This window comes from Brevundimonas mediterranea, assembly GCF_011064825.1.
Taxonomy (GTDB): Bacteria; Pseudomonadota; Alphaproteobacteria; order Caulobacterales; family Caulobacteraceae; genus Brevundimonas; species Brevundimonas mediterranea_A.
In genome coordinates, this window is sequence record NZ_CP048751.1 from 2,177,897 (window position 1) to 2,235,296 (window position 57,400).

Genomic DNA, 57,400 nt, shown 5'->3' on the forward strand with positions numbered 1-57,400 from the left:
CCCCGGCGGCGGCCGAGGCCTGTTCGGCCAGGCTTCGGGCGGTCGTCGCACGATCCTGGGCCGCCGACAGGGTCTGGCTGGCGGCCAGCAGGGCAGAGACGGCGGCGGCGCGACGCTGGGCCGCGCGGGCCTGTTCGCGCACCCGCCCGGCCAGGGCGCCCGTGCCCAGGGCGACGGCCCAGAACAGCAAAAGTGTGAGGAAGTCCGTCGGCGAACCGATCAGGAAACTGTAGCGCGGCTGAAGGAACAGGAAGTTGTAGGTCAGGAAGGCCAGGGTCGCCGCTACGAGAGCGGGCCGCAGCCCGTTCAGCACCCCCGCCGCCACAACGGCGGCCAGATAGATGACGCCCAGATCGACCCGCTCGAACCGCGTGTCCAGCAACAGGGCGACGCCGGTCGCGGCCCCGACGAAACCCGCGCCGGCGGAATAGGGACGCCAGTCCAGACCAGGCCGGAGACCGGACCTGATCGTCGGCTCGGGCGCCGACCCATCGCCTTCGGTCACGACATGGACGGCCACGCCCTGGGCCTTGCGCAGCAGTTCGATGGCCAGCGCCCGGCCGGTCCATTCGGCGAGGCGGCCGCCCCGCGTCTTGCCGATGACGATCTGGGTGACGTTGTTGCGGTGGGCGTGATCCAGGACGGTGCGCACGACGTCGTCGCCGCTCAGCGTCACCGGTCGGCCGCCCAGTTGCTCGGCCAGTTTGAAGGCTTCGGACAGACGGCCGGTTGATCGCGCGTCGGAGCGCGAGCCCGACGGCCGCTCGACGTGGGCCACCGACCAGGGGGCGTCCATCATCATGTCCGACATGCGTCGTCCGGTCCGCACCAGCGACGCGCTCATGGCGTCGCCCCCGACCAGGACCAGGATCCGCTCACCGGCCGCCCACGGCCCCGACACGCCCCGCTCGCGCAGATGGAACAGCAGTTGATCGTCCACCGTCTGGGCCGCGCGGCGCAGGGCCAGTTCGCGCAGGGCCGTCAGATTCTCAAGCTTGAAGAAGTTCTCGGACGCGACCCGCGCCGTTTCGGGCACATAGACCTTGCCCTCGGCCAGGCGGGCGCGAAGGTCCTCGGGCGTGATGTCCACCACCTCGATATCGTCGGCGTCGGTCAGAAGGCTGTCGGGCACCGTCTCGCGCTGACGAACGCCGGTGATCCGCAGGATGACGTCGGACAGGCTTTCCAGATGCTGGATGTTCAGCGTCGTCCAGACATCGACGCCGGCGTCGCGCAGTTCCTCCACGTCCTGCCAGCGTTTCGGATGGCGTGAACCGGGGGCGTTGGAATGGGCGTATTCGTCGACCAGCAGCAGGCCGGGGCGGCGCGCCAGGGCGCCGTCGAGATCGAACTCCATCAGCGATCGGCCGCGATGGTCGATCGGCGCGCGCGGCATGACGTCCAGGCCGCGCAGCAGGCTCATCGTCTCCTTGCGGCCGTGGGTCTCGACCACGCCGACGACGACGTCCAGCCCTTCGGCCTTTCGCCGGCGCGCGGCGCGCAGCATTTCGTAGGTCTTGCCCACGCCGGGCGACATGCCCAGAAACACCTTCAGCCGCCCGCGCTTGCGGCGCGGAACGGCTGAAGTCGCGGGCGTTTCGGCCTCGGTCTCGGGCAATCAGCCCTCCGCGCCGAAACGGGCGTCCAGGGCGCGGTTGGTCAGCAGGACATTGACGCGCGGCTGGCCGACGAAGCCCAGCAGAGCCCCCTGGGTCTGGCCGTCGATGATGGTCTGGACCTGCTGCACGGGGACGCCTCTGGCGCGGGCGATCCGCGCGGCCTGAAGCCGAGCGTAGGCCGGGGACACGTCCGGGTCGAGGCCCGAGGCCGAGGTCGTCACCGCATCGGCGGGGATGCCCCCCGCGCCGTCGTCGGCGCGGATGGCCTGGGCGCTTTCGGCGACGCGGGCCGCCAGATCCGGGTTCAACGGCCCCATGTTGGAGCCCGACGAGACGGCGGCGTCATAGCCGTCGCCCGCCGCCGAGGGACGCGGGTGCAGATAGGTCTCGCCCGCGAAGGCCTGGCCGATCAGGGCCGAGCCAACGACCCGGCCGCCGGCGTCGCGCACCAGACTGCCGCTGGCCTGGCGGGGGAAGACGCTATGGGCGATCCCGGTGACGGCCAGCGGATAGGCCAGCCCCAGCAGGAGGGTGAACAGGGCCATCATCGCGATGGCCGGACGGAACGAATGGACCATGATCGTCGCCTCAGAAGCTGGTTTTCGACGCGGCCGCAGCGCGCATCTTGTTGAGACGATTGTGCATCGGAATATCCCTGGAAACGCGCATCAGGCCAGGCCCAGCGCGGAAATGATGAGGTCGATCAGCTTGATGCCCACGAACGGGGCGATCAGGCCGCCGAGGCCGTAGATCAGCAGGTTGCGACCCAGGAGAGCGCTGGCGCCGATGGCCCGGTATTTGACGCCCTTCAGCGCCAGCGGGATCAGGGCGACGATGACCAGGGCGTTGAAGATCACCGCCGACAGGATGGCGCTCTCGGGACTGTGCAGACGCATCACGTTCAGCGCGCCCAGCGCCGGCAGCGAGACCACGAACATCGCCGGGATGATGGCGAAATACTTGGCCACGTCGTTGGCGACCGAGAAGGTTGTCAGGGCGCCGCGCGTGATCAGCAATTGCTTGCCGACCTCGACGATCTCGATGACCTTGGTCGGGTCGCTGTCCAGATCGACCATATTGCCGGCCTCGCGGGCGGCCTGGGCGCCGGTCTGCATGGCCACGCCGACGTCGGCCTGAGCCAGGGCAGGCGCATCATTGGCGCCGTCGCCGCACATGGCGACCAGACGCCCCTTGGCCTGTTCGGCCTTGATCAGCCGCATCTTGTCCTCGGGCGTGGCCTCGGCGAGGTAGTCGTCCACCCCCGCCTCCGACGCGATGGCCGCCGCCGTCACCGGATTGTCGCCGGTGATCATGACGGTGCGCAGGCCCATGCGGCGCAGGTCGGCGAAGCGCGCCTTCACCCCCGGCTTGACCACGTCCTTCAGGTGGATGACGCCGACCAGGACGCCGTTCTGGGTGACGGCCAGGGGCGTGCCGCCCGAGCGGGCGATCCGGTCCACGGCCTGACGGAACTCGGCCGGAGCCGCACCATCGGACAGGTTCAGGTCCTTCAGCACCGCATCGACCGCGCCCTTGCGCCAGCTGTCCTTGCCGACGTCCAGGCCTGACTGGCGGGTGACGGCGGTGAAGGGGATGGCGACGGCGCCGGCCGGCTGTTCGACCGAAATGCCCGCGTTGCGGCCCAGTTCGACAATCGAGCGGCCCTCGGGCGTCTCGTCGGCCAGGGACGCCATGACGGCGGCGGCCAGGGCGGCTTCCGGACGCACGCCCGGAACCGGGATGACCTCGGTCGCCATGCGGTTGCCGAAGGTGATGGTGCCGGTCTTGTCGAGCAACAGGGTGTCGACGTCGCCGGCCGCCTCCACCGCACGGCCCGAGGTGGCCAGCACATTGACCTTCAGCAACCGGTCCATGCCGGCGATGCCGACCGCGGACAGCAGGCCCCCGATCGTGGTCGGGATCAGGGTGATGAACAGGGCGCCCAGCACCATCGGATCGATGTTCACGCCCGAATAGGCGCCCAGACCGACCAGGGTCACGACCGCGATCAGAAAGATCAGGGTCAGGCCCGCCAGCAGCACGGCCAGGGCCAGTTCGTTCGGCGTCTTGCGACGGTCCGCGCCCTCGACCATGGCGATCATGCGGTCGAGGAAGGTCGAGCCCGGCTTGGCGGTGATGCGCACCTTGATCCAGTCGGACACCACGGTGGTGCCGCCGGTCACGGCCGAACGGTCGCCGCCGCTTTCGCGGATCACCGGCGCGCTCTCGCCGGTGATGGCGGCCTCGTTGACCGAGGCCACGCCCTCGATGATCTCGCCGTCCGAGGCGATGACATCGCCGGCCTCGACCAGGATGATCGACCCGACCTCGAGCTCGGACGCATTGGTCGGAACCACTGTGCCGGTCTCGGGATCGACGATCAGCTTGGCCTTGGTCGTGACGCGGGTAGCGCGCAGACTGTCGGCCGCCGCCTTGCCCCGCCCTTCGGCGACGCTTTCGGCGACATTGGCGAACAGGACCGTGGCCCACAGCCACAGCGCCAGCTGCACCGCGAACCCCGCCGACTGGCCGCCCACGACCGCCGCGACCGCCGACACCGTGGCCAGCAGGGCCACGATCCAGGTGGTGAAGATGACCGGGTTCTTGACCAGTTTGGCCGGGTTCAGCTTGAGGAAGGCCTCGCCGACGGCGCGACCGATCATCGCCCCGGAGAGACCGCCCGCGATGGGGGTCGAACGACCGCCTTCGCCGGGCTCCCCTCCGCGTGAATCCAATGTGATTTGTGTCATGTCAGGATGTCCGGAGGATCAGGCGCCGGCGACCGCCGCGAGCACCTGGAAGTGCTCGACGATCGGTCCCAGGGCGAGGGCGGGCAGGAACTGCAGGCCGCCGAGGATGAGGATCACGCCGATCAACAGGCCGATGAACAAGCCGTTGTCGGTGGGCAGGGTGCCGGTAGACGCCGCCAGCTTGGGCTTGACCACCAGGCTGCCGGCGATGGCCAGGACGGCGACGGCCGGTATGAACCGTCCGAACAGCATGCCCAGCCCCAGGGTCGTGTTCCACCAGGGGGCGTTGGCGGTCAGACCCGCGAAGGCCGAGCCGTTGTTCGCCGCCGCCGAGGTGTAGGCGTACAGGATCTCGGACAGGCCATGCGGTCCCTTGTTCAGCAGGCCTGCCAGCGCCGTCGGGAACACCGCCGCTACAGCCGAGAAGCCCAGGATGGCCAGCGGCAGAACCAGGACCGCGATCATGGCGAATTGGATCTCGCGCGCCTCGATCTTCTTGCCCAGATATTCCGGCGTACGACCGACCATCAGCCCGGCGACGAAGACCGACAGCAGGGCCATCACCACCATGATGGCGATGCCTGAACCGATGCCGCCCGGCAGGATCTCGCCCAGCTGCATCAGGAACATCTGCAAGGCCCCGCCCAGCGGCATATAGCTGGCGTGCATCGAGTTGACCGAACCGTTCGAGGCGCCGGTCGTCACGACCGACCAGACGGTGGAGGCCGGGGCGCCGAAGCGAACCTCCTTGCCCTCCATGTTCGCCGATGCATCGACGTGGGCGGCGACCAGGGCCGGGGCCGGCTGGGTCTCGATCACATACATGGCCGCGCTGGAGACGCTCAGGATGATCAGGGCCGAGGCGACCAGGGCGCGGATGTCGCGCCCCGCCATGGCTGAGCGGCCGAAGGCGAAGAAGGCGGCCCAGCCCATGACGTTGATCGCCACGGCGGTGATCAGATTGGTCAGGGGCGAAGGGTTCTCGAACGGATGGGCGCCGTTGACGTTGAAGACGCCGCCGCCGTTGATGCCCAACTGCTTGATCGCCACCTGGCTGGCGGCCGGGAACAGCGGCAGGGTCTGGGAGCCGCCCTCGACCGTCGTCGCATGGACGCTGGCGGCCAGGCTCTGGACGATGCCCAGGCCGGACAGCACCACGGCCAACACGAAGGCGGCGGGCAGCAGCACATAGAGGGTGGTCCGCGTCAGATCGGCCCAGAAATTGCCGACCCCCTCGCCGCGATTGGCGACGAAGGCGCGCGCCAGGGCGGCGGCGATGGTGGCGCCGGTCGCGGCCGAGACGAAGTTCTGAACCGTCAGACCCACCATCTGGGTGAAGGTCGACAGGGTCGTCTCGCCGCCATAGCTCTGCCAGTTGGTGTTGGTGACGAAGCTGACGGCGGTGTTGAAGGCCAGGTGCGGCGAGACGCCGGCGAAGCCTTGCGGGTTCATCGGCAGCACGCCTTGCAGACGCAGGATGGCGTACAGCAGGACAAAGCCCGCCGCATTGAAGGCCAGCAGGGCGCCGGCATAGCCCAGCCAGCCCTGGCTGCGCTTCGGATCGACTCCGGCCGCCCGATAGAAGACGGCCTCGACCGGCTTCAGCACCGGATCCAGCCAGGTCCGCTCGCCGTTCCAGACGCGTGACATGTAGACGCCGATGGGCCAGCCGAGCAGAACGGCCAGCCCAAGGGTCAGGGCGATCTCGCCCCATCCTTGAATGTTCATGATTTCAGTCCCGGTTCTTCAGAACCGCTCGGGCCGCAGCAGAGCCGCGACCATGTAGACGGCGACGACGACCGCCCCCGCACCCCAGAGCATGGCGATCATCGTCACACCCGTCTCAACGCTGCGGCCAGCGCGGCGAAGGCGATGAACGCCCCGGCCCCGACCGCCAGAAAAATCACGTCGGCCATGCCGGCCTCCTCAGCTCAAATCAGAGCCGGCAAGGACCACGGCGGGGCGTAAAGACGCGATGTGAATCCCGACGTTCGGCGTAATGAAATCATAATGCGAAAGGGAAGACGGTCGGCCTCACCACCGCAAGCAGCGCCGTTCATGAGCCGAAAGGCGATTGCGGGGCAGGAGTGGGAGCCAATCGAAACATCGACGCATTGGCCGCCTGTCCTGAACTCAGCCTTGTGCGTTCGCCGCTGATCGATCGCTTTCGATCAGCCGGTCACGCACATCGGCGGGGGCGGCTTCGGCCCAGCTAAGGAGCTTGTCGAGAACCGGGCAGAGGGACTGTCCCCATTCGGTCAGATGATATTCCACCTTGGGCGGGACCTGGGGGTGGACGATGCGGGCCACGACTCCATCGGCTTCAAGCTGTCGAAGCTGCTGGATCAACATCTTCTGCGACACGCCGGGAATAGCTTTTTCGAGTTCGGAGAACCGCCGCACGTTCGACCCGAACAGCTGGAACAGGATCACCAGCTTCCAGCGTCCTTCGAGGACACGGATGACATTCTGCGCGCTCGAGGCCGCAGTCTGGGGGGTGTAGTCGAAGGGCTTACCTTCGGGTGCGTACCTAACTTTTTCGTCGGTTCTTGCCATTGTGGGAGCGTACTTGCAGTTTGGATGGAACGCAAGAATCCGAACGGGAGACCCAATGATCGCCGACCTTCCCAAACCCATCGCTGACTATGTCGCGGCCAATGCGCGCCTCGACCTTGCCGGCATGCTGCAGCCCTTTGCGCCTGACGCTGTCGTGAAGGACGACGGCGGGCGCCATCAGGGCCATGCGGCGCTCCGACGGTGGATGCTCGAGGCCACGATCGCGAGCAAGGCGATCTTCACGCCGGATACGGTGCGCCACGAGGGGGACCAGGTCGTCCTGGAGGGACCCACGGCCGGCGACTTCAAGGGCAGCCCCCTTCGGTTCACGCTTCGCTTCACTCTGGGCGACGACGCCATCCGCGCGCTCGAGATCTCGCTGTGACGATGCGCCCCGATCCCACAGAGTTCGAAGGTCGACGGATTCTCGTCACCGCCGGCACCAAGGGCGCCGGCCGCGCGACCGTCCAGCGTTTTCTCGCCGGCGGCGCCCGGGTGATCACAGCCGCGCGGGCGGCCCCCGAGACCTCGACCGGCGCTGAGTTCGTCCAGGCCGATCTCATGACGCTGGAAGGGTGCGAGGCCTTGGCCCAGGCCGCGATGGACCGGTTTGGCGGCGTTGATGTTCTGGTGCATGTCGTCGGCGGCTCGTCGGCGCCGGCTGGAGGCTTCGCCGCCCTGACCGACGCGCATTGGCGCACCGAACTTGATCTGAACCTGATGCCTGCGGTTCGCCTGGATCGCCTGCTGGCGCCGCAGATGATCGGGCGGGGATCCGGCGCCATCATCCACGTCTCGTCTATCCAGCGGACATTGCCTTTACCGGAATCCACCACCGCCTACGCCGCCGCCAAAGCGGCCCTGTCCACCTACAGCAAGGCCCTGTCCAAGGAACTGGGGCCCAGGGGCGTGCGGGTCAATGTGGTGTCGCCCGGCTGGATATCCACGGAAGCCTCGGACGCCTTGCTGGAACGGATCACCGCAGGCTCGGGCGGGACGTTGGAAGATGCGCGGCAAAGCGTCCTGAACGCGCTCGGCGGGATCCCCCTGGGGCGGGCGGCGAAACCGGAGGAGGTCGCCGAGTTGATCGCATTCCTCGCCTCCGACCGCGCCGCAGCCATTCACGGCGGCGAGTATGTGATCGATGGGGGCACGATTCCTACCGTCTAGGCGGAGATGAGGATCGAGGGACGATGGGGCGCCGCGCGCCGGAAACGGTTGCCGGCGCCCGGCCTCTTCTTCGAGCGGGCTCAGGTCTTCGACGCCGATACGTCGCCAGAGAACATGGCTCTGGATATTCTGCCGCTGTCGCCACGGGAAGCCGGGCTCTGCGGCGTCGGCGTGTCGCCGTAAGATGAGACGCCGCTCCCGCCTTTCGCGGGCGCGGCCCGGCGCGTCGTATCAGGACAGCGTCCAGGCCCCTCTGTCGAAGCGAACCGACACGCCGTGCAGCCGCCCCAGCGCCTTGGCGAAGGCCGCCGTGTCGCCGGCCTCGAAGACCCCGTCGATCTCCAGAGCGTTCAGCGACGGGTTCAGGATGCGCAGCGGCGCGTTGCTGTATCGGTTCATCTCGACGACCGCCGCACGCAGCGACGTGCGGTCGAAGCTGATGCGGCCCTGGCGCCAGTCGTCGATACGGCCGCCCTGTGCGGCGGAGACCGGGCCGGGGTCTCCGGCCGATGACAGACGTACGGCCTGTCCGGCGCGAAGGTGAAGGCGCGCTTGCGAAGGCTCCGCCGCCGGTCCCACAGCCACGCCGCCCTGCAGCAGATCGACGTCGGTGAAGGTCGCATGGCGGTACACGTTGAACCGCGTGCCGGTGACGCGGATGCGCGCCGCGTGGCTGAGGACGTCGAAGGGGGCGTCATCCTGATGCGCCACCGCGAAGAAGGCTTCTCCCGATTCCAGCACGACCTCGCGCTCACGCCCGGCGAACCGCGCCGATATGCGGCTGGCCGTGTTCAGAGTGACCTGGGAGCCGTCTGGCAAGGCGATCGTGCGGCGCTCGCCGACCTCGGTCTCGTAGATCACGGGTTGTTGGCGCCAGAGGAAGACGCCGCCCAGGGCCACGCCGGCGGCCAGGGTTCCGCCCGCGATCCAGGCGCGGCGGTTCACGACACGGCCTGTCGCCGCCCGGCCGTCGTCCGCAACGAAATCGGCGGCTTCCATCTGGCCCAGCGCGTCCCAGACCGCCTGGATCTCGCTCGACCCGGCGTCCGAGGCGCGCCCGCCCTGCTCTTCGCGCAGGCGTTCAGCCACGAAGGCCTCGGCTTCGGCGTCACGCACAGGGGGGCGAAATGGAATTACTGTTCGAACCATCCGCAATCCTTAAGCTTGTGCCGGCAACGGGCAAGTGCGTCGGCCAGCAGGCGCTGGGTCGTCCGCAGCGGGATGCGCTGGCGTTCGGCGATCTCGACCAGGGTCAGACCCTCTACACGATGCATCATCAGCACCATCCGCTGATCGCGCGTCAGCGAAGCGATGGCGCGGCGCAGCAGGTCGGCGTTCTGCTGCCAGCGCACCTCGTCGAAAGGGGAAGGGGCGTCGTGGGCCAGATCGTCAGACACCTCGACATGGCGGTCGCCGCCGCGTCCGAGCCGTCGCCGACGCAGGTCGCGCGCCACGCTGTCGGCGGTCTTGAAGACATAGGTGGCGTTGAAATCGGGCGGAGGAACCCGGCCCGCCAGCCGCGTGAGCCGCAGATAGATGTCCTGCAAGGCGTCCTCGACATCGGCGGGCGCGAGGAAGCGACGCAGGTACAGACGCAGTCGCGCGTCAAACCGCTGCATCAGCTCGGCCATGATCGCGACCGCCGGATCGGCGGGCTTTCGTGAAGCTGTCATCGATGGGGCGACGCCGTCAAACATCCGAACTCGCTAGCCTGTACCTCAAGAGACGCAGCGCCGTCGACAGGCCGCCAAATCCGTGGGCCGCGAATGTCATCAATTCATTGCAGCCGCCCCATAGAAGCCTCGCAGTCGCGGGGTTCATCACGGATCGTCCCACATGGGCTGTGGCGGACGTCACGCTTTCCTACGGTCTGTCGGCGGAGCGGTTCTGGCTGTCGCGATCCTGCCGTCGTCGGTGTCGGCGGCCGGGCGGGCTCCGGTCTTCGATGTTCCCGCCCAGCCGCTGGCTGCGGCGTTGCGGGCCCTGGCGCGCCAGGGACGCGTCCAGATCCTGTTTCCGGCGGAACGGCTTGAGGGGCGACGGAGCCGCGCCGTCGTCGGGCGGTTCGAGACGGCGCGCGCTTTCGACCTGGCCTTGGCCGACGCGGGTTTTGCGGCGCGTCGGGTGGACAGCCGAACCTTCGTCATCGTCGCCCGGCCCCGGTTGTCGCCGCCGCCCCCGATAGAGGCTCCGACTGCGGACCTGGAGCCCATACAGGTGTGGGGGCGCCGTCCGGAGCCCGGCGAGATCGCCCGTCGCCTGGCGACTGATCTGGATGCGCCGACGTCGGTGCGCAGCCTTTCGCGCGAGGACATGGAGCGCGGCGGGGCGCAGAACCTGTCGGAAGCCCTGGGCGACCTGCCGGGCATGACGGTGATCAACACCGGGCGGTCCTTTATCGGCGGCATCGACTCGGCCTCGCGCGGCGAGGGTTTGTACGCCGCCTATCGCGGCCTGAACGCCGAATACAATCTCAGCATGATCAACGGCGTGTCGGTGGCCCAGGGTCTGCCCTATTCGCGCGGGGTCCAACTGAACCTGCTGCCGCCGGACGCCTTCCAGACCGTGGTGGTGCACAAGACCGGGCGCGCGGATCTGGACGGTGATTTCATTGGCGCCGCCCTGGACTTCCAGACGCCCGGACCGACGGATCTGTCGCGATCGCCCTGGACCGCCGTCACCGTCGGCGGTCGGGTCGAGACGCGGGCGCGGGACTATGGCGAATCCGGTCTGGGCGAGACGATCCGGGTCGAACACGGCCGCCGTTTCGGCGCCGCAGGACAGTTCGGCCTCTATCTGGCCGCCGCCCACGAAGACCGCAGCTTCGTCAATTCGGAACTGGCCGGGGTGATGGCGGCCCAGAACGACCGGGGCTGGGCCTATGGGGTTTCAGGCTCTGCGGCCGGCGGGGCGCCCGACGCCGAAAATCCGCAGGAGGGGCTGGTTCAGACAAGCCTGAACGTGGGCGTCTCCAGCGGGCGCAGTCGCCTGCAGAACTACGCCCTGGCGCTGGATTGGCGCGCGGCTCCCGGTCTGGACCTGCGGCTGAACGCCACCCACGCCCAGGCCCGCACCGAGCAGAATTCCACCTTTAGCCAGGTCGTCAGCGGGGCCCAGTCCTGGATCGACGACGGATCGGGCGTCTATCGCCTGTCGGTCCGGGATCTGTCGACGCGGGTCTGGTACGAGACCAATCCGGACAATGTCTCCCTGTCGACGCTCAGTCTGAAGGCCGATGCGGTCTCCGGCCGCTGGCGATTGACGCCCTATCTGTTCGCCAGCCGCGGCGAGAGCGCCCGCCCCGACCATCTGGAGGCCTCGGCATGGATCAACCAGAACGATGGGTACAACGTTGGGCAGACCCCGCGCGCCTTCGGCGGGGTGACGGTGCAGTATCGCGACGGCCTGCCGGTGCCCCAGTGGCCGCAGAGCGTGTTCGACGATCTGAACCAGGCGGGATCGGTGCTGGTGGCGCGTCGCGCCGGCCAGCGCACCGAACAGTTCAGCGAACAGATGCGATACGGCGGCGGCTTCGACCTGAGCTTCACGCCGATGCAGGGGCCGTGGCGCAACCTTCGGATCGGCGCCAAACTGGGGCGGAGCGACCGGGACCTGACGGACCGGAACTGGACCAACGCCTTCTTCGGCGACATCTATCAGACCGCCGGTCTGACCTGGGAGGCGCTGGGGATCGCCAAGGGGACCTACGCCGAGGTCTTTCCCGGCCTCTACGACTGGTCGATCCCCCGGATCGATCACGACCGGCTCGAGGCCCTGTTCGAGGCCAACCGCACGACCGAGAGTTTCGACACTTGCGGCGCCCTGTACGTCAACAACCTCAACTGCAACAGCCAGTCGGGGCGCGAGATCGTTCAGGCCGTCTACGTCATGGCCACGCATGCGACCGGAGCCTGGGAGACGCAGTTCGGCCTGCGCCAAGAAAGGGCACGCATCGTCAACCGGTTCTGGGTTCTGCCCGATGCGAGCGAGGGCGAAACGCCCGGCGACTGGGCCGCCAACCGCAGCCGCTACGACATGCTTCTGCCCAGTCTGAACCTGTCCTACCGCCCCAATGATCGGGGCGTCTGGCGGGCGGCCGCCTGGCGGTCGTACAGCCGCCCCGCCTTCATGCAATTGGGCGGCGGCGTCAGGACCGAGACCCTGGACGGGGTGACGACCGTGACGCGGGGAAATCCGGACCTGAAGAGCGCCGACGCCTGGAACCTGGACCTGTCGCATCAGACCTGGCTGCCGGGCGGCGGGGCGCTCAGCCTGTCCGCCTACGCCAAACAGATCGATCACTATCTGTACGAAAGCGGCTCCAGCCTGGACGTCGGCGTGGTTCCTGATGAGGCCGCCGTCCGAGTGGTCATGCCCCGTAACGGCGGGCGCGGCGACACACGCGGCCTGGAAATGGAGTGGTTTCAGCCGCTCGGCGACCCGTTCGACCTGGGCGGTCAGGCCAGCCTGGACCTCAATCTCAGCAGGCAGTGGTCCCGTGTCGATCTGGGGCAGATTCTGGGGCGGTCCCAGCCGATGCTGAACGCCCCCGAATGGTTGGGCAATGCGGAACTGGCCTACGCCCAGGGGCGCGCCGCCGCCTATCTGAGCTTGAACTACACCGGCGCCTATCTGTCGGCCTATGACGTCCTGAAGGCAGAGGGCGACTGGGACAATCTGTGGGTCCGGTCCGTGGCGCGGCTGGATGCGCGCGCCCGGTGGCGGTTCGACGAGCGGACGCGGCTGGACGTGATCGTCACCAACCTCACCGGGGCGTACAGCTATTGGGCCCATGTCGGACGTGACGGCGCCGCCCTGTCGGACGTGGTGGATTCCGGTCGGCGCGTCGTCGTCAGTCTGCGCAGCGTGTTCTAGAAGCCGGCGGCCCGCAGGGCGCGCTCGACCCCGGCGTCGCCCTCGACATCCGACAGGGCCTTGATCCGGTCCGCGCCCAGGGTTTCCAGCATCGGATTGCGCAGGCGCGTCCGGTAAGCGGGACCGTCGGCGGCCGGATAGCCGAAGCGGGGCGCCAGCCGCGCCAGGGCGGCGTCGGCGGCATGGACCGCCGCCTCGGCATGAACCCAGTTGTCGTCGGCGGCGTTGCTGATCAGGCATTCGCGGGTCGGGACGGCAGGGACGGTCCAGGCGGTGCGCGAAATGATCGCCGCCGCTCGCAGCCAGTTCTGCACCGTCCGTTGGTCATCGCCGATCGGTGCGGCATGGGCGCAGGCCTGGGCCAGAATCTCCGCTTCGGGCAGGCCGCGCGCCATCGCCTCGGCCAGACCCAGCACATGATGGGCGCCGGCCCCGGCGATCGGTCGTTCCGGCGGCAGGCTTCCGTCATCGTTCCACACCAGGACCAGGGCCTTGGCCCAATCGTGCCACAGGACGGCGGCGATCACCGCGTCGCGATCCACCGGCAGGCCGTCCTCGGCCTCATACAGATCGGCCAGGGCCAGGCCCAGGCGCAGGTTGAAGACTTCGTGATCGACTAGTCCGCCGGGCCAGTCGTGATGAGAGCCGGCGTTTCCGCCCGGCGCCGATTCCAAAGGCTGGGGCAGGGCGGGACAGGCCGCGCCGTCCGCCAGCGGCGGAAAGACCGTCAGGCGCTGAACCTCAGCCTGCACCCCATCGGCGGACGCGGGCATCAATCCGTCCGCCCGAAGCGCAGCCAAGATCACGTCTTCGTCGGCCGCCGTCAGACCCGCCCGGTGGCGGACGCAGGGCCGGGACTGCAGCCCCGCCAAAGTCTCTTCGCGCAGATGCGCATCGCTCAGTCCGCCCGCCGCCGCCCGCAATTCGTCCAGGGCCGCGAGGGTGCGCGGCGTCTGGGCGGCGGCGCTTTCGGCCCCGATCAGGACGATGAGCAGGGCGGCGGCGAGCGGGCGGATCATGAAAATCTCAAGGAAAGAAGGCCCGGCGCGCTGGGGAAAACGCGCCGGGCCCCCGAGCCGACGTCAGAAGTCGTACTTCAGCGTCAGCAGGGTGGTGCGGCCGGAGTTGACCACGTCCGAAAGCGCCAGGCTGTTCCGCCCGACGTGAGCCCAGTAGCTGTAGTCTTCGAACAGGTTGGACACCGACAGGTCCAGCATCACCCCGTTGTCGAAGGCATAGCCGGCGTGCAGGTCGGTCCGGCGGATCGGCCGGGTCCAGTAGTCCAGGCCGGCGACGCGATTGTAGGCCGTGACCGTCTCGCCCGAGTAGTTCCAGTTCAGGTCGAGCGTCAGGTTGCGCCAGGCGTAGTTCAGCTTGACGTTGGCCAGTTCGTCCGGCGCGTTCTGCATCCGGTGCTTCTCGCCGCCGCCGATGTCCACCTCGGTCCACTGACGGGTGTAGTTGACCCCGGCGCCGAGGCCCGAAAGCCAGCCGGGCAACATGTCGAAGGCCTGGTACAGCTGGATCTCGACGCCCTTGACGTAGCCGTCGCCGCCGTTGGTCGGCGAGACGATGGTCACGCGATCAAAGGTCTCGCCGTTGTATTCGGTCCCGCCTCCGTTCGGGCCTTCGTTCACAGTGGTCGAGCCGTTGTCATACATGTAGTCCGACAACTGCTTGTAGTAGCCGCCGACCATGGCGTAGCCGCCGAAGGCGTTGCTCCACTCGGCGGAGGTGTCGAAGTTCCAGGACTTCAGCGTCTTCAGATCGGGATTGCCGCGCGTGACGGTGATGGAGTTGTCGCCCCGTTCAGTCGTCTCCGATCCGCCCAGTTGAACCAGGGCCGGGCGCATGTAGGCGCGGGTGATCGAGGCCCGGTACACGGCGTCGCCGGTGGGACGATAGTTGACGAACAGGCTTGGCAGCCACTCATTGTATTCGGTCGAGTTGGACTCAAACCGCTTCGCCTTGTCGTCGTTGTTCCAGTAGGTGTTCTCGATCTGGCTGTGCTCGTAACGGAGGCCCGGAATGACCTCGACCGCGCCCATATCCCAGTTGCCGGTCACATAGGCGGCGGCGACATTTTCGTCGCCTTTCAGCGTGTTGCAGTTCAGGTAGCAGAGGTCGGCCGCGGCGGCCTCGGCGTCGAAATACTGGTTGAACAGTTCGACCAGACGGTCGTGGTTCACCTTCGGCGCCCGGATGCCGTAGAGACCCGGATAGGCCGAGTCGAAATAGCCTTCGACCAGACCCAGTTCATCCCAGGTCACGCCGGCGCGGCCCAGCAGGTTGGCGAAATGATCGTTGGTCCAGTCGTGGCTGCTGACCCGGCGGTGACTCTCGACGTACTTCACCCCGGTCTTGACGTAGGACAGGGCGCCGCCGTCGAAATCGTACTGGGCGTCGAAACGGGCGCCGACCTTCTGCTGGTTCGAGAACTGCTCGGTGCGTTGGCCAGCCCGACGGGCCAGAAGGGCGGAGCCGGAGTTGTTGACCAGGTTCTGCTGCGCCGGGGTCAGCAGCGGGATCGGATAGCCGTCGGCGTCATAGCCGGCGAACAGGCCGCTGTAGGGCAGGATCGTGCCGGTGTTGTACTTGTCCGACTGGTTGTTGCGGATCGAGGCTTCGATATGGTCCGGCCGGTCATTGCCGCCATAGGAGTAGAAGATCGACGGCGACAGGGTCCAGGCGCCATGACGCTTCACGGCCCCGAAGGTCAGGGTGCTCAGGTCCGCGTCCTCGGGATTGGTCGTGTACCACATGCGCACTGACGAGTTGGTCAGGTTCAGGTCGTACAGGCCGGTCGCCGCGTTGGAGACGCGGGCGCGGTTCTGGATCAGCTGGTTCAGGGTCGAATTCTGCTGGGTCTCGGCGAAGGCGTAGGAGCCGCGCAGATAGACGTCCAGGCTGTCGTCGGCGCGCCAGTCCAGCGAGAAGTTTCCGCCGAAACGCTCGGTGTAACCGGTCGAGACGCCGACGTTCAGGCCGGTCAGGGCCAGGTTGGCTTCCTGGTCCATGCCCTCCGGATTGACGCCTGCGGCCGAATCCGTCGCCGAATGCAGATAGGCCCAACCGCCGTCGTTCTGGGCCGCCATCAGACCCGCGATCATGGAGTTGGCGAAGTTGCGCTTGTCGTAAAAGGCGCTGACATACAGGCCGAACTGGTCGCCCTGGCCGAAGCGGCGGGCGATCTCGCCGCTGACGCCGCCGCCCAGACCGTCTTCGTCATAATCGCGGGCGCGGCTCTCGACTCGGCCGGAGACCGACAGGGACGCATAGTCGTCGGCCATGCTGAAGGCCGAAGGCGTGACGAAGTTGATCGTGCCGCCGATCGCGTCGCCGTCCATATCGGCGGTCGAGTTCTTGTTGACCACGATGGTCTTCAGACCCGACGGCGGCAGCAGCGACAGCTGCACCTGGCGCGAATAGGGCATGCCCTGGGCCGCGTTGACGCCGTTGATCAGGGCCAGGGTGAACTCGGAGTTCATGCCGCGGACGCCGACGAACATGCCTTCGCCGCGCGAGGCGCCGTCGACGCCGCCGAAGAAGGAGTTGCCGGTGTTCTGGACGCTGACGCCCGGCAGCAGGGCCAGGGCCTCGGCGACGTTGTGAACCGCCGTATGTTCCAGGTCTTCGGCCGACATCACGCTGACGGCGTTGTCGCTGCGCATCTGGGTGCGCATGGCGTCGTTGCGCGTGCCGACGACGACGATTTCGCCGACCTCGGCGGTTTCGCTCGTGGCGGCTGTCCGGTCCTGAGCGGCGGCCTGCGCCGCTGCGACCATGGAGAATAGCGCCATCGATGACGCGAGAAGTCTTGTTTTGAATGAAAGATTTTTCATCGACCGCAGTCCCTGAACCGGAGCTGAGATATGCCCCCAAGCTGAGAGACGCGGTCGGCCGCACGACGCGCCGAAACTTTATGAATGCTTCACAATGAACACGCCCAGGCTGATCTTGGCGGCGGCGGTTCGTTGCAACCCGGTCGTGGGGGCGCGCCACTGCGTGCAGTGACGACGGCGAAAACGGGGGCCGGGTGTCAGGGCGTCGTCAGTTTCGACCTGCAGATTTCCGTCCGAACGGAGATCCGCCATGTCAGCCCACCCCACGCCTTCGATAAGAACCGTAAAAGTCTGGGATCCGGGCGTGCGCCTGTTCCATTGGACGCTGGTCGCCTCGGTCGCCTTGGCCTTCCTGTCCTCGGAAGAGGACAGCGCGCTGTCCGCCTGGCATGTTCCGGCAGGATGGGTGGCAGCTGTCCTGATCGCTTTCAGACTGGTATGGGGAGCTGTCGGCGGCGAACATGCGCGGTTCTCGAACCTGATCCGGCCGTCCAGGATGGCGGGGCACGTCAAGGGTCTGTTTGCAGGCCGGGTCCATGCGTCCATGGGCCATAATCCGCTGGGCGGGATCGCGGTCCTGGGGTTGCTGGCCCTGACGGCCGCGACCGTCTTCACCGGGGCGACGGGCGGCGAGGATACGCATGAGGTCATCGGCTACGTCTTGCTGGCGATGATCGCCCTGCACGTCGTGGCGGTGGTCGTAATGTCGATCCTGTCGCGTGACAATCTGATCCGCGCGATGGTCACCGGCCGAAAGACGACTGTCCATTTCCCCGACGCCCAGGACGCCGCGCCGCCCGCCCGCGTGGCTGTGCCCCTGGCGGTTCTGGTCGTCGCGGGGTCCGCCTATGCCGCCACCCGGATGGACCCGGGCGCCTTTACGCCGGGCGCGCGCGTTGAAGCGGGTGAAACGGGAGAGGCCGATCAGAAGCGTGAAAGGGGCGAGGGCGACGGGGCGGGGGAAGCGGACGAGGACTGAGGACGTCCCGCCCGCGCCCTCCTGTTTTTCAGACCACAGTTCCGAACAGGTGGCCGATCCCTGCGGTCACCGCCATGGCCAGGGCGCCCCAGAAGGTGACGCGCATGACCGCCTTGCCGACGCCCGCGCCCCCGGCCTGGGCGCCGAGCCCCCCCAGCAGCGCCAGGCCGATCAGGGCGGAGCCGGACACCAGGGCGACCAGCAGAGAACGGGGCGAGACCAGCACGACCGCGAGCGGCAGAATGGCGCCGAGCGAGAAGGTGGCCGCCGAGGTCAGGGCCGCCTGGATCGGACGGGCGGTGGTTTGTTCCGAAATGCCCAGCTCGTCCCTGGCGTGGGCGCCCAGGGCGTCGTGAGCCATCAGCTGCCGGGCGACCTCCAGCGACACCGCCTCATCGACGCCCCGGCTGCGATAGATGCCGGCCAGTTCGCGGGTTTCGGCCTCCGGGTCCGCCGCCAGTTCGGCTGTTTCACGCGCCAGATCGGCGTTCTCGGTGTCGGACTGGGAGCTGACGGAGACATATTCGCCGGCCGCCATGGACATGGCGCCGGCGACCAGGCCGGCGACGCCGGCGACCAGGATTCCGGTCTTGCCGGTCTGTGCGGCGGCCACGCCGACGATCAGGCTGGCGGTCGAGACCAGGCCGTCATTGGCGCCCAGCACGGCGGCGCGCAGCCAGCCGATGCGCGCGACCAGATGGCGTTCGGCGTGGCGTTCAAGTCTGCTCATGGTCGGTTCCTGTCTGCAGAAGGAAAGGCGAGGATCAGCTCAGCCTGGTTCGGCCGCGTCGCGATACGGCCACCATGGGCCGCCATTATGCGTGCGACAATGGCCAGTCCCAGTCCCGCGCCGCTGGGGCTGGCGTGATCGCCCCGGCGATATCTCTGGCTCAGCGCGGCGAGCCGTTCCGGCGCGAGCCCGGACCCGCCGTCGATCACCGCAAGCCGTGCGCCGGGACCCGCCGTCACCGTGACCACGCCCCCGGGCGGGGTGACCCGCAACCCGTTCTCGACCAGATTCCGCAGCGCGGCGGCGACTGCCTCGCGACGGCCCTCGACGACTGCGGCGTCATTGATCTCCAAGGCCAGGGCCTTGTCTTCGTCGATGGCTAGCGCGGCGTATTGCGAGACGACTTCCGTCGCGATCTCGCTCAGATCGACCGCCGCCGCCGCCGCCGGCGCGGCCGCCTGGGCATCCAGTTGCGCCAGGATCAGCAGCTGATCGACCAGGCGAGACAGGGCCGAAACATCCCGCTTCAGTCTCTGCCCGTCCGGGGAATCCAGTCTGTCGAGTTCCAGGGCCAGAACCGCCAGCGGCGTCCTCAGTTCATGGGCGACGTCGGCGGCGAAGGCCTCCTGGCGCGTCGCCGCCTCGTCGAGCCGCGCCAGCAGGCCGTTGACCGCGTCCGCGAACCCGGTGGCTTCGGCCGGAAAGTCGTGAGCCTCGACCCGAAACCCCTTGTCCGCCGCCTGGGCGGCCTCGATGCGTTCTCCCGCCAAGGCGAGGGGACGCAGAGACGAACGGATCACCCACAGGGTCGCCAGGCCCATGGGGACGATCAGCACCAGCAGGGGCGTCACGACGTGATCAGCCACCTCGTTTGCAATGCCGACGAACCGGATTTCGTCGCGCCGGGCGCGGGAAGACAGGCCGTATTCCAACCCGACGAACAGCAACAGGACGCAGCCCCCGATCAGGCTCATCAGGGCGAAGCCGAGCGTCAATCGCTGAAAAATGGACGGCGGCCGGCTCAAGCGACGGCGTCCCGCATCAGATAGCCCAGGCCCCGGACCGTATGCAGCACCCCGGTGCAGCCGGCGTCGTCCAGCTTGCGCCGCAACCGCGAGACGGCCATCTCGACGGCGTTGGGCGTGACCGGTTCGTTGAAAGCATACAGCGACTCTTCCAGGGAGCCCCGTGTGACGACCGAACCCGCCCGACGCATCAGGGTCTCCAGCAGATCGCCCTCGCGGCGCGACAGGTCGATGGGGACGTCGCCATGCGCCGCCTGGCGAGCGGCGACATCGAACCGCAGCCCGCCCACTTGAAGAACCGGCGCCATGCGACGGCCCGGCCGACGCAGGATCGCCCGGCACCGCGCCGACAGCTCCGCTGCGTCGAAAGGCTTGACCAGATAGTCGTCCGCCCCGGCGTCCAGGCCGGTGACCCGATCCTCCAGCCCGCCGCGCGCGGTCAGGACCAGGATCGGCGTCAGGTCGGCGGCCCGCCGAAGCGCCCGCACCCAGTCCAGGCCGTCGCCGTCCGGCAGGCCCAGGTCGAGCAGGATGAGATCATAGGCGGCGCTGGCGACCGCGTCCGTCGCGCCTGCGATGTCCCGGCGCCAGTCCACCACGAAGCCGTCGCGGGACAGACCTTCCCTCAGCAGGTCGCCCAGCCGCGCTGTGTCTTCAACGAGAAGGAGACGCATGATCGACATCCGTTCCACCGGCGATCCGCATCCTGCCGACAGTCATCGACATGACCGGATTTTTCCGCCGACGCCAGCGCTCAACGCAGGTGGCCGGCGCCTGCAAGGTCGCCGGGAGCCATGAAGGGAGCAGGATCTTCTTCATGGGCGCTCCGGGAAGGGGGTGGCACGGGCCGGGCGCAGGCGCGCGGCGGCGTCAGACTGGCCATCGAACCTGACATCAACCTGACGCCCTTTACAGCCGGGCGACCGAGGGGGCGGGTCGTCGCGCCCCCTCCATCACCCCTTTCTTCAGGCGCGGATCTCGGTCGCGTGGGCGGGGTAGGGGGCGGCGAGGCCATGATCGATGACTTCGCCGTTCAGCGAGCTGGCGAAGCCGTGGTTGACGTCGCGATGGTGGGCCTCATCGGCTCGGACGACAAGCACGACGTCGCGCAGCGTCGCGTCAGGCGCCATCTTCCAATAGTGTTTGGCGATCTCAGGGGCCGGGACGTTGGGCGAGCGGCCCTCGTCGATCTCCTTGAGATAGAGGGTGTAGCTGATTACGGCCTCTTCCTCGAAATAGCCGACGACCCGGTGGGCGGTGCGGGCCGACACGAGATAGAGCAGGAAGAAGCCCACATAGAAGACGGCCTGGGCGATCTGGATCACCAGCCGCTCGAAATAGGTCGGCTTGGCCACCTCGATGAAGGTCATCAGGTGCATGCGCTCGTTTTCGGCTTCTTCCATCAGGGTGCGGATCCAGCCGTCGTCGTCCTTCATCCGGCGCAGGCAGGTCAGGTGCTGGATCGTCGCCCCGACCATGCCGGGCACGGCCGCGACCGTCTCCAGCACGATGGCGCGGTGGCCGTAGCGTTTGGCGAAGAAGGTGTCGGCGGAGAAGCGCAGCAGCTTGGTGAAGCCCAGGGCGAACCTGTCGGAGAAACCGTGCGGTTCATGATGGACGTCCGGCGCCGCCAGCCGTTCTTCCGCCAGGCCCTGGCGGTCTGGGGATAGGATCTTGTTGACCATGAGATGTCCTTTCAGGACGTGTGAAGGGGGGGAGGCGCGCAGACGATCGACACCCGCACGCCGGGTTCGGCGTCCGTGATGACGATGACCGCGCCGAGTTGTTGAGCCAGGGCCCGGATGATGCCGGCGCCCAGGCCGGGCTTGGCGATCGAAGGGTCCGGCGGCAGGCCGACGCCGTCGTCGCGGACCGTCAGGGTCCAGCCCTCGCCCTGCGAGCGATAATCCAGGGTGATCCGCCCTGGCCGCTGCTTGGGGAAGGCGTGTTTGATCGCATTGATCAGGAGTTCGGTGACGATCAGCCCCAGGCTGACGGCCTTGCCGGATGAAACGAGGGTGTCGTCGATCGTGGCCGACAGCGTCAGCCGGTCATGGTCGCGGATCATCGAGTCGCCGATGCTGCGGCACAGGTCGGTCAGATAATCCCGCAGATCGACGTCGCCCAGTTCGGCGCCCGAGAGCTGACGCTGGACGGCGGCGACAGACATGATCCGCTGATGGGCGTCGCGCAGATAGTCCCGGCTCTCGTCGGAACTGAGCTTGCGCACCCCCTGAAGCAGTATGCTGGCGATGATCTGCAGGCTGTTGGCGATCCGGTGGCGCATTTCCTCGATCAGGACCGCCTTGTCCCGGATCAGGTCGTCCTTCTGCTGCGCACGGTCGCGTTGTTCCGTGACGTCCTGGATGGACAGAAGCAATCGAACGCCCTGTCCGTCTCCGTAAACCAGGCGCTGGGCGTTCAGGACCAGACGTCGGGATCCTGAAGGCGACGCCAGATCCATCTCGTAGGCCGGGATCGCGGCCTGCCCATAGGCTGTGGCCTTGAGCAGGGCCCAGAGCGAGGGCGTGTTCCACTCGCCGCCGCCCAGATCGGCCATCTTCACGCCGGCGACCCGGTCGGTTCCGATGTCGAAGGTTTCGAGGAAGCTCTGGCTGGCGGCCACGACGGACAGGTCGCCGTCCAGCAACAACACCGGCGCGACCGACGCGGAGATGAGCGAAAGCGCCAGGTTCAGCGCGATGTCCGAAGATGTGGCGAGCGGGGTCGTCGACATGGAGGCCCTCTCCAAAGGGGGCCTAGCGCCGGTCCGACCCAGCGGGTCCGATCTCTTGGCTGCATTTGCATACTAGGCCGGCTCGACGCCGTCCACCTTGATCCAGATCACCGACGTCGTCCGCAGAACAGGCTTTAGTGGCGCATACACCCAAGGAGCCTCCCCATGCCGAAGTCCGCCTTCAAGACCCTGAGCGAGGACCTTCAGGCCCTCGCCGACGAAGCCAGCGATCACCTCAAGGACGCAGCCCTGAAGACCGGCGCGGACGCGACCGAGGCCGTGACCCGATCGACGCACGCCGTCGCCCGGGCGGCCGCCCGTCTGCGCGAGGAAGCCGAAGCGGCGGCCGAAATGAGCCGTGACAAGATTGTCGATACTGTCGAGGCGCATCCCGCCGCCGCCAGCGTCATCGTCAGCATGGTCACCAGCGCGGTCGTCGCCCTGGCGGCGACCTTCGCCCTGATTCGGCTTTCGCAGTCCTGAGCCCCGGCGCCATCGGCCGCTCCAGGATTGGTCCGTCGCTGGTCAGGCTCTAGCCTGGAATCGACGGGGTTTCGATGAGGGCGGACAGGGCGACCGGCTTGACCTTCAGGTCCGCCACCTGCGTGAACGCCAGCGACGTCGTCCCGAAATATTCCGCCTGATTGGTCGCGCACCAGTCGGTCGTGACGATACGCGCCGTGGCCCCCTGTGAACCGGCGGCGACCGCCCCGTACAGGAAGTCGCCGGTGCGCTGCTCCAGCGGGATGGGGCGGTCCTGGTTGGCGCGGGCCATGAAGCCGGCCAACTGGCCGCGCGACACCTCGGCCGTCATCAGCCGGCCGTCGAACCGGACGATGGAATCGAACATGTATCGGGTGATCGGCCCCGCCGGCGCGCCCGTGCCCAGGGTGGTGTGGCCGATGAAGCCGGCGTCGGCGTCGGCCGCCTGGGCGAAACCGGCGGCGATGCGGCGGCCGGTGTCGCCCAGCGACAGGGCCTCGACCCCTTGTCCCAGAACGGCCCGGTCCTCGTCCGTCAGGGTCTCCGCCAGGGTCGCGTCGATCAGGGCCTGCAGCCGGGACGACGACGGGGCGTCGGCGGCGATGGGATGGGACGCGACGCTGACCGATCCGTCCGCATGGAAGTCCGCCGCCGTATAGGCGTTGGTCCAGGAGCCGGTGTGGGCGTAGGCGCTGCGTCCCTGGCGATGCTGGAACAGCAGATGGTCGTGCCCGCCGATCATCAGGGATCCGTCCGGCAGCAGGGGCAGGATGCTGCGGTCGGCGACGACTCCGGCGTGGCTCAGCACCAGCACCGGATCGGCGCCGCGCGTCAGATCGGCCAGACGGGCGTTCGCCCATTCGGCAGGCGCTGGAATGGACAACTGGTCGCGCGACGCCTTGGGATAGGTGTTCAGCGCATTGGTCGCCAGGCCGACGATCCGCAGCGTGCGGCTCCCGAACGGCGCCGTCGCCGTCGGGGGGGCATAGCCGGCGCCGGTCCGCGCATCGACGATGTTGCTGACCACGATCACGCCCAGGCCGCGCAACCGGCCGACGACCTCGGCCAGGTCCGGCGTCAGGTCGTTGTCATGATTGCCCAGATTGACCACGGTCGGCGCGATCCGGACCGCCTCGGCCAGAAAGGCCCAGTCGACGGCGCCGCCCGACCGCACGGACACGACGTTGCCGTGTTCGAAGATGTCGCCGTCGATGGCGATCACATGCGGAACCGGCTGGGACCGGACCTCGGCCTCGAACGCGGCCAGAAGTCGGGCGGTCCGTTCATAGGCGGAGTGCATGTCCGCTATGGCCAGCACCCGACCGACGACGGGGCTTCGTGTCGCGGCCGACAGACTGGGCGCCAGGCTGGACGTCAGGGCCGCCGCTCCAGCGAGGTGAAGCAGCCGGCGACGGGAGGGCGTGACGAAGGACATGGGGGGATACTAACGGTGTCGATACGGTTGCGGAACCGAGTCACGCACGCCTTCATTTTCGCACCGACCGCCAAGCTTCACAATGGCGAGTTCGGCCAGATGCGTCGTTCGGGACACGATTGTCACGCTCCTGTGTCCGCGTCGTCAAAGGTTCAAGATTCAGGCGCAGGTCTCGACTGGCGCCGCGCCTTCGGAGGCCTTAGGGGCTCGCGCGACAGCTTCCTCCCCATGTCGCCAAGGATAACGCGCATGCTTCGCCAAGCCCTCCTCGCCGCCACCGTCAGCGGCCTCGCCCTGCTGACCGCAGGCGGCGCCTTCGCCCAAACGGCTGACGCCGCCGCTGAAGCGACCGGCGTCGACGACATCATCGTCACCGCCCAGCGCCGCAGCGAGAACATCCGCGACGTGCCCTTCGCCGTCACGGCCCTGACGCCCCAGACCCTGCAGGACATTTCGGCCGGCGGCGCCGACATCCTGTCGCTGTCGGGTCGCGTGCCCAGCCTTCAGGTCGAAAGCTCGAACGGCCGTTACGCCCCGCGCTTCTATATCCGCGGCCTGGGCAACGTGGACTTCGACTTCACCGCCTCGCAGCCGGTCTCGGTGGTGCTGGACGATGTGGTGCTGGAAAGCGTCTATCTGAAGGGCTTCCCCCTGTTCGACGTGCAGCAGCTGGAAGTGCTGCGCGGCCCCCAGGGCACCCTGTTCGGTCGCAACACCCCGGCGGGCGTGATCAAGATCGACACCGTCAAGCCGTCGGACGAGTTCACCGGCTTCGGTTCGCTGACCTACGGCAACCTGGGTTCGACCCGCACCGAGGCGGCCGTCACCCTGCCGGCCTCCGAGACCCTGCAGGTGCGCGGCGCCTTCCTGTGGAACCACCGCGACGACTGGGTCAACAACGCCTACAACCCGTCCTTCGCCGATGCGAACGGTGACGACCTGGGCGGGTTCGACGACGTCGCCGCCCGCGTCCACGTCGCCTGGCAGCCCACCGACCGCCTGTCGACCCTGCTGACCCTGCAGGCCCGCGATTATGACGGCACGGGCACGATGAACCGCGCCAACGCCCTGACCAAGGGCTCGAACGAACTGAACGGCAACTTCGACCGCGACACCGTCTATTACGACGGCGGCCGCAACAACTTCCAGAAGCAGAAGACCACTTCCGAGTCGCTGCAGGTCGCCTATGACTTCGGTCCCGCCACCCTGACCGGCATCGTCGGCGCCTATCAGGGTTCGTCCCAGGGCGACGGCGACATCGACGGCGGCGTGGCCAGCGCCGCGGCGACGGCCTCCTACAAGACGCCGTTCAATTCCGAGACCGGCACCCTGTCCAGCGACCTGCGCCAGAACACCTATGAACTGCGCCTCTCCTCGAACGGCGACGGCCGCCTCGGCTGGCAGGTCGGCGCCTTCTACTGGGATGAGCGCATCAACCTGGTCTCGGGCACCTTCAACGGCGTCGGCGGTCTTCAACCGACCAAGGTCACCGACATCACCCAGAAGTCCGACTCCTGGTCGGTGTTCGGTCAGGCGCACTATCAGGTGACCGAGGCCCTGAAGGTGACGGGCGGCCTGCGCTACACCGACGACAGCCGCGATTATCAGGGCCGGATCGTCACCGGCGCGGGCGCGGGCGGCACCGGCGCCGTTTCGGTCGGCGACGAGCAGGTCAGCTGGGACGTCAGCGCCCTGTACGACGTCAATGACAGCCTCAACCTGTTCGCCCGCGTGGCCAAGGGTTATCGCGGCCCGTCGATCCAGGGCCGCAACCTGCCGGTCCTGACCACGGCCGAGTCCGAGACGGTCATGTCCTATGAGACGGGCCTGAAGGCCCGCCTGTGGGAAGGTCGCGCCCGCTTCAACGCCACGGCCTACTATTACGAAGTCAGCGACATGCAGTTCACCGCCATCGGCGGCGCGGACAACTCCAACCGCCTGATCAACGCCGACAAGGGTGAAGGCTACGGTCTGGAGCTGGACGGCGACATCGATCTGGGCGCGGGCTTCAGCCTGTCGGCCGGCGCCGCCTGGAACCACACCGAGATCAAGGACAGCAACCTGCTGGTCGCCATCTGCGGCTCGAACTGCACCGTCACCGACCCCATCGTCACCGTGGGCACGACCCGTCGCGCCAATGTCGACGGCAACCCCTTCCCGCAGGCGCCGGAATACACCGCCAACCTGACGCTGAACTATGTCCTGCCTCTGGGCGACGACACCGAGTTCTTCGCCTCGACCGACTGGGCCATGCAGAAGGACTTCAACCTGTTCCTGTATGAATCGGTCGAGTTCAAGGTGGACACCAACTTCGAAGGCGGCCTGCGCGCCGGCTGGCGTGATCTGAACAAGGGGCTGGAAGCGGCCGCCTATGTTCGCAACATCACCGACGAAGAGAATGTCATCGGCGCCATCGACTTCAACAACCTGACCGCCTTCGTCAACGAACCCCGCACCTACGGCGTTCAACTGACCAAGCGCTTCTAAGAAGATGACGGGCCGCCGGCGTTCTCGCCGGCGGCCTGTTCTTCTGCTCCCCGGTCGCACCTGATCGGATGAACCAAAGACCGGGCCGCGTGTTGGGTTCGACGTCGCCGTATCGTGGCGACGCCGCAGGAAACCCTCACATGCCCGCTGTCGCCGCCTTCCGTGAGAGGTTGAATCCGTTCCGCGGAATTCTGATGGCCTTTCCCATCGCCCTGTTCAGTTCCGCCCTGATCAGCGACATCGCCTATCTGAAGACGGCCCAGATGCAGTGGTCGAACTTCTCGGCCTGGCTGATCGTCGGGGCCCTGGTGTTCGGCGGCCTGGCCGGCCTGTGGGCTCTCATCGACCTGGCCCTGTCCTGGCGCACCCCGGCGCGACGGGCCGCCGTGATCCATCTGGCCGCCCTGGCCCTGGCCTGGGTCTTGGGCCTGATCAACGCCTTCAAGCACAGCCAGGACGCCTGGAGCTCCGTCGGCGCCTTCGGCCTGACCCTGTCGATCCTGTCGACCGTCCTGATCCTGATCGCCGGCTGGCTGGCCTATTCCAACTCGACCGTGCGGGAGATCGCGTGATGATCAACAAGCTCCTTTGCACGACCGCCGTCGTCCTGGCCCTGGCCGGGTGCAGCCGCAGCGACCCCAACCTGAACCAGACCGGCGCCAATCCCGACCTTCCCGGCCTGAACCAGACTCTGGTGCCGCCGATGAAGATCGCCACGCCGATCGGCTGGGACGGCGAAACGCCCACCGTGCCGGACGGCTTCGTCGTCACCCCGATGGCCACCGATCTGCAGATCCCGCGTCAGATCCTGGTGCTGCCCAACGGCGACATCCTGATCGCCGAGGGCTCGGGCGGCCACGCCCCCAAGCTGCGGCCCAAGGACATCATCGCCGGTGTCATCAAGGCCAAGGGCAAGACGTCCGTTAAGGGCGGCAACCGCATCACCCTGTTGCGCGACGCCAACGGCGACGGTCAGCCCGAGGTGCGCACCACCTTCATCGATAATCTGGACGCGCCCTACGGCATGGCCTTTGTGGACGGCGCCCTCTATGTCGCCGAACAGGGCGCCCTGGTGCGGTTCGACTATCAGCCGGGCCAGACGCGGATCACCGCGTCGCGCCAGGAAGTGACCAAGCTGCCGTCGGCGATCAACCACCACTGGACCAAGTCGCTGACCGCCAGCGCGGACGGCCAGACCCTGTATGTCGGCATCGGCTCGAACAGCAATATCGGCGAGCGCGGCCTGGCCGTGGAACAGGACCGCGCCGTCGTCTGGGCCATCGACCGCCAGACCGGCGCGCACCGCACCTTCGCCACCGGCATTCGCAATCCGACCGCCCTGGCCATCGAACCGACCACCAGCGCCCTGTGGGCCGTCGTCAACGAACGCGACGAACTGGGGCCGCAACTGGTGCCCGACTATCTGACCTCGGTCCGCGAAGGGGCCTTCTACGGATGGCCCTACAGCTACTGGGGCCAGAACATCGATCCGCGCGTCCGTCCGCAAAACCCGGATCTGGTCCAGAGCGCCATCGCCCCGGACTATGCGCTGGGCTCGCACGTCGCCGCCCTGGGGCTCAGCTTCGCGACGGCCGGCGGCTTCGGCGGCGGCTTCAGCCAGGGCGCCTTCATCGGCGAACACGGCAGTTGGAACCGTCAGGACCTGTCGGGCTACAAGGTCGCCTGGGTGCCCTTCTCAGGCGGTCGTCCCGCCGGTCCGCCGGTCGATTTCGTCACCGGCTTCATCAAGGACGGCGAGGCGCGCGGTCGCCCGGTCGGCGTGACCTTCGACGCCCAGCGGCGCATCCTGCTGGTCGCGGACGACCTGTCCAACACAGTCTGGCGGATCGCGCCGCGTCGCTGATCGGGTGTCGAACGAGGGCGGCATGGCGAACGGACTGGATGCCTATAAGGCCAAGCGGGACTTCACCCGCACGCCGGAACCCGCGGGCGCCGCCAAGGCGGCGCGCAAGGGCCGGCTGACCTATCTGATCCAGCGGCACGCCGCGACACGGCTGCACTACGACTTCCGCATCGAGCATGACGGAGTGCTGAAGTCGTGGGCCGTGACAAAGGCCCCGTCGCGCGATCCGGCCGTCAAGCGCCTGGCGGTCGAGGTCGAGGATCATCCGCTCGACTATGGAAGCTTCGAGGGGACCATTCCGTCCGGCAACTATGGCGCGGGCACGGTCCAGCTGTGGGACCGGGGCGAGTGGGAGCCGCAGGAGCCGGATGTCGAGGCGGCGCTGAAGCGCGGCTCTCTGAAGATGACCCTGCACGGCGAACGTCTGAGGGGCGGCTGGGCCCTGGTGCGGCTGAAGTCGGATCGCGGCAAGCCGTCCAAACGCAACAACTGGCTGCTGATCAAGGAGAAGGACGAGGCGGCCGTGCCGGGCGAGGGCGACGCCAATATGGAGATCGACGCCTCCATCGTCACGGGCCGCAGCCTGGCGGAGATATCCGAGGGGAAGAAGGAATGGACCGCCTCTCGTCCCGTCGTGCGCAAGGGACCGGCCAAACCCAAGGCCAGGGCGAGCGAGGCGACGCTGTCGAAACCGCCGGCCTTCGTCCCGATCCAGCTGTGCAAGGTCGCCGACCATCCGCCGGGCGGCGCCGGCTGGGTGCATGAGATCAAGTTCGACGGCTACCGCATCCAGGTGGCGACCGGGGGCGGGGAGGCGCGGCTCTACACCCGTCGCGGCCACGACTGGACCGACCGTTTTCCGGAACTGGCGGCGGATGCGGCGACCTGGCCCGACGGGGTGATTGACGGTGAACTGTGCGCCCTGAGCGAGGATCACACCCCCGACTTCTCCGCCCTTCAGGCGGCCATATCGGACGGCAAGACCGCCGGCCTGGTCTATTTCGCCTTCGACCTGCTGCGCGAGGGTGAGGACGATCTGCGGGACCTGCCCCTGTCGCACCGCAAGGCGCGGCTTCAGGCTCACATCGACCGGGTTCCGGCCAAGGCGCGCAAACGGCTGCGCTATGTCGATCACTTCGCCTCGACCGGGCAGGCGGTGCTGGACAGCGCCTGCCGCATGGACCTGGAAGGCGTGATCTCCAAGAAGCTGGACGCCCCCTATCGGGCGGGTCGATCCTCGACCTGGGTCAAGTCCAAATGCCGGGGCCGCGACGAGGTGGTGATCGGCGGTTGGTCGTCCGAAGGCGGGACGCGCTTCCGTTCCCTGCTGGTCGGCGTGGCCGAGGACGACGGGCTGCGCTACCTCGGCCGGGTCGGCACGGGCTACGCCGCCCCCTTGCTGAAGACCCTGCTGCCGGCCCTGAAGGATGCGGCGGCCGACGTCTCTCCCTTCATCGGCAAGGGGGCGCCGCGCGGCGGCAAGGAGATTCACTGGGTCCGGCCGATCCTGGTCGCCGAACTGGAACACGGCGGGATGACGGAGGGCGGTTCGCTGCGCCATGCGGCGTTCAAGGGGCTGCGCGAGGACAAGTCGGCGCGTGATGTCACGGACGATCCGCAACCGCCTGCGCCCGCCAATCCGGCCGGTCGCAAGAAGACCGGCTCAGGCAGCGCCTCGGGCAAGGTGGTCGTCGCCGGCGTCACCCTGTCCCATCCCGACAAGATCCTGTGGCCGGCGCACGAGGGTCGCCCCGCCATCACCAAGGGGGATTTGGCGCGCTACTACGAGGCGGCGGCGGAGCGGATACTGCCCCATGTCGCGGACCGGCCGGTCTCCATCATCCGGGCGCCGGACGGGATCGAGGGCGAGACCTTCTTCCAGCGTCACGCCATGGCGGGGTCCAATCCGCGCCTCAAGCTGATCGATGTGAAGGCGCGCCATCCCTATGTGGCCGTGACCGATGTCGGCGGCCTGGTCGCCGTGGCCCAGTCGGGCGGACTGGAACTGCACCCCTGGGGCTGTCGACCGGGCGATCCCGAGACGCCGGAGCAGGTCACCTTCGACCTCGATCCCGACGAGGGTCTGGATTTCGCGGCGGTCATCGCCGCCGCCAAGACGGTCAAGGCCCAGCTGGAAAAACGAGGCCTGCATGCCTTCGTCAAGACGACGGGGGGCAAGGGGCTGCATGTCGTCGTGCCGATCCGTTCCGACGGCCGCAGCCGCATCGAATGGGACCAGTGCAAGGCCTTCGCCAAGGCGATCGCGGAAGAGGTGCGCCGCGCCGAGCCCGACCGGTTCACCACCACCCTGGCCAAGAAGGCGCGGGGCGGGAAGATCTTCATCGACTATTTGCGCAACGGCCGCATGGCCACGGCGGTGGCCCCCTGGTCCGTGCGCGCCCGGCCCGGCGCGGGGATCGCCTTTCCCCTGTCCTGGGGCCAGGTCCGGGCGGGGCTGGACCCCAAGGCCTTCACCCTGCACGACGCGCCCGCCCTGCTGAAGAAGCCCGACCCGTGGAAGGATTTCCGCGCCGGCGAGGTCAGCCTGCGCCCGGTGCTGAAGGCGATGGGGCTGTAGGCGGCCCCGTCAGGCGGCCTTCTTGCGCGAGGCCGGCTTCTTCTTCGCCGGCGCCTTGGCGGTCTTCTTCGCCGCCGGCTTGGTCCCACCCGCCGCGCCCTTCAGGCTGTTGCGCAGGGCCTCCATCAGATCGATCACATTGGTGTCGTCGGGTTCGGGCGCCTCGATCACGTCCTTGCCGCCCTTCTGCTTGGCCTGGATCATCTCGCGCAGGGCGTCGTCGTAGCGGTCCTTGAAGGTGGTCGGATCGAAGTCGGTCTGTTTCTGGGCGATGATCCGGCTGGCGATATCGACCATGTCCTTGTCGGGCTTCACCGCCGGGATGTCGTCGAAATAGTCGTCGGCGTCGCGCACCTCGTCATGCGCCCGCAGCGAATAGGCCACCAGCCCCTTGCCCCGCACCTCAAGCGCCAGCTGGCGCTCACGACCCCGCAGAACCAGGGTTCCGATGGCGATCTTGCCCGCGGCCTTCATGGCGTCGCGGATGACGGCGAAGGCCTCGGCCCCGACGCCCTTCTCGGGCACCACATAGAAGGGATCGTCCCAGTACAGACGATCGATCTCGTCCTCGTCCACGAAGCTGTCGATGCAGATGGTTCGGGTCGTCTCCAGCTTGACCTTGTCGAAGTCGGCGTCGTCGAACAGGACATATTCGTCCTTGGACACCTCATAGCCCTTGACCAGGTCCGAGCGTTCGATGGGGCCGGTGTCCGGGTCGGTGGCGACCATGCGGATGCGGTTGTTGGTGTCCGGATTGATCAGGTGGAAACTGACATGGGCGCTGGATGAGGTGGCGGTGTAGAGGGCGACCGGGCAGGTCACCAGCGACAGTTTCAGATGTCCCTGCCAGGTGGGGCGTGCGGCCATGGTCGTCTCCCTGCGTCGTTTCGTTGGGCCTAACGCCGCACGGTCGCTACAGTTTCCCGGCCAGGGCGGCCCGGACGCGATCTTGCTAGGGGGCGGACCAGCCCTGGACCCTGACGACGGCCGTGCGGGGGTTCGCGTCGAAACGAAAATAGGCCTTGGCCTCGCCGTGGCCGGGCACATAGTCCAACGTCGCCGTGGCGGTCTGATCGCCCAGCACCGCCTCGATTTTCACGGCTGCGGCGGTCTCGTCTCCGTCGTTCGTCACCTGGACCATGGCGACATGGCCCGCCGCCGTGGCCTCGATCTCGACGATGCGAGCCCTGAGCATGGGCGGCGCGCTGGGCTGCAAACCCTCCCAGACCATGACGCTGATGGCCGCAACCGTCACGGCTCCGCCCAGGGCGGCCATGCTCCACTGCAACACGGGTCGCTTCGGGTGGGTCGAATTCGCGTTCATGGCTCAGACCAACAGGCGGGCCGCAGCCGCGCCGATGGAGGCTGGAAAGCCCAGGACGATCATGATGTGCAGAACCCCGCCGAGCGCGTGTCCGTCCGTTCGGCCAAAGACGAACAGGACAAACAGACTGACCCCCAGGGCGACGGCGTAGCCGGGCAGGGTGAAATACAGGAAGGCCTCGACGGGGCGATCCGCTTCTTCCTGTCCCGCGAAACCGGCCTTGAAGACGATCAGGTGCAGCAGCAGGACGGACAGGGCGATCAGGCCCAGCGCATGGACGGTGGTGGTCTTGTAGGCGATCAGGATCATCTCTTCGGTCGGCGCGACATTGAGGGCGAAGAACAGGGCCCCTGCCGCCATCAGGAACAGTTCGCCGACATAGGAGGCCTGCGCCTCCTTCGTATCGCCCTTTCCGTCGCCGCTGAGTTGCTTGCGGGCCAGGAGGGCGCCCATGGCGCCCGGCAGGGCCTGGAGCGTGACCATGCCCAGGGCTTCGCGCGGCGATGCCTTCCAGTCCGCCACGCCGAACAGGATCAAAAGCACCGAGGCGGTGATGAACCCGACCGCCAGGGCGACGGCCGTGTCCAGCAGGTCGTTGCGCAGCCCCCGCCGGTCTGAAAAACCTGCGTAGTGGGCCAGGCCGTAAAGCAGCGGCAGTCCGGCGCCGACGAACAGCAGCAGTCGCCACCGGTCCATCGCTGTCCCCGCCTCCCACATCTCCATCGTCATCAGCAGGGGAATGCTGAACACGAGGGCCCCGGCGAACGCCCGTCCGAGGTCCCGGAGGTAGTGGCGCTCGAGACCGGGAGTGATGAGGGCGGCGAGGATCATCGGACGGTCAGCGCAGGGTCCGGACGGCGAGCCTGCCCTGGCGGTGGTTGGGGATGACCACGGCGCGGCCGTCGACATGCCGGATCGAAAGATCGACCAGGGCGTCGCCGACCTTCAACCCGGTGATCTTCAACCGCTCAAGCCCGGTGGGCAGGAAGGGGTCCGCAATGTCTATGGTTCCGGTCCAGGCGTCGATGGACAGGCCCAGCGAGGCCTGCAGCATCAGGAAGACCGACCCCGCCGCCCAGGCCTGGGGCAGGCAGGCGACCGGATAGGCGATAGGCGGTTCGCCCGGCTCGCGCGGGAAGCCGCAGAACAGTTCCGGCAGGCGCAGATGGAAATGGGCGGCGGCGGCGTAGATTTCGGCCAGGATCTGGGCGACCGCCTCGCGCTCTCCGTAATTGGCCATGCCGGCGGCGGCCATGGCGGTGTCGTGCGGCCAGACCGAACCGTTGTGATAGCTCATCGGATTGAACCGGGCCTGGCCCAGCTCCAGGGTGCGGATGCCCCAGCCGGTGCGGAACTCGGCCGACAACAGGCGTTTCGTCACCCGTCGCGCCCGCTCGACCGACGGCAGGCCGGTGAACAACAGATGGCCGGCGTTCGAGGCGATGGCGCGGCACTGTTCCCCGTCGCCGTCCAGGGCGACGGCGTAGAAGCCCTCGTCCTCCATCCAGTACTTGTCCTCGACCAGGGCGCGGACCTGTTCGGCCCGGTCACGCCATCCGGGCGCGCGATCGTCGCCCAGCCGTTCGCCCAGATCGCCCAGCGCGCGCCAGGCGGCGAAGGCGTAACCCTGGACCTCCAGCAGGGCGATGGGGCCCTTGGGGAAACGGCCGTCGGCGTGGAAGATGGCGTCCTCGGAATCCTTCCAGCCCTGGTTCGACAGGCCGGTCTCGGCCCCGCGCTGATAGTCGATCAGCCCGTCGTCATTGCTGTCGCCAGAGTCGCGCATCCAGTCGGCGGCGGCGATCAGGTTCGGCCACAGCGCGCGGATCAGATTCAGGTCGCCAGTGCGGCTGGCGTAGGCGCCGGCCAGGGCGATGAACAGGCAGGTCGTATCGACGCCGCCGTAATAGAGGCCGAACGGCACCTCGTGCAGGGCGCTCATCTCGCCGCCGCGCGTCTCGTGCATGATCTTGCCGGGCTGGCTGTCCTGGAACAGCGAGGTCTCGGTCGCCTGGCGCGAGGCCAGATAGGTCAGGACGCCCTTGGCCAGGGACGGGTCCAGCCACAGCATCTGCCAGGCGGCGATGATGCCGTCGCGACCGAACGGGGTCGAGAACCAGGGCGTGCCCGCATAGGGATAGGGGCCGGTCGGCAGGTCGGTGGTCAACAGGGCCATGTCCGCGCGCGACTGGTCCAGCCAGTCATTGAACCGCGGGCTGCGCGGCCCCCGCACCGAGGCGCCGCGCCGACGTTTGGCGCGCATGCCCAGACGGGCCTGGACGGCGTTCTCGCGCCAGCGCCGCGCGTCCGGGGTCTCGCAGGAATCGACGCCGCATTCGATGAACAGGTCCATGGACCGGCCCTTGGGCAGACTGAACATGAACTCGGCGCGCTGGTGGGTCAGGCGGGCCGGCGGCTCGGAAAAGGCCAGGCAGCTGGAGCGTTCGACCTTGTCCAGGCCGACATAGCGGAAGGTGACGCGACGGCCGTCGGTGGTCGGCGTGTGGACGGTCCCGCGTTTGGCCCGGTGCGTGCCGCGCACCTGGAAGATGTCGTGGAAATCCGCGCCGAAGTCGAAGGCCAGCGGCAGCAGGATGTCTTCGATCCCGTGATTGACCATCCGGATGCGTTCGAACATTCGCCGCCCCCACAGGAAGCGGCGCCGTTCGATGTGCAGCACCCCGGCCGGCGCCGAACGCCCGCCCATCGGGGGCAGGGGACGGTTGGTGGTGTGGCAGGAGAAGAAGACATTGTCCTGACTGACGCCGGACGACAGTCGCGACGGCTTCAGCAGCCCCACCGTCATGGTCCAGCGCGACAGGACGCGGGTGTCTCCTGCGAACAGGCCGTCGGCGCCGCCCCTCATGTCGCCCCACCCGTCGGCGACCAGGAAGGTGTCGCCTTCCTTGAGCGCCATCAACTGTTCGAGACCGGAAGCCTCGACGGAATCGCCCGCCGTCAGCTGGGTGGTGTAGGCGTCGTCCATACAGTCTCTTCCCCGTCGGTCGTGAGGCTTGTTCCGAACCTATCCCACCCGAATGCGGCCTTGAGGAGCCGCTTGCAGGATCAAATGGCGCAGACGGCGGAGGGTTCACCTCCGCCGCCCTGTTTCCTCGGAAATCAGTGGAGCGCTTTCAGGCGAGGGCGGCGAAGCTGCGATCTTCTCCAAGCGGCCGCAGCGGCTTCATCGCGTCGTTGGAGGCGGCCTCGGCGAAGGGACGGCGCGCCAGGAGGTCGCCGTAGACGTCCAGATAGCGGCGCGCCATGGCCGTGGCCGAGAAGCGCAGGTCGAACCGCGCCCGCACGGTTTCGCGGTCCAGCAGATGCGCCCGGCCGGCGACGGCGACGGCCTGTTCCAGGGTGCCCACCAGGAAGCCGGTCGCCCCGTCCTCGATGATCTCGGGCGTCGAGCCGCAGCGGAAGGCGACGACAGGCGTACCGCAGGCCATGGCCTCGATCATCACCAGGCCGAAGGGTTCGGGCCAGTCGATGGGGAACAGCAAAGCGTCGGCCCCGCCCAGGAAGGCGGACTTCTGATGGTCGCCGATCTCGCCGATGAATTCGATCAGGGGATTGCCCTCGATCAGCGGGCGGATGGTCTCTTCCCAATACCGTTTGTCGGCGGCGTCCACCTTGGCGGCCATCTTCAGGCGTTTGCCCAGTCGGGTCGCGATCTCGATGGCGCGATCCGGCCGCTTCTCGGGCGAGATGCGGCCCAGGAAGGCCAGATAGCCCTCGGACTTCGGCGAGAACAGATACTGCTCGCCCGGCATGCCGTGGTGGACTGTGGCCGTCCAGTTGGCGAACTGGAGCGGTTTGCGCTGGTCGTCCGATATCGAAATCAGGCCGAACTCGTTCCACCGCGCATAGACGCCGGGCAGATCCTTCATGTCCAGACGCCCGTGCAGGGTGGTCACGGTCTTGTCTGCATAGGGCCGGAACAGCGGAAAATGGATCATGTCGGTGTGGAAGTGGATGACGTCGAACTCGTCCACCCGGTCCAGCACTTCGCCCAGCATGGACAGGTGGGCGGCGAGGTCGGATTTCAGGGGCGCGGGGTCCAGGCGGATGGCCTGGTCGCGCACCGGCACCAGTCGCGCCTTGGTCTGGGCGTCGGCGCTGGCGAACAGGGTGACGTCGTGGCCCAGGTCCATCAGCGCGTCGGTCAGATGCGCCACGACGCGCTCGGTTCCGCCGTAGAGCTTCGGAGGAACGGCCTCGTAAAGCGGGGTGACCTGCGCGATCTTCATGATGTTTGCTCCGACCCGTTCAGCCGGGCCGAACACATCAATGTTCCGAGAAGGTTCCAGTTCCTTTCCTGGATGGAAATTCTTTAGAGGTTCCGGTGGCTTATGATCAGGAGGCGGCCCTGGTTATGTACGAATTCGCTCAGTTGCGCCGCCTGTCCGCACGGCCATCGGATCCAATCCCCATCTGCGGGTTTCGTCACCGGCAGCGCGCCTTTATAGCGGGGGCGCGACGGCCTTTCGTGTCGCTGACGGGGGCTCTGCGAAGCGTCCCCCTCGGCGATGAACCGGAAAGCGGCTCGCGTGTTGATTACGCCGCCCCCCAAGGTCGGGAGGCAGGAAAGGTATGCGATTGACTGGATCAGGATCCGACGGCGTGCATCGCCCTGATCGGGGCCCTGATCGGGTCAGCCTGGACGCCGAGCGGATCGAGGCGGAGGTACTGGGGCTCGACGACAGCTCCGACCCCTTCGTCAATGCGGTCCGCGCGACCCGCATGCCCATGGTCATCACCAATCCGCGCCGGCCCGACAATCCGGTCGTGTTTGCGAACGAGGCCTTCTGCCGCCTGACCGGCTACGCCCGCGAGGAGATCCTCGGACGCAACTGCCGCTTCCTGCAGGGGCCGGAGACCGATCCCGAAGCGGTCAGCCGCATTCGCGCCGCCGTCGATGCGGTCCGGCCGATCGAGATCGACATCCGCAATCACCGCAAGGACGGCGCGCCGTTCTGGAATCGCCTCCTTATGGCGCCGGTGTTCGACGGGAACGGCGTGCTGGCCTATTTCTTCGCCAGCCAGGTCGATGTCACGATCGAACGCGAGCGGCTCGCAGGACTTCAGACGGACAAGGCCGCGCTGAAGGCCGAACTGGATGCGCGTGAGCGCGTGGATTACGAACGCGACCGGGAACTGGATCTGGCCATGCGGGCCGGCGGGCTGGGAGCCTGGAGCGTCGATGTCCGAACCCGGACCCTTATGGCCTCCGACGCCTACAAGACCCTGATGGGCTGGCCTGTCGAGACGCCCTTCACCTACGAAGATCGCCAGAAGATGATCCATCCCGACGACCGGGAGGCGGTGCGCGCGCAGAGCGATGCGACGATCCAGGACGGCGCGGACTATCATATCACCCACCGCGTCATCACGCCCCTGGGCGGCGTGCGCTGGATGGAGGCCCGGGGGATACTGGTGTCGGACGCCGAGGGCGCTCCGCTGCGCATCTCGGGGGTCACGACCGACATCACCGATCGGGTGCGGTCCGAACGCCTGAGTTCGGCCATGGTGGAACTGTCGGACGTCCTGCGCGATCTCGAGGATCCCGAGGACATCACCTATGCCGCCGCCGAGATTCTGGGCCGGACGCTCGAGGTCAGCCGCGCCGGCTTCGGCATTGTGGACCAGGACGGGGAAACCATCACCATAAGCCGCGACTGGAACGCGCCGGGCGTCGAGACCATCGCGGGCGTCCTGAACTTCCGGGACTATGGTTCCTACGTCGAGGATCTGAAGCGGGGCGACACCGTCGCCTTCGCCGACGCGCGCGAGGATCCGCGCACACGCGAGACTGCGGCCGTGCTGGAAACCATCGCCGCCCGCGCCGTTATCAACATGCCCCTGACGGAACAGGGAGGCATGGTCGCCCTGGCCTATCTGAACCACGCCTCCGTGCGCGCCTGGCAGGAGGACGAGATCCGGTTCCTCCGGGACGTCGGCGAACGCACCCTGGCGGCGCGGGAGCGTCGTCGGGCCGAGCGGCATCTGGCCAGGCTGGCGGCGTCGCTGGAGCGGACGGTGGAGCAGCGCACCGCCGAACTGATGGCCAGCGAGGCCGCGCTTCGCCAGTCGCAGAAGATGGAGGCCGTCGGCCAGCTGACCGGCGGCATAGCCCACGACTTCAACAACCTGCTGACCGGCGTCAGCGGCAGTCTGGAGATCGTCGCCAAGCGTCTGGCCGAGGGGCGCGGCTCCGAGGTGGGACGGTTCATCGCGGCGGCCCAGGCGGCCGCCCAGCGGGCGACAGCCCTGACCCATCGTCTCCTGGCCTTTTCACGGCGTCAGACGCTGGAGCCCAAGGCCACGGACGTCGAGAGCCTGGCGCGCGGCATGGAGGATCTGATCCGACAGACCATGGGCCCGGCCATTCGGCTGGAAACCCGATATCAGGCTGGGACATGGCCGGTGCTGGTCGATCCGGGACAGCTGGAGAATGCGCTTCTCAACCTGTGCATCAACGCCCGCGACGCCATGCCCGACGGAGGGCGGCTGACCATCGAGACGGACAATTTCGTGCTGGATCGCGCAGAGGCTCCGGACTTCGGCCTGCCCAGCGGAGACTATGTCCGCCTCAGCGTCACCGATACCGGCGTCGGCATGAACGAGGAGGTCATCGCCCGGGCCTTCGATCCCTTCTTCACCACCAAGCCGATCGGTCAGGGCACGGGCCTGGGGCTGTCGATGATCTATGGCTTCGTCCAGCAGTCCGGCGGCCAGGTCCGGATTCGGTCCGCGCCGGGGCAGGGCGCCGCCATCGGCCTCTATCTGCCGCGCCACCATGGCCAGGTCGAGCTCGGTCAGACGGTCGACGAACCCGCGCCGTCGGGCGCGCCGCGACGGCGCTACACCGTGCTGATCGTCGATGACGAGGCCACGATCCGCATGCTGGTGTCGGAAGGCCTGTCCGAACTCGGCTATGATTTCATCGAAGCCGAGGACGCGCGGGCGGGACTGGCGGTCCTGGGTTCGGGGCGGGTGATCGATCTCCTGATCACCGACGTCGGCTTGCCGGGCGGGATGAACGGCCGCCAGCTCGCGGACGCCGCGCGGGCGCGGCAGCCGGGGCTCAAGGTGTTGTTCATCACCGGCTATGCCGAGACGTCGGTCCTCAGCGGAGGCGATCTGGAGGCCGGCATGCGGATCCTGACCAAGCCGTTCGAACTGAAGCAACTGGCGCAGCGCGTGGAGACGATCCTCTCGGAGGACTGACCCGCGCGGGACGCGGCATGGTCCCCTGCGTCAGAATTCTTCCCATTCGTTCGCCGGGGCCGAAGTCGCCAGGGCGGCTGAACCGACCTGACGGAAGGCGCGTGCCGGGGCGCGGGGTGCGGGACGTTCCACCCGGCTTTCCGTCTGCTCCGTTCTCCGGCCGCCGTCCTGCGTGACCCGGAACCGGGTGACCAGAGACGCCAGCCTTTGCCCTTCCTGGGTCAGATTATGACTGGCGGCCGTCGACTCCTCGACCATGGCCGCGTTCTGTTGCGTGACCTGGTCCATCTGATTCACCGCCGTATTGACCTGGTGAAGGGCGGTCGACTGCTCCTGGGTGGAGGCCGTGATCTCGACCATCAGTTGGTCGATCTCCATCACGCGGCTGACGATGGAAGACAGGGCGTCGCCCGTCTCGCCGACCAGATCGACCCCGGACTTCACCTGGACCGAGGAGGCGGTGATCAGGGACTTGATCTCCTTGGCCGCGTCCGCAGAACGCTGGGCCAAGGCGCGCACTTCCGAAGCGACGACCGCAAAGCCACGACCGGCCTCCCCGGCGCGGGCGGCCTCGACGCCGGCGTTCAGGGCCAGAAGATTGGTCTGGAAGGCGATCTCGTCGATCACGCCGATGATCAGGCTGATCTTTTCGGCGGAGGTTTCGATCGCGCTCATGGCTTTGACGGCGCGTTCGACGATGTCCTTCGACTTTTCCGCGGCGACCCGCGAGGTCTCGACGACGGTCGCCGCCTGGGTCGCGCCCTCGGCGGTCTTCTTCACCGTGGCGGTTATCTGATCCAGGGCGGCGGCGGTTTCTTCCAGAGTGGCCGCCTGCTGCTCGGTGCGGCGAGACAGGTCGTCGGCGGCCTCGCTGATCTCTCCGGCGCCGGCCTGCATGGCTTCGGTATTGCCGGAAATTTCCGCCATGGCTGCGTCCAGTTGCGTCATGGCCGTATTGAAGTCGGCCTTCAGCCGGGCGTAGCTGCCGGGGAAATCCGCATGGATGCGTGTCGTCAGATCCCCCTCGGCCAGGGCGGTCAGGGCCTCGGCGGTGGCCTGAACGACCCGGATCTGTTCGGCCTCGGCCAGGGCGCGTTTCTCGTCCGCCTCCCGCCGTCCGTCCTCGGCGGCCTCGAGGTAAAGCGAGATGACGAAATCCATGTCCAGCAGGGCCGCCTTGACCACGCTGGCCAGGGCGGCGCCCAGGGCGTCGCCTTTGTCCTTGCGGCCGAATAGGCTGCGCTTGCCGGCGTCCGCCTTGACGATGGCCTTGATCAGCCCCTCCAGCACCAGGGCGTAGCCGCCGATGTACCAGCGCGGCTCCAGGCCGATCCGGGCGTGGGTCCGGCCGATTCGTCGGACGCCCTCGACATAGTCAGGGGTGAAGTCCCCCGATGCGATCAGGGACCAGTGTTTTGCCTGGGCGCTCTTGGCCCCGGAGATATGGGTCTCGCTGTTGAAGAAATGCGCGACATCGGGCGTCGCGCGCACCTGATCGTAGAAGGCGTCGAGGGTCTGGGACAGGGCGGCCTCAACGACCGGACGCGTGTCGGCCAAAGCGGCGCGCGCCTCATCATCCAGCTTCAGGAACGCAAGCCGTTCCTGAAGATCCATATTTTCCGACATCTTGGTACTCCAGACCTGGGAGCACAGTCTTGCATTAACCCTAAGCCATGGTTGAACATTGTTGGGGGTTGGAACAGTTCCGCGCTGCAACAACAACCCCTGCGGGACGCTCAGGCAGCCTTTGATTTTGCGGATCGGGCGAGGGTTTCAGCTATGACTTCGAGAAGCGGGTTTACGACCCGCAGGGCTTCGGCGGCCTGGGGCGTGAGGGCTTCGGCGAGCCGGCCGTAATCCGCCCGCCGACGGTCCAGTCGTCGGCCGCCCGCCGCCGTGAGCGCCAGCATTGTCACGCGCCGATCGGTCGGGTGCGGCCTCCGGCTGACCAGATCGCCTTTGACGAGTGTGTCGACCAGGCGCGAGACCGTGCCCGCCGGCAGGCTGACCGAATCGGCCAGAGCGCATTGCCGCAAACCTCGACGTCCGGCGGCCTCGACGATCTGCAGCGCCTGAACAGCCGGTCCGGCCAAGTCGTCGTCGCTCAGAAGACGATCAAGCATCTGGTCCATCTGCTGGATCCGGGCGTCCAGACCGATCAGTGCGACTGCGTTCTCATCGACCGTAGTCAAACGTTCCGCTGTGATGATTCCACGATGGCCCATGGATCTGTTCTAATCCTGCTGATCCAACTTTCAATAGGACTGAAAGTCCCTATTGCGGCGCACGCTCTGAGATTGAATGGCGCTCCCACGAATACCGAAGATTTCTGAAAATCTGAGCGTCGGATCGTCGTGCGATCGAGCCTTGCACGGGGTTTGATACGATCAACCGCGATGTCGATTGGCCTCTAGACTGTCGCATCCGTATTCATCCGCGTTGACGAACTGAGCGCGGACTCTGTCCCAGTCGTCAGTTTCGGCGACGCCCGGGTTCAACTTGGGGCGTTTGCGCGCCCCGGACGCGCCGCCTTGCGTGGAAAGGTCGTGGACATTGGCGTTCAGTGTGAACGCGAAGCCCGCGCCCCCAAGCGCGCTCGGGACAAGTTCTATGACGCCGCCATGCGCCTCTACGATCGTGCGGCAGATCGAGAGGCCCAGTCCCATTCCGCCCGACTTGCTGCTGACGAGGGGGTCGAAAAGCTTGCCGGCCATGTCCGCCGGCACGCCGGGACCGTTGTCGCTGACGAGAATCTGATAGCCCTGCGACGTCTGCCGTCCTGAGATCTCCACCCTGCGCGGGACGCCGTTCGGGGGCGCCTCCATGGCGTTTCGGGCCAGATTGAGGATGACTTGCTGAAGCTGAACGCGGTCGCAGTAGGTATAGGCGGCCGGGTCGATCCGGCTGGAGACTTCCGCCTTCGTTTCGCGGGCATGGCTGACGAGAATGGGCATGATCTCTTCGATCACCTCGGCGACCCGCTCGCGCGCCTGATAGCGCTTCTCGTGGATCATCAACGCGCGAAGACGCAGGATGATGTCGGCCGCGCGTTTCACCTGGGCTCGCGCCGCCGCCATGAGTTCGGGGGCGTTCGCCGTGTTCGGACCCGGCTTTTTCACGGCCGTCTCTGCGGCGGCCAGATAGTTGATGGCCGCAGACAGGGGCTGATTGACCTCGTGCGCCACCATGGAGGCCATTTCCCCCAACGAACTCAGTCGCCAGTTGTGAATGATCTGGAGCCTCACTTCCAGAAGTGCGGTTTCCGCCGTGACGGCGGTGGTCATGTCCTGAATGAAGAGAGTCACGAACTTGCCGTTGCGGGCGGAGAACCGCGCGGCCTGGACGTCGACGAAGGCGTGAACGCCGTCATGCCGCCGCGCCCGCCACAGAGGATCCTCCCCGGCGTTTCGGGCGCGCGCATTGAGGTCTTCGACCCATGTCGGGGACTGCAGAGCCGCCCTGTCGAAACCCTCGATCAGATCGCTGATGGCGGCCGCGTTCGGCGGGGACAGAGGGCGGCCGAAAAACCGATCCGCCGTCGCGTTGGCGCAACAGACGAAACCCGCCTCGTCCAACGCGATGATCGCCATGGGCGCATCCGACAATATGCTCTCAGCAAAGGCCTCCACTGGTCGTCTCCCACCCCGTTCGCCGTTGACGCCTCGCCTCTGTGGGGAGTTTCACGTCTCTTGTGGCGAATTTGACATAATTAAGTCTACTCAAATTGACCGGGGAAAGCAAAAATAAGACCTTAGTATTAGCCTGGGCTGATGACTTGACAGTCAATAGCACTGCGACGGGCGTGGTTGTTATTATGTACAACCTGATTTCGATTATTAATGACTGTGTCCGGATTCGAACATTTCGGGTCCCGCAGCGGTGAGGCTGGGGTGGCGCCGTCAAGGGCTTTCATTTCGTCTTTGGGGCTGCAAGAGGCCGATCCTGCCTGCTATGACGGGGGCAATAGCAATAAGCACATAGGGAATCTCAGGTATGGTGCGCGACATTCGCCACTTCATCGACGGCGTGGCCTTCGATGGGGCCTCCGGCCGTTTCGGCGACGTCTTCGACCCCAATACGGGTCAGGTTCAGGCCCGCGTCCAACTGGCCACGACGGCCGAGGTCGATCGCGCCGTCCAGGCCGCTCAGAACGCCTTCGACGGCTGGGCCAGCACCAATCCCCAGCGCCGCGCCCGCGTCATGTTCGACTTCAAACGCCTGGTCGAGGCGCGGATGGACGAACTGGCCGAACTGCTCAGCAGCGAGCACGGCAAGGTCATCGCCGACTCCAGGGGCGACATCCAGCGCGGGCTGGAGGTGATCGAGTTCGCCTGCGGCATCCCCCACGCGCTGAAGGGCGAATACACCCAAGGCGCCGGCCCCGGCATCGACGTCTATTCGATGCGCCAGCCGCTGGGCGTGGTGGCGGGCATCACGCCGTTCAACTTCCCCGGCATGATCCCGATGTGGATGTTCGGCGTGGCCATCGCGGTCGGCAACACCTTCGTGCTGAAGCCGTCGGAACGGGATCCGTCCCTGCCGGTGCGTCTGGCCGAACTGATGCTGGAGGCCGGGGCGCCCAATGGGGTGCTGAACGTGGTGCATGGCGACAAGACGGCGGTCGACGCCATCCTGACCCATCCGCTGGTCCACGCCATCAGCTTCGTCGGCTCGTCCGACATCGCCCACTATGTCTATCAGACCGGCGCCGCCAACCATAAGCGGGTCCAGGCCATGGGCGGGGCCAAGAACCACGGCATCGTCCTGCCCGACGCCGACATGGCCCAGGTGGTCAAGGACCTGACCGGCGCCGCCTTCGGCTCGGCCGGAGAACGGTGCATGGCCCTGCCGGTGGTCGTGCCGGTCGGCAAGAAGACCGCCGACGAACTGCGCGAGCGACTGGTCGCCGAAATCCCCAGCCTGAAGGTCGGCGTCTCCACCGATAGCGAGGCCCACTACGGTCCCGTCGTCACCCAGACCCACAAGGACCGCGTTCTGGGCTGGATCGAAAAAGGCGTGCAGGAAGGCGCCGAACTGGTCGTCGATGGCCGCGACTTCAGCCTGCAGGGGCACGAGAAGGGCTATTTCATCGGCCCGTCGCTGTTCGACCACGTGACGGCGGACATGTCGGCCTATCGCGAGGAAATCTTCGGCCCGGTGCTTCAGATCGTCCGCGCCGAGACCTTCGAGGAGGCGCTGGCCCTGCCGTCGAACCACCAGTACGGCAACGGCGTCGCCATCTTCACCCAGAACGGCCGTGCGGCCCGCGACTTCGCCGCCCGGGTCAACGTCGGCATGGTCGGCATCAATGTGCCGATCCCGGTGCCGGTCGCCTATCACACCTTCGGCGGCTGGAAGCGCTCGGCCTTCGGCGACATCAACCAGCACGGCATGGAGGGCGTCCGCTTCTGGACCAAGACCAAGACCGTGACGGCGCGGTGGCCGGATTCGGCGCTGGAGCATTCGGACAGTTCGTTCGTCATCCCGACGATGCGCTGACCTCAACTGCCGTCACCCTCGGGCTTGACCCGAGGGTCGGATTGTCCGCGGCTTGTGCGATGACGCGGACGCACAGACGCCTCCGCCTCCGATCCTCGGGTCAAGCCCGAGGATGACGGGGAGGGGCGGGGAGTGACAAGATATGGACTTCGCCCTTACCGACGACCAGCGCGCCATTCAGGACGCGGCGCGCGCCTTCGCCGACGCCGAGCTGGCGCCCCACTCCGCCCGCTGGGACGAGGAGAAGCACTTCCCCGTCGATGTGATGAAACAGGCGGCCGAGATGGGCTTCTGCGGCATCTATACCGGAGAGGAACACGGCGGCATGGCGCTGGGCCGGGTCGAGGCGGCCGTGATCTTCGAGGAGCTGTCGCGCGGCGACGTGGCGACGGCGGCCTTCATCTCGATCCACAATATGGCGACCTGGATGATCGACCGGTTCGGATCGGACGCTCTGCGCGCCCGGTTCGTGCCCGATCTGGTCGGCATGGAGAAGATCGCCAGCTACTGCCTGACCGAGCCGGGCTCCGGCTCCGACGCGGCGGCGCTGCGGACCACGGCGGTGCGCGACGGCGACCACTATGTGCTGAACGGCTCCAAGGCCTTCATTTCCGGTGCGGGGACGAGCGACCTCTATGTCGTCATGGTCCGCACGGGCGGGGAGGGGGCAAAGGGAGTTTCCGCCCTTGTCGTCGAGGCCGGGACGCCCGGCCTGTCCTTCGGCGCCCAGGAGAGGAAGATGGGCTGGAACGCCCAGCCGACCGCCATCGTCCAGTTCGACGACTGCCGCGTGCCGGCCGCCAATCTGCTGGGCGAAGAGGGGGCGGGCTTCCGCTATGCGATGGCAGGCCTGGACGGCGGGCGGCTGAACATCGCCGCCTGTTCTCTGGGCGGCGCGCGTCTGGCGCTGGAAACGGCCCAGGATTACGTCGCCACCCGCAAACAGTTCGGTCGTCCGATCGGCGAGTTCCAGGCGCTCCAGTTCCGCCTGGCCGACATGGCGACCGATCTGGAGGCGGCGCGCCTGATGGTGCTGCGCGGGGCCTGGGCCATCGACACCGACCATCCGGAAAAGACGAAGTGGTGCGCTATGGCCAAGCGGCTGGCCACCGACGCCTGTTTCCAGATCGCCGACGAGGCGCTGCAGTTGCACGGCGGCTACGGCTATCTGAAGGACTATCCGCTGGAACGGATCGTGCGCGACCTGCGGGTCCACCGCATCCTGGAGGGGACCAACGAGATCATGCGGGTGATCATCGCGCGGGAGATGGCGCGGGGATGATGGCGGTCGGCGCCGCGATCTGTTATTCTGACCAGAATTCTGATCAGGATTTCGGCCATGCGTTCCATCGGAGTTCTCGAAGCCAAGACGTCGCTGTCGTCCTTGCTGGACGAGGTCCAGACCTCGGGCGAGACCATCGTCATCACCCGGCACGGGCGACCGGTGGCGCGTCTGACGCCCGAGCCGCGTCGTCGCCGACTGTCCGGCGCCGAACTGGCCGCACGGTCTCAGGCCTTTATGGCCGGGCAGGCGGCGGATGCCGATTGGGCGCGAATGAGCTGGGACGAGCTGAAGGCGATTGCGCGCGATGAAGACCCTGGTCGTTGACGCCTCGGCGGCGGCGTCCTGGCTGCTGGCCAGCCAATCCACGGCTCCCGCGCGTCGTCTGTTGGCGGCGCTCGACGACTATGAACTGATCGCGCCCGATGTCTTCCAGTGGGAGGTGGCCAATCTGTTGGTGCGCCAGGCGCGACGCGACGCGGGGTTCGACCTGTCTGAAGCTTTTGTGCGGCTGGACGAGTACGAGATCGGTCTGGCGCCGGCCCTGTCCGCTCGCGAGGTGGGTCGGATCGCCCTTCTGGCCCAGGGGCGGGGTTTGAGCCTGTTCGACGCGGCCTATCTGTGGCTGACGCTCGAAAGGGACGCCGGCCTGGCGTCGCGCGACGCCGATCTGCTGAAGGCTGCAGCAGCCGCCGGGCAGGATGTTGTTGATCTCAGGGAGAAGGACCTTTCATGACCGAACCCGAAATCATCGCCCGCGTCGAAAACGGCGTCGGCCGTATCAGCCTGAACCGGCCCAAGGCGATACACGCCCTGAACCGGGCGATGTGCGAGGCGATGACCGAGGCCCTGCTGGCCTGGCGTGAGGACGCTGCGGTGCAGTCGGTGCTGATCGACCATGCGGGCGAGCGCGGCTTCTGCGCCGGGGGCGACATCCGCATGATCGCCGAGAGCGGGGCGGGCGACGCGTCCGAGGCCAAGGCCTTCTTCCTGGCCGAATACCGGCTGAACCATCTGATGTTCGACTATTCCAAGCCGATCACGGCCATCGTGGACGGGATCGTCATGGGCGGCGGCGTCGGGATTTCGGAGCCGGCCCCCATCCGCATCGCCACCGAGCGGACGACCTACGCCATGCCGGAGACGGGCATCGGCCTGTTCCCCGACGTCGGCGGCGGCTGGTTCCTGCCGCGCCTGCCGGGCCAGACCGGCGTCTGGCTGGCGCTGACGGGCGCGCGGCTGAAGGCGGCCGCCACGATCGAACTGGGCATCCACACCCACTATGTCCCGTCCGAAAGCCTGGAGGCGCTGAAGTCTGAAATCCTCGACGGGGGCGAACCGATTGAGGTGGCAGGCCGGTACGACTTCAGGATTCCGCCTGGGTTGGAAGACCGCCGGGAGGCCATCGACCGGCTGTTCGCCTTCGATACGGTCGAGGAAATCTTCTCGGCGCTGGACGCCGAAGGCTCCGACTGGGCGTCGGCCCAGCTGGCGATCCTGAAGACCAAGTCGCCGCAATCGCTGAAGGTCACCTTGCGCCAGCTGCGGACCGGGGCGACGCTCGCCAGCTTCGCCGAGAACATGGCGATGGAATACGCCCTGGGCGGGCGGGTGGTGCGGACCCACGACTTCCAGGAAGGCGTGCGGGCCGTCATCGTGGACAAGGACAATGCGCCGAAATGGTCCCCGGCGGACCTGTCGGGCGTTACGGAGGCGACGCTGGACGCGCTGTTCGCGCCGCTGCCGGACAATGAACAATGGACGCCGCTGCCCTGACAGCGACGCTGACACTGGGAGAGAGACCATGACCAAGATCGCCTTCATCGGCCTGGGCAATATGGGGGGCGGCATGGCCGCCAATCAGGCCAAGGCCGGCCACGCGGTCGCCGCCTTCGATCTGAGCGCCGCAGCGCTGGAGCGGGCGTCGGCGGCGGGCTGCGCGCCTGCGGCCTCGGTCGCCGAGGCGGTGCGCGACGCCGAGGTGGTGATCACCATGCTGCCCGCCGGCCCCCATGTGCATAAGGTCTATGCCGAGCAGATCATCGGCGCGGCGCCGTCCAACGCCCTGCTGCTGGACTGTTCGACCATCGACGTGGAGACGGCGCGCAAGGTGGCGGGGCTGGCGCGGGACGCCGGCTACGCCTTTGCCGACGCACCGGTCTCGGGCGGGACGGCGGCGGCCGATGCCGGAACCCTGGCCTTCATGGTCGGTTGCGACGAAGGCGACTTCGCCCGTGTCGAGGCCGCGCTGGAACCCATGAGCCGCATCACCATCCGGGCCGGCGACCACGGGGCGGGACAGGCGGCCAAGATCTGCAACAACATGCTGCTGGGCGTCTCCATGCTGGGCACGTGCGAGGCGATCGCCCTGGCTGAGAAACTGGGTCTGGAGCCGGAGCGTTTCTTCGAGATCGCGTCCAAATCCTCGGGCCAGTGCTGGAGCGTGACCAGCTATTACCCCTGGCCTGGCCCGGTGCCGACTGCGCCGTCGAACCGCGACTATCAGGGCGGCTTCGCCGCGGCCATGATGCTGAAGGATCTGAAACTGGCCCAGGAGGCGGCGGCCAAATCGGGCGCCTCCACCCCTCTGGGCGCCCAGGCCGAGGCGATGTACGCGCTGTTCGACGGTCTGGGCCACGGGGGGCGGGACTTTTCCGCCATGCTCCAGATGCTACGCGGACGGCTGGCGGATCTGGACGCCGGATGATCCGACGCCGCCCCGAGATCGTAAGCCATGGTCTCAAGGGGCGGACTTCCTCTATGAGACGCCTCTTCCCCTCCGCACTGGACCGTCCCGCCTCATGATCGCATCGCCGCCCCGGATCGGAGGTCTGGACGTCCAGAGCTGGGGCGATCCCCAGGATCCGGTCGTCCTGCTGATCGGCGCGCCCCAGGGCCTGTCGCCTGATTGGCGGCGGTGGGTGCGGGCCCTGGTCGAGGCCGGGCGGCACGTCCTGCTGGCCGACGCTCTGGAGGCGGGCGACGAAGCGGCCGGCCTGCGCCGCCTGCTGACCGACATCTCGTCGCGGCCCGCCATCCTGTGTTCGGCCCAGACCCTGGCCGCCGTCGTCCCGGCCCTGGTCGTCACCGGCCCGGCCCTGGCCAGTTGCCTGATCGTGGCGGGCGAGGCGCCGGTCGAGGCGACCGCGCCGCTGGACGGCCTGCCGATCCTGACGCTGGATCCCGACGCCCCCGCCGATCCGGGCGAGACGGCCGACGCCGTCATCCTGGCCTTCCTGGAACGCCAGGCCCCGCGCGAGGCCCTGTATTACCAGGCCGGTTCCGATCCCCGCACCCTGCGCGACGCCCTGGGCTGTTTCGCCACCGGGGTGACGGTGGTGACGACCCTGGACGAGGCGGGGCAGCCGGTGGGCCTGACGGCCAACTCCTTCTCCTCGGTGTCGCTCGATCCGCCGCTGATCCTGTTCTGCCTGGCCCGCAGTTCGTCCAATCTGGAGCGGTTCCAGCGCGCGGCGCATTTCGCCATCAATGTGCTGCACATCGGCCAGCAGCCGATGTCGGGCGCCTTCGCCCGGTCCTCGGCCGAACGGTTCGACGGCGTGGCCTGGGAGACCTGGGACACCGGCGCGCCCATCCTGTCCGGCTCGCTGGCCAGTTTCGAATGCGCGACCCATCAGGTGGTCGAGGCCGGGGACCATCTGGTCTTCATCGGCCGGGTCACGCGCGCCCGGTTCGAGCCGCGCCGCGACCCGCTGCTCTATTTCCGAGGCCGCTACCGTCGACTTCACTTCGCCTGATTGCAGCAGGGCGCCCGGTTCACATCGGGCGGTCAGATCGCTATCTCAGGGCCCAAAGCAAGAGGAAACCCGCCATGTCCGCCGATCCCGTCGTCATCGTCTCCTACGCCCGCACGCCGATGGGCGGTTTCCAGGGCGCGCTGTCCGACGCCAAGTCCACCGACCTGGGCGCGACGGCGGTGAAGGCGGCGCTCGAGCGAGCCGGCCTGGACCCCAACAAGGTCGAACAGATCATCATGGGCTGCGTCCTGCCCGCCGGCCTGGGCCAGGCGCCGGCGCGTCAGGCCGGGATGGGCGCGGGCCTGCCGATCTCGACCGAGGCGACCACGATCAACAAGATGTGCGGCTCGGGCATGCAGGCCGCGATGATGGCGCATGACGCCCTGCTGGCCGGTTCGGCCGAGGTGATCGTGGCGGGCGGCATGGAGTCCATGACCAATGCGCCCTATCTGATGCAGAAGCACCGGGGCGGCGCCCGGATCGGCCACGACGTCATCTCCGACAGCATGTATCTGGACGGTCTGGAAGACGCCTATGAGCCCGGCAAATTGATGGGGCAGTTCGCCGAGGACACGGCCAAGGCCTATCAGTTCACCCGCGAGCAGCAGGACGCCTATGCGACCGAAAGCGCCGGTCGCGCCAAACGCGCCCAGGACAGCGGCGCCTTCGACGCCGAGATCACGCCGGTCGAGGTCAAGACCCGCAAGGGCGTGGTTGTGGTCGATCGCGACGAACAGCCGACCAAGTCCGACCCGTCCAAGATCCCCAATCTGAAGCCCGCCTTCGGCAAGGACGGCACCATCACCGCCGCCTCGGCCGCCTCGATCTCGGACGGCGCCGCCGCCTTGGTCATGATGCGCCAATCGACGGCCCAGGCCCTGGGCCTGACCCCGGTCGCCCGCGTCGTCGCCCAGGCCGCCCACGCCCATGAGCCCAGCCTGTTCACCACCGCGCCGGTCTTCGCCCTGAAGAAGGCCCTGGCCAGGGCGGGCTGGACCGCCGACGACGTCGATCTGTGGGAGGTCAACGAGGCCTTCGCCATCGTGCCGATGATCGCCATGCAGGAGCTGGGCGTCCCCCATGACAAGATCAACGTCAACGGCGGCGCCTGCGCCCTGGGACACCCGCTGGGCGCCTCGGGCGCGCGTGTGCTGACCACCCTGCTGTCCGCGCTCAAGGCGCGCGGCAAGACCAGGGGCATGGCCGCCCTGTGCATCGGCGGTGGCGAGGCCACCGCCATGGGCGTCGAACTGATCTGAGGCGAAACCTGTTTTTCGATCTCGGTCACGCGCGTCAGAAGTCATCGACGTGGACGGACGACGACAGCGACAGCCGCCGTCACTCCACGCTCGGCTGCCCTATCCTGAGCCTATGCCGCGAGCCTGACCGCAGCAGGCCGACCCGCCGCGCGACTTGAAAGTTGCGCGGCTCCGCCTGTTCAGCGTTCCGCCAGGCTGGCGTCCGCACCCGGCATGACGCCGCTCGCCCGGGCCGGCGCCGCTTCCAGAATTTCCGTCACAGGTTGAAGCGTGTCGCGGGCCTGGCGCGCCAGGGCCAGAACGGCGGGCGGCGCGTCGTCGGGGCTCTCGGCCACGAGGTCCATCAGGCTTTCAGCCAACTGCATCAGACGCGGCGCGGCGGCGATCAGCCGGGACTGGAATTCAATGCGCTGGGGGTCGCGGTCATATTCCGCGCCGGGCACGCGCCAGCCGCCCCAGTCGGCCGTGTCAGTGACGACGACGGGATAGGTGCCGGGCTGGGGGTGGTGCAGGCAGTCCTCTTCCGCCTGCCACTTGTTGCGGGCCCGCAGCACGCGCCAGTCGCCGACCTCGGCCCCGGCGGCGTCCGCGGCGGCCATCATCAGTTCGGCGGCGGCGAACTCACGTCCCAGGCCGACGTCGTAGGTGACGCGCACCGGCTCGTCGAAACCCTTGGCCCAGACCGGCTGAACCTTCTCGATGGTGGCCCAGGCGCCCACGCACTCGACCCAGACTTTCTGACCCTTCTGGAACTGCGCGCGCGCCATTCTGATCTCCCACCGTTCAGGGTGCAGAATGGCAGGCGCCGGTTAGCGCGTGGTGAGGGGGGAGGGTTAACGCGAGATGCTCTCCAGCGTCTCGCCGGCGTATTTCTCCTTCACCCGGGTCGACAGGTCGCCCAGCGAGATGACCCCGACGATGCGGCCATGCTTGTCCACCACCGGGGCGCGGCGAATCTGGCGCGACCCCATCAGATCCAGCACGGATTTCAGGTCGTCGGTGTCCAGCACCGTCTGCGGGTCGCGGGTGATGTATTCGACCACGGGCGCGGACGGGGCGGCGCCGGCCGCCAGGGCGCGCACGACGATGTCGCGGTCGGTGATGGCGCCGATCAACTGGTCGCCGTCCGCCACGGGCACGAAGCCGAAATCCCCCTTGGCCATCCGGGCGGCGACCTCCTGAAGCGTGTCGCCGGGGCGGGCGAGGTGGACATCCTTGGTCATGACGTCGCGGATCTTCATGGCGGTCTCCTGGGGTGTAGCGTCACCGTGAAAACCCGCCGCGCACGGCGGGGTTCCGCCGCCGTGCGCCCGCTTGGCGCCGCTCGGCCTTAAGGCGCGCGACGTTCAGGCAGGTCCCTGGCCGCGCGCACCAACTGGACGAACTCGGCCCGGTCGCCCCAGGGATCCTCGCCGCGCGCGCCCTGGGCCTGGGCCAGCACCTGATCCCAGCCGTAGTCGGCGCTCATCCACGGGTCGTTGCGGAGCTTCTGGCCGAACGCGGCGACGGCCAGGGCCCAGCGCGTGGCCTCGGGCGGCTGGGCGCCGGCGGCGCGGCTGGTCAGAGGCTGCTGGATCAGGTCCGACCGGCTGCCGCCCGGCTGTTTGTAGCGGACCTGAATGAAGCCGATCTCACCGTTCGGATCGCCGCCGCCCACGCCGATCCGGTTGTCCGGATAGCGGCGCTCGGGAACCTGGGTCGGTCCGCCGACCGGGGTGATCTCGTACAGGGCCGTGACGCTGGCGCCCGATCCGACCTCGCCCGCGTCGATGCGGTCGTTGGCGAAGTCCGCCTCGTTCAGCAGCCGGGTCTCATAGCCGATCAACCGCCATTCGGCGACGCGGGCGGGATTGAACTCGACCTGGATCTTGACGTCGTCGGCGATGGGGAAGGCGCCCTTGTCGAACATCGGGCCGAACAGGCGCCGCGCGTCGCGCAGGTCGCCCACATAGGCCGCCACGCCGTTGCCCGCCTGGGCGATGGTCTGCATCCGGGCGTCCTGGTAGTTGCCGCGTCCGAAGCCATAGACCGACAGATAGACGCCGGTTCCGCGCTTTTCGGCGACATAGTCTTCCAGCCGCTTGTTGTCGGTGACGCCGACGTTGAAGTCGCCGTCGGTGAACATCAGGATGCGGTTGACCTTGTCACGGGCGAAACTGGCCTGGGCCTGGTCATAGGCGTTGGTCATGCCGGTCGCGCCGGCCGTGCCGCCCGAGGCGCGAAGGCTGGCGACGGCGCAGCGCATTTTCAGCTTCTGGTCGCCGGGCGTGGGCTGCAGGGTCGTGCCCGCACCCTCGGCGTAATAGGTGACCGACAGGGTGTCCTGTGGCCGCAACCGGTCGATGGCCAGGTTCATCGCCTGTTTGGCCAGGTCCAGCTTGTCCGGGCTGCGCATCGAGCCCGAGACATCGACCAGGAAGGTCAGGTTCAGCGGCCGCTGCTCGCCCTGCGGGAGCTCATAACCCTGCAAGCCGATGTGGACGATCTGGCGGCCCCCCCTTTCGGTTCGGGGCGCCCAGGGCGAGGCGACGACGGCCGTGGTGATCGCAAACGGGCGGGCCAGGGACGTCGGGCGGGCGTAGCCATAGTCGAAGGCGTTGATCAGCTCCTCGACCCGCACCGCGTCCGCCGGAGGGCTGCGGCCCTCGTCGATGAAGCGGCGAACATTGGAATAGGCGGCTGTGTCCACGTCGATCGAGAAGGTGGAGACCGGCTGGTCCGCCGTCCGCTTGACCGGATTGGGCGTGGCGTCGGGATAGGTTTCGGTGTCGGACGGGGCCGGGGCGCCGGGCATGATGCGCGACCCGGTGACGACCACGGCGTTGAGCGGAGCCTGCCCCGGTGCGGCGGCGACCACCGCCGGACGCATGGGTGCTGGCGGGGCCGGGGGCGGCGGTGGAGGAGGAGGTGGCGGTGGCGGAGGCACGCCCTCGATGCGGCTCTGCGTCGGGGCCGGGATCGGCGTCGGCCGGACGGGGCTGGTCAGATGTTGCATCGGTTCGCCCGGCGGGGACAGGACGAAGCCCAAGGGCGCACAGGCGGCCGGCGTGGCCTCGCCGTCCAATGACGGGCGTTGGGGCTGGGCCAGGGCGAAGGTGGGAACCGCGAAGGGCGGCGCCGCGACGGACAGGCCCAGGGTGGCGGCGACGGCGATCCTGACGAGACGCGGCATGGCTTCCTCCGGTTGTTCTGGGCGCTACTCCGCTTGTCGCCTGAGGCGAAACTGTGGCGCCGCATTTTGACGGCGTCCGAAAATCGCCAGAACGGGCGCGGCTTCCGTGTCAGATCGCAAATCAGACAGGAGTTGCTCATGATGGATCAGACACGTCTCGCTCAGGCCTTCCGGGAACGGCACCGTTCAGGCGGATTGATCTTGCCGAACTGCTGGGACGCAGCCAGCGCGCGCATCTTCCAGGCCGCCGGATTTGACGCGGTCGCAACGACCAGCGCGGGGGTCGCCTGGTCGCGGGGCGTTCGTGACGGCGAGGGGCTGGGGCGCGAGGATATGATGCGGGAGGTCGCCGCCATCGCCCGCGCCACAACTCTACCGTTCAACGCCGATGTCGAGGCCGGCTACGGTCCGAGCCAGGCGGATGCGGCGGAGACGGCCCGCGCGACCTGGGCGGCCGGAGCGGTGGGACTCAATTTCGAAGACGTCGACTACGCCGCCCCCCGCGTCTTGATGACGATCCCGGATCAGCAAGCGCGGATCGCGGCCATCCGCGCCGCAACGCCTGAAGTGGTGATCAACGCTCGCACGGACGTCTTCCTGTTGGGGCTTGGCGACAGCGAGGCAGAGCGGATCGATATGGCGGTCGAACGGGGACGAGCCTGGCTGGCGGCGGGAGCGGACGTGGTCTTTCTGCCCGGCGCAATCGACCCCGTCGTCGTGGCCCGTCTAGCGCAAGGCATCGGCGGGCCGATCAGTCTGATGGCGGGGCCTGACGCGCCCCCGGCCTCGATCCTCTTCGCGGCGGGGGCCTGCCGGATCAGCACAGGCCCCTATCCGATGCTTGCGGTTCTGGAACGACTGAAGACCTTGGCCGATGGGCTCGCAAAGGATTGGAAGGTCATGTCGCCGGCGGGCGACGGTCTGGCGAGTATCGGCGCCGTCTTCGGCTGATCGGGCTCGCAAAATCTGCCCAGCTTCCCCACTATCAGCTTTCACCAACAGGGGATGTGATGGCCGAGGCGACGACGGGACTGGATCTGGGCGCGGCTGCGGCCCTGCTAGCGGCGGGCGTCATCGCCGTGCCGGTGTTCAAGCGCGTCGGTCTGGGCTCGGTGCTCGGCTATCTGGCGGCAGGTCTGGCCATCGGGCCGTTCGGCCTGAAACTGTTTCAGGAGCCCGAGACCATTCTTCATGTCGCCGAGTTCGGCGTGGTCATCTTCCTGTTCATCATCGGGCTGGAGATGCGGCCCAAACGGCTGTGGGGGCTGAGGAAAGAGATCTTCGGCCTGGGCGCGGCCCAGGTGCTGTTCTGCGGCCTGATCCTGACCCTGACCGCTATGCTGGCCGGCTTTTCGGCGCCGGTCGCCTTTGTCGGGGCCATGGGCTTCGTCCTGTCGTCCACCGCCGTCATCATGCAGATGCTGGAGGAGCGGGGCGAGATCGCGGGCGGGCCCGGACAGCGGTCCGTCTCCATCCTGCTGCTGGAAGACCTGGCCATCGTGCCGTTGCTGGCCATCGTCGCCGTCCTGGCCTCGGTGCTGGGCGTTGCGAACGAACAGGCGCCGCCGTTGTGGCAGACCATCGGCTTCGCGGTGGCGGCGGTCGGCGGCGTGCTGCTGGCGGGCAAATATCTGGTCAATCCGATCTTCCGCCTGCTGGCCCGTTACGGCGGTCGCGAGGTGATGACGGCGGCGGCCCTGCTGGTCGTGGTCGGCGCCGCCTGGGCCATGTCGCTGGGCGGACTGTCCATGGCCATGGGCGCCTTCCTGGCAGGCGTCCTCCTGTCCGAATCCACCTTCCGCCACCAGCTGGAAGCCGATGTGGAGCCCTTCCGCGCCATTCTGCTGGGTCTGTTCTTCCTCAGCGTCGGCATGTCCCTGGATCTGTCGGTGGTGGTCGCCGACTGGCGTCTGGTGGTCGGCGGCGTGATCGCCTTCATGGCGGTCAAGGCGCTGGGCATCTATGCCGTCGCCCGCCTGTTCAAGGCCTCGCACCACGAGGCGGTCGAGCGGGCGGCCCTGTTCGCCCAAGGCGGCGAGTTCGCCTTCGTCCTGTATGGCGCGGCGGTGACGGCGGGTCTGTTCGACGCCCAGATCGGCGCCATGCTGTCGGCCATCGTCATCCTGTCCATGGCCCTGACGCCGCTGACCAGTCTGCTGACCCAGCGCCTGCTGCCCAAGCCGACCCTGTCGGCCGAGGACGCCGAGGGGGTGGACTTCGCCAAGGACCTGCGCGGCCAGGTTCTGATCATCGGCTTCGGCCGTTTCGCCCAGGTCGTGTCACAGCCCTTGCTGGCGCGGGATGTGGACGTCTCGATCATCGAGAACGACGTCGAGATGATCCAGGCCGCCTCGCAGTTCGGGTTCAAGGTCTATTATGGCGACGGCGCCCAGCTGCACACGCTGCGGGCCTCGGGTGCGGACGAGGCCGAGATCGTCCTGGTCTGCGTCGACAAGCCCGAGGTCGCCGATCGCATCGTCGAACTGGTCAAGTCCGAGTTCCCGACGACCAAGATCATGGCCCGCGCCTTCGACCGGGGCCATTCCATGCGGCTGATCCAGGCCGGGGTCGACTATCAGATCCGCGAGACCTTCGAGTCCGCATTGAAGTTCGGCGAGCGCGCCTTGATCGAACTGGGCATGGACGAGGGCCAGGCGGCCGAGGCCATCGGCGACGTCCGCCGCCGCGACGAGGCGCGTCTGGACCTGCAGCTGACCGGCGGAATCAAGGCCGGGCGCCAACTGAT

General features: G+C 67.7%; 48 protein-coding genes (2 of these 48 cut by a window edge). 20 read left to right on the top strand and 28 right to left on the bottom strand.

The window, feature by feature from the left end; genetic code table 11:
• The 6 genes from GYM46_RS10705 to GYM46_RS10730 all read right to left on the bottom strand — a co-directional run.
• On the bottom strand, positions 1 to 1,618 hold the 5' portion of the coding sequence (locus GYM46_RS10705; protein WP_008261210.1) for a sensor histidine kinase. 1,082 nt of this gene lie to the left of the window's left edge; only the first 1,618 of its 2,700 coding nucleotides appear in the window; it begins with the start codon at positions 1,616 to 1,618; its stop codon lies off the left edge, out of view.
• Entirely contained in the window at positions 1,619 to 2,197 is a 579-nt protein-coding gene (kdpC, locus tag GYM46_RS10710) for a potassium-transporting ATPase subunit KdpC (protein ID WP_040349768.1), read from the bottom strand.
• A gap of 90 nt (positions 2,198 to 2,287) precedes the next feature.
• Positions 2,288 to 4,282, bottom strand: a complete 1,995-nt coding sequence (gene kdpB, locus GYM46_RS10715) for a potassium-transporting ATPase subunit KdpB (protein ID WP_008263018.1) — start codon at positions 4,280 to 4,282, stop codon at positions 2,288 to 2,290.
• A gap of 105 nt (positions 4,283 to 4,387) precedes the next feature.
• On the bottom strand, positions 4,388 to 6,097 hold the full coding sequence (gene kdpA, locus GYM46_RS10720) for a potassium-transporting ATPase subunit KdpA (protein ID WP_008261543.1): 1,710 nt from the start codon (positions 6,095 to 6,097) through the stop codon (positions 4,388 to 4,390).
• 18 nt (positions 6,098 to 6,115) lie between these two features.
• Positions 6,116 to 6,199, bottom strand: a complete 84-nt coding sequence (locus tag GYM46_RS10725; RefSeq protein ID WP_081836166.1) for a potassium-transporting ATPase subunit F — start codon at positions 6,197 to 6,199, stop codon at positions 6,116 to 6,118.
• Positions 6,200 to 6,502: 303 nt separating this feature from the next.
• Entirely contained in the window at positions 6,503 to 6,925 is a 423-nt protein-coding gene (locus tag GYM46_RS10730; RefSeq protein ID WP_040349764.1) for a winged helix-turn-helix transcriptional regulator, read from the bottom strand.
• 55 nt (positions 6,926 to 6,980) lie between these two features.
• Between GYM46_RS10730 and GYM46_RS10735 the strand changes: the two genes are divergently transcribed.
• Together GYM46_RS10735 and GYM46_RS10740 are read left to right on the top strand one after the other, a co-directional pair.
• Positions 6,981 to 7,310 carry a nuclear transport factor 2 family protein gene (locus GYM46_RS10735; RefSeq protein WP_008262001.1) on the top strand — a complete coding sequence of 110 codons (330 nt, stop codon included), beginning with the start codon at positions 6,981 to 6,983 and terminating at the stop codon, positions 7,308 to 7,310.
• Between the two features lie 2 nt (positions 7,311 to 7,312).
• Positions 7,313 to 8,095 (top strand): SDR family oxidoreductase, encoded by a 783-nt coding sequence (locus tag GYM46_RS10740; protein ID WP_008260281.1) that lies wholly within the window; start codon positions 7,313 to 7,315, stop codon positions 8,093 to 8,095.
• Between the two features lie 231 nt (positions 8,096 to 8,326).
• Here GYM46_RS10740 and GYM46_RS10745 read toward each other — a convergent pair whose 3' ends face one another.
• The gene (locus GYM46_RS10745) at positions 8,327 to 9,211 is read right to left on the bottom strand and encodes a FecR family protein (protein WP_008260877.1); all 885 of its coding nucleotides are present in this window, start codon (positions 9,209 to 9,211) and stop codon (positions 8,327 to 8,329) included.
• 17 nt (positions 9,212 to 9,228) lie between these two features.
• Positions 9,229 to 9,768 carry an RNA polymerase sigma factor gene (locus tag GYM46_RS10750; RefSeq protein ID WP_035308000.1) on the bottom strand — a complete coding sequence of 180 codons (540 nt, stop codon included), beginning with the start codon at positions 9,766 to 9,768 and terminating at the stop codon, positions 9,229 to 9,231.
• A gap of 163 nt (positions 9,769 to 9,931) precedes the next feature.
• Between GYM46_RS10750 and GYM46_RS10755 the strand changes: the two genes are divergently transcribed.
• Entirely contained in the window at positions 9,932 to 12,970 is a 3,039-nt protein-coding gene (locus GYM46_RS10755; RefSeq protein WP_008259196.1) for a TonB-dependent receptor, read from the top strand.
• Here the strand turns inward: GYM46_RS10755 and GYM46_RS10760 are convergent.
• Together GYM46_RS10760 and GYM46_RS10765 are read right to left on the bottom strand one after the other, a co-directional pair.
• Entirely contained in the window at positions 12,967 to 13,989 is a 1,023-nt protein-coding gene (locus tag GYM46_RS10760; RefSeq protein WP_008262380.1) for a hypothetical protein, read from the bottom strand. The genes GYM46_RS10755 and GYM46_RS10760 overlap by 4 nt on opposite strands.
• Positions 13,990 to 14,052: 63 nt before the next feature.
• Positions 14,053 to 16,770 (bottom strand): TonB-dependent receptor, encoded by a 2,718-nt coding sequence (locus tag GYM46_RS10765; protein WP_232216256.1) that lies wholly within the window; start codon positions 16,768 to 16,770, stop codon positions 14,053 to 14,055.
• 292 nt (positions 16,771 to 17,062) lie between these two features.
• Here GYM46_RS10765 and GYM46_RS10770 point away from each other — a divergent pair, with 292 nt between their 5' ends.
• Positions 17,063 to 17,791 carry a cytochrome b/b6 domain-containing protein gene (locus GYM46_RS10770; RefSeq protein WP_081836106.1) on the top strand — a complete coding sequence of 243 codons (729 nt, stop codon included), beginning with the start codon at positions 17,063 to 17,065 and terminating at the stop codon, positions 17,789 to 17,791.
• Between the two features lie 28 nt (positions 17,792 to 17,819).
• On the opposite strand, the gene GYM46_RS10775 is transcribed toward GYM46_RS10770, so the two are convergent.
• The 6 genes from GYM46_RS10775 to GYM46_RS10800 all read right to left on the bottom strand — a co-directional run bounded on the left by GYM46_RS10775 (position 17,820) and on the right by GYM46_RS10800 (position 22,283).
• Entirely contained in the window at positions 17,820 to 18,521 is a 702-nt protein-coding gene (locus GYM46_RS10775) for a VIT1/CCC1 transporter family protein (protein WP_008258991.1), read from the bottom strand.
• Positions 18,518 to 19,546, bottom strand: coding sequence for a sensor histidine kinase (locus GYM46_RS10780; RefSeq protein ID WP_035306379.1), 1,029 nt, complete (start codon positions 19,544 to 19,546; stop codon positions 18,518 to 18,520). Before GYM46_RS10780 ends, GYM46_RS10775 begins: the two co-directional genes overlap by 4 nt.
• Positions 19,543 to 20,220: a response regulator transcription factor gene (locus GYM46_RS10785; protein ID WP_035306406.1), complete on the bottom strand. Its 678-nt coding sequence runs from the start codon at positions 20,218 to 20,220 to the stop codon at positions 19,543 to 19,545. Before GYM46_RS10785 ends, GYM46_RS10780 begins: the two co-directional genes overlap by 4 nt.
• Positions 20,201 to 20,365 (bottom strand): hypothetical protein, encoded by a 165-nt coding sequence (locus GYM46_RS10790; protein WP_154725741.1) that lies wholly within the window; start codon positions 20,363 to 20,365, stop codon positions 20,201 to 20,203. Before GYM46_RS10790 ends, GYM46_RS10785 begins: the two co-directional genes overlap by 20 nt.
• A gap of 146 nt (positions 20,366 to 20,511) precedes the next feature.
• The gene (locus tag GYM46_RS10795; RefSeq protein ID WP_008263938.1) at positions 20,512 to 21,231 is read right to left on the bottom strand and encodes an alternative oxidase; all 720 of its coding nucleotides are present in this window, start codon (positions 21,229 to 21,231) and stop codon (positions 20,512 to 20,514) included.
• Positions 21,232 to 21,242: 11 nt separating this feature from the next.
• Positions 21,243 to 22,283 (bottom strand): sensor histidine kinase, encoded by a 1,041-nt coding sequence (locus GYM46_RS10800; RefSeq protein ID WP_008262781.1) that lies wholly within the window; start codon positions 22,281 to 22,283, stop codon positions 21,243 to 21,245.
• Between the two features lie 165 nt (positions 22,284 to 22,448).
• On the opposite strand from GYM46_RS10800, the gene GYM46_RS10805 reads away from it, so the two are divergent.
• A complete protein-coding gene (locus GYM46_RS10805; RefSeq protein ID WP_008261187.1) occupies positions 22,449 to 22,766 on the top strand; it encodes a hypothetical protein in 318 nt (105 codons plus the stop codon).
• A 49-nt stretch (positions 22,767 to 22,815) separates the two neighbouring features.
• Here the strand turns inward: GYM46_RS10805 and GYM46_RS10810 are convergent, their stop codons facing one another.
• Complete coding sequence (locus GYM46_RS10810) at positions 22,816 to 24,201, bottom strand: metallophosphoesterase (RefSeq protein ID WP_008262193.1); 1,386 nt, start codon at positions 24,199 to 24,201, stop codon at positions 22,816 to 22,818.
• A 249-nt stretch (positions 24,202 to 24,450) separates the two neighbouring features.
• Here GYM46_RS10810 and GYM46_RS10815 point away from each other — a divergent pair, with 249 nt between their 5' ends.
• From GYM46_RS10815 to ligD, 4 genes are all read left to right on the top strand, one after another.
• The gene (locus GYM46_RS10815) at positions 24,451 to 26,688 is read left to right on the top strand and encodes a TonB-dependent receptor (RefSeq protein ID WP_008258708.1); all 2,238 of its coding nucleotides are present in this window, start codon (positions 24,451 to 24,453) and stop codon (positions 26,686 to 26,688) included.
• 194 nt (positions 26,689 to 26,882) lie between these two features.
• Positions 26,883 to 27,260 (top strand): DUF2231 domain-containing protein, encoded by a 378-nt coding sequence (locus GYM46_RS10820; protein WP_230307575.1) that lies wholly within the window; start codon positions 26,883 to 26,885, stop codon positions 27,258 to 27,260.
• A complete protein-coding gene (locus GYM46_RS10825; RefSeq protein WP_008262358.1) occupies positions 27,260 to 28,552 on the top strand; it encodes a PQQ-dependent sugar dehydrogenase in 1,293 nt (430 codons plus the stop codon). Before GYM46_RS10820 ends, GYM46_RS10825 begins: the two co-directional genes overlap by 1 nt.
• 22 nt (positions 28,553 to 28,574) lie before the next feature.
• Positions 28,575 to 31,130, top strand: coding sequence for a DNA ligase D (ligD, locus tag GYM46_RS10830; RefSeq protein WP_040349760.1), 2,556 nt, complete (start codon positions 28,575 to 28,577; stop codon positions 31,128 to 31,130).
• Between the two features lie 9 nt (positions 31,131 to 31,139).
• Here ligD and GYM46_RS10835 read toward each other — a convergent pair whose 3' ends face one another.
• The 5 genes from GYM46_RS10835 to GYM46_RS10855 all read right to left on the bottom strand — a co-directional run bounded on the left by GYM46_RS10835 (position 31,140) and on the right by GYM46_RS10855 (position 36,704).
• On the bottom strand, positions 31,140 to 31,997 hold the full coding sequence (locus tag GYM46_RS10835) for a Ku protein (protein WP_008261522.1): 858 nt from the start codon (positions 31,995 to 31,997) through the stop codon (positions 31,140 to 31,142).
• Positions 31,998 to 32,082: 85 nt separating this feature from the next.
• Positions 32,083 to 32,421, bottom strand: a complete 339-nt coding sequence (locus GYM46_RS10840) for a hypothetical protein (protein WP_244304246.1) — start codon at positions 32,419 to 32,421, stop codon at positions 32,083 to 32,085.
• A 36-nt stretch (positions 32,422 to 32,457) separates the two neighbouring features.
• The gene (locus GYM46_RS10845; protein WP_040349756.1) at positions 32,458 to 33,285 is read right to left on the bottom strand and encodes a TIGR02587 family membrane protein; all 828 of its coding nucleotides are present in this window, start codon (positions 33,283 to 33,285) and stop codon (positions 32,458 to 32,460) included.
• 7 nt (positions 33,286 to 33,292) lie between these two features.
• A complete protein-coding gene (locus tag GYM46_RS10850; protein WP_008264242.1) occupies positions 33,293 to 35,440 on the bottom strand; it encodes an amylo-alpha-1,6-glucosidase in 2,148 nt (715 codons plus the stop codon).
• 148 nt (positions 35,441 to 35,588) lie between these two features.
• Positions 35,589 to 36,704 carry a glycosyltransferase family 4 protein gene (locus GYM46_RS10855; RefSeq protein ID WP_040349755.1) on the bottom strand — a complete coding sequence of 372 codons (1,116 nt, stop codon included), beginning with the start codon at positions 36,702 to 36,704 and terminating at the stop codon, positions 35,589 to 35,591.
• A gap of 373 nt (positions 36,705 to 37,077) precedes the next feature.
• Between GYM46_RS10855 and GYM46_RS10860 the strand changes: the two genes are divergently transcribed.
• Complete coding sequence (locus tag GYM46_RS10860) at positions 37,078 to 39,684, top strand: PAS domain-containing protein (RefSeq protein WP_035306351.1); 2,607 nt, start codon at positions 37,078 to 37,080, stop codon at positions 39,682 to 39,684.
• Between the two features lie 30 nt (positions 39,685 to 39,714).
• On the opposite strand, the gene GYM46_RS10865 is transcribed toward GYM46_RS10860, so the two are convergent.
• The 3 genes from GYM46_RS10865 to GYM46_RS10875 all read right to left on the bottom strand — a co-directional run bounded on the left by GYM46_RS10865 (position 39,715) and on the right by GYM46_RS10875 (position 42,968).
• Positions 39,715 to 41,310, bottom strand: a complete 1,596-nt coding sequence (locus GYM46_RS10865; protein WP_008264158.1) for a methyl-accepting chemotaxis protein — start codon at positions 41,308 to 41,310, stop codon at positions 39,715 to 39,717.
• Positions 41,311 to 41,420: 110 nt separating this feature from the next.
• A complete protein-coding gene (locus GYM46_RS10870; RefSeq protein WP_008260756.1) occupies positions 41,421 to 41,909 on the bottom strand; it encodes a MarR family winged helix-turn-helix transcriptional regulator in 489 nt (162 codons plus the stop codon).
• A 162-nt stretch (positions 41,910 to 42,071) separates the two neighbouring features.
• On the bottom strand, positions 42,072 to 42,968 hold the full coding sequence (locus GYM46_RS10875) for a sensor histidine kinase (RefSeq protein ID WP_244304248.1): 897 nt from the start codon (positions 42,966 to 42,968) through the stop codon (positions 42,072 to 42,074).
• A 712-nt stretch (positions 42,969 to 43,680) separates the two neighbouring features.
• Between GYM46_RS10875 and GYM46_RS10880 the strand changes: the two genes are divergently transcribed.
• The 8 genes from GYM46_RS10880 to GYM46_RS10915 all read left to right on the top strand — a co-directional run bounded on the left by GYM46_RS10880 (position 43,681) and on the right by GYM46_RS10915 (position 51,482).
• Positions 43,681 to 45,183 carry a CoA-acylating methylmalonate-semialdehyde dehydrogenase gene (locus GYM46_RS10880; RefSeq protein ID WP_040350186.1) on the top strand — a complete coding sequence of 501 codons (1,503 nt, stop codon included), beginning with the start codon at positions 43,681 to 43,683 and terminating at the stop codon, positions 45,181 to 45,183.
• A gap of 142 nt (positions 45,184 to 45,325) precedes the next feature.
• The gene (locus tag GYM46_RS10885) at positions 45,326 to 46,465 is read left to right on the top strand and encodes an isobutyryl-CoA dehydrogenase (protein ID WP_008264099.1); all 1,140 of its coding nucleotides are present in this window, start codon (positions 45,326 to 45,328) and stop codon (positions 46,463 to 46,465) included.
• Positions 46,466 to 46,522: 57 nt separating this feature from the next.
• Positions 46,523 to 46,792, top strand: coding sequence for a type II toxin-antitoxin system Phd/YefM family antitoxin (locus GYM46_RS10890; protein ID WP_035306346.1), 270 nt, complete (start codon positions 46,523 to 46,525; stop codon positions 46,790 to 46,792).
• Positions 46,773 to 47,201, top strand: a complete 429-nt coding sequence (locus tag GYM46_RS10895) for a PIN domain-containing protein (RefSeq protein ID WP_008261465.1) — start codon at positions 46,773 to 46,775, stop codon at positions 47,199 to 47,201. The genes GYM46_RS10890 and GYM46_RS10895 overlap by 20 nt, the downstream gene beginning before the upstream one ends.
• On the top strand, positions 47,198 to 48,241 hold the full coding sequence (locus tag GYM46_RS10900; RefSeq protein WP_008262587.1) for an enoyl-CoA hydratase/isomerase family protein: 1,044 nt from the start codon (positions 47,198 to 47,200) through the stop codon (positions 48,239 to 48,241). Before GYM46_RS10895 ends, GYM46_RS10900 begins: the two co-directional genes overlap by 4 nt.
• Positions 48,216 to 49,172, top strand: a complete 957-nt coding sequence (mmsB, locus tag GYM46_RS10905) for a 3-hydroxyisobutyrate dehydrogenase (RefSeq protein WP_432207130.1) — start codon at positions 48,216 to 48,218, stop codon at positions 49,170 to 49,172. Before GYM46_RS10900 ends, mmsB begins: the two co-directional genes overlap by 26 nt.
• 94 nt (positions 49,173 to 49,266) lie before the next feature.
• Entirely contained in the window at positions 49,267 to 50,223 is a 957-nt protein-coding gene (locus GYM46_RS10910) for a flavin reductase family protein (RefSeq protein ID WP_008264121.1), read from the top strand.
• 74 nt (positions 50,224 to 50,297) lie between these two features.
• Positions 50,298 to 51,482: an acetyl-CoA C-acyltransferase gene (locus tag GYM46_RS10915; RefSeq protein ID WP_008262262.1), complete on the top strand. Its 1,185-nt coding sequence runs from the start codon at positions 50,298 to 50,300 to the stop codon at positions 51,480 to 51,482.
• A gap of 179 nt (positions 51,483 to 51,661) precedes the next feature.
• Here the strand turns inward: GYM46_RS10915 and GYM46_RS10920 are convergent, their stop codons facing one another.
• From GYM46_RS10920 to GYM46_RS10930, 3 genes are all read right to left on the bottom strand, one after another.
• Positions 51,662 to 52,249 carry a hypothetical protein gene (locus GYM46_RS10920; RefSeq protein ID WP_008261883.1) on the bottom strand — a complete coding sequence of 196 codons (588 nt, stop codon included), beginning with the start codon at positions 52,247 to 52,249 and terminating at the stop codon, positions 51,662 to 51,664.
• 66 nt (positions 52,250 to 52,315) lie between these two features.
• Positions 52,316 to 52,723 (bottom strand): CBS domain-containing protein, encoded by a 408-nt coding sequence (locus GYM46_RS10925; protein WP_008259009.1) that lies wholly within the window; start codon positions 52,721 to 52,723, stop codon positions 52,316 to 52,318.
• 89 nt (positions 52,724 to 52,812) lie between these two features.
• Positions 52,813 to 54,654, bottom strand: a complete 1,842-nt coding sequence (locus GYM46_RS10930) for a vWA domain-containing protein (RefSeq protein ID WP_008263708.1) — start codon at positions 54,652 to 54,654, stop codon at positions 52,813 to 52,815.
• A 138-nt stretch (positions 54,655 to 54,792) separates the two neighbouring features.
• On the opposite strand from GYM46_RS10930, the gene GYM46_RS10935 reads away from it, so the two are divergent.
• On the top strand, positions 54,793 to 55,605 hold the full coding sequence (locus GYM46_RS10935; protein ID WP_008260134.1) for an isocitrate lyase/PEP mutase family protein: 813 nt from the start codon (positions 54,793 to 54,795) through the stop codon (positions 55,603 to 55,605).
• Positions 55,606 to 55,664: 59 nt separating this feature from the next.
• Positions 55,665 to 57,400, top strand: the 5' portion of a protein-coding gene (locus GYM46_RS10940; RefSeq protein WP_008261974.1) for a monovalent cation:proton antiporter-2 (CPA2) family protein. It continues 127 nt past the right edge of the window; 1,736 of the gene's 1,863 nt are visible here — the first part of the coding sequence; it begins with the start codon at positions 55,665 to 55,667; the stop codon falls past the right edge of the window.

Coding starts and splice junctions, on each gene's coding strand:
- kdpC (WP_040349768.1), bottom strand. CDS start 2,197: ATGGTCCATTCGTTCCGTCCGGCCATCGCGATGATGGCCCTGTTCACC.
- kdpB (WP_008263018.1), bottom strand. CDS start 4,282: ATGATCGGTCGCGCCGTCGGCGAGGCCTTCCTCAAGCTGAACCCGGCC.
- kdpA (WP_008261543.1), bottom strand. CDS start 6,097: ATGAACATTCAAGGATGGGGCGAGATCGCCCTGACCCTTGGGCTGGCC.
- GYM46_RS10725 (WP_081836166.1), bottom strand. CDS start 6,199: ATGATCGCCATGCTCTGGGGTGCGGGGGCGGTCGTCGTCGCCGTCTAC.
- GYM46_RS10730 (WP_040349764.1), bottom strand. CDS start 6,925: ATGGCAAGAACCGACGAAAAAGTTAGGTACGCACCCGAAGGTAAGCCC.
- GYM46_RS10735 (WP_008262001.1), top strand. CDS start 6,981: ATGATCGCCGACCTTCCCAAACCCATCGCTGACTATGTCGCGGCCAAT.
- GYM46_RS10740 (WP_008260281.1), top strand. CDS start 7,313: ATGCGCCCCGATCCCACAGAGTTCGAAGGTCGACGGATTCTCGTCACC.
- GYM46_RS10750 (WP_035308000.1), bottom strand. CDS start 9,768: ATGACAGCTTCACGAAAGCCCGCCGATCCGGCGGTCGCGATCATGGCC.
- GYM46_RS10755 (WP_008259196.1), top strand. CDS start 9,932: ATGGGCTGTGGCGGACGTCACGCTTTCCTACGGTCTGTCGGCGGAGCG.
- GYM46_RS10760 (WP_008262380.1), bottom strand. CDS start 13,989: ATGATCCGCCCGCTCGCCGCCGCCCTGCTCATCGTCCTGATCGGGGCC.
- GYM46_RS10765 (WP_232216256.1), bottom strand. CDS start 16,770: ATGGCGCTATTCTCCATGGTCGCAGCGGCGCAGGCCGCCGCTCAGGAC.
- GYM46_RS10770 (WP_081836106.1), top strand. CDS start 17,063: ATGTCAGCCCACCCCACGCCTTCGATAAGAACCGTAAAAGTCTGGGAT.
- GYM46_RS10775 (WP_008258991.1), bottom strand. CDS start 18,521: ATGAGCAGACTTGAACGCCACGCCGAACGCCATCTGGTCGCGCGCATC.
- GYM46_RS10785 (WP_035306406.1), bottom strand. CDS start 20,220: ATGCGTCTCCTTCTCGTTGAAGACACAGCGCGGCTGGGCGACCTGCTG.
- GYM46_RS10790 (WP_154725741.1), bottom strand. CDS start 20,365: ATGAAGAAGATCCTGCTCCCTTCATGGCTCCCGGCGACCTTGCAGGCG.
- GYM46_RS10795 (WP_008263938.1), bottom strand. CDS start 21,231: ATGGTCAACAAGATCCTATCCCCAGACCGCCAGGGCCTGGCGGAAGAA.
- GYM46_RS10800 (WP_008262781.1), bottom strand. CDS start 22,283: ATGTCGACGACCCCGCTCGCCACATCTTCGGACATCGCGCTGAACCTG.
- GYM46_RS10805 (WP_008261187.1), top strand. CDS start 22,449: ATGCCGAAGTCCGCCTTCAAGACCCTGAGCGAGGACCTTCAGGCCCTC.
- GYM46_RS10810 (WP_008262193.1), bottom strand. CDS start 24,201: ATGTCCTTCGTCACGCCCTCCCGTCGCCGGCTGCTTCACCTCGCTGGA.
- GYM46_RS10815 (WP_008258708.1), top strand. CDS start 24,451: ATGCTTCGCCAAGCCCTCCTCGCCGCCACCGTCAGCGGCCTCGCCCTG.
- GYM46_RS10820 (WP_230307575.1), top strand. CDS start 26,883: ATGGCCTTTCCCATCGCCCTGTTCAGTTCCGCCCTGATCAGCGACATC.
- GYM46_RS10825 (WP_008262358.1), top strand. CDS start 27,260: ATGATCAACAAGCTCCTTTGCACGACCGCCGTCGTCCTGGCCCTGGCC.
- ligD (WP_040349760.1), top strand. CDS start 28,575: ATGGCGAACGGACTGGATGCCTATAAGGCCAAGCGGGACTTCACCCGC.
- GYM46_RS10835 (WP_008261522.1), bottom strand. CDS start 31,997: ATGGCCGCACGCCCCACCTGGCAGGGACATCTGAAACTGTCGCTGGTG.
- GYM46_RS10845 (WP_040349756.1), bottom strand. CDS start 33,285: ATGATCCTCGCCGCCCTCATCACTCCCGGTCTCGAGCGCCACTACCTC.
- GYM46_RS10850 (WP_008264242.1), bottom strand. CDS start 35,440: ATGGACGACGCCTACACCACCCAGCTGACGGCGGGCGATTCCGTCGAG.
- GYM46_RS10855 (WP_040349755.1), bottom strand. CDS start 36,704: ATGAAGATCGCGCAGGTCACCCCGCTTTACGAGGCCGTTCCTCCGAAG.
- GYM46_RS10865 (WP_008264158.1), bottom strand. CDS start 41,310: ATGTCGGAAAATATGGATCTTCAGGAACGGCTTGCGTTCCTGAAGCTG.
- GYM46_RS10870 (WP_008260756.1), bottom strand. CDS start 41,909: ATGGGCCATCGTGGAATCATCACAGCGGAACGTTTGACTACGGTCGAT.
- GYM46_RS10875 (WP_244304248.1), bottom strand. CDS start 42,968: ATGACCACCGCCGTCACGGCGGAAACCGCACTTCTGGAAGTGAGGCTC.
- GYM46_RS10885 (WP_008264099.1), top strand. CDS start 45,326: ATGGACTTCGCCCTTACCGACGACCAGCGCGCCATTCAGGACGCGGCG.
- GYM46_RS10890 (WP_035306346.1), top strand. CDS start 46,523: ATGCGTTCCATCGGAGTTCTCGAAGCCAAGACGTCGCTGTCGTCCTTG.
- GYM46_RS10895 (WP_008261465.1), top strand. CDS start 46,773: ATGAAGACCCTGGTCGTTGACGCCTCGGCGGCGGCGTCCTGGCTGCTG.
- GYM46_RS10900 (WP_008262587.1), top strand. CDS start 47,198: ATGACCGAACCCGAAATCATCGCCCGCGTCGAAAACGGCGTCGGCCGT.
- mmsB (WP_432207130.1), top strand. CDS start 48,216: ATGAACAATGGACGCCGCTGCCCTGACAGCGACGCTGACACTGGGAGA.
- GYM46_RS10910 (WP_008264121.1), top strand. CDS start 49,267: ATGATCGCATCGCCGCCCCGGATCGGAGGTCTGGACGTCCAGAGCTGG.
- GYM46_RS10915 (WP_008262262.1), top strand. CDS start 50,298: ATGTCCGCCGATCCCGTCGTCATCGTCTCCTACGCCCGCACGCCGATG.
- GYM46_RS10920 (WP_008261883.1), bottom strand. CDS start 52,249: ATGGCGCGCGCGCAGTTCCAGAAGGGTCAGAAAGTCTGGGTCGAGTGC.
- GYM46_RS10925 (WP_008259009.1), bottom strand. CDS start 52,723: ATGAAGATCCGCGACGTCATGACCAAGGATGTCCACCTCGCCCGCCCC.
- GYM46_RS10930 (WP_008263708.1), bottom strand. CDS start 54,654: ATGCCGCGTCTCGTCAGGATCGCCGTCGCCGCCACCCTGGGCCTGTCC.
- GYM46_RS10935 (WP_008260134.1), top strand. CDS start 54,793: ATGATGGATCAGACACGTCTCGCTCAGGCCTTCCGGGAACGGCACCGT.